Genomic DNA, 57671 nt, shown 5'->3' on the forward strand with positions numbered 1-57671 from the left:
ATGCCGACTAAGGCCGCGATTGTTGAGAAAGCCAAGAGAGCGAGTCGAGTCTCGATCGACGAGACGATCGCGCAGGACTCGACGATGCTCAGCAGCCAATTGCAGGTGCTGTTCGAGCGGTTGTTTTCGCCCGACGCCCGCAAATCGCTACGGCGGTTCAGCAGCACCGAGACTGCCAAGCTGCTCGGCGTTACGGACAGCTATGTTCGCCACCTTGCCGCCCAGGTGGAAAGCATCAATCCGGAAAAGACGGCGGCCGGTCGACGGGTCTTCTCGCTTGAGGAAATCCATGCGATGCGCCACCATCTCGGGCGCACCAAACCGTCCTATCTGCCGATGCGCCGGCCGGGTGACCATCTCCAGGTGATCGCCGTCACCAATTTCAAAGGTGGCTCCGGCAAGACGACGACATCCATCCACCTGGCGCAGTTCCTGGCTCTTCGCGGCTACCGCGTGCTCGCCGTCGACCTCGATCCGCAGGCGTCGATGTCGGCGATGCTCGGATATCAACCCGAATTTGACGTCGGCGAAAACGAGACGCTTTATGGTGCCATCAAATATGACGAAACGCGCCGCGACGTAGCCGACATCGTTCGCCAGACCTATTTTCCGGGGCTCGATCTCATTCCCGGCAATCTCGAACTGCACGAGTTCGAACACGATACGCCAAAGGCGCTCGCCGACACCAACCGCGACGACAAGGACATGTTCTTCATGCGGGTCGGCAATGCGCTGCATTCGCTGGAGCAGAGCTACGATGTCGTCATCATCGATTGCCCCCCCACCCTCGGCTTTCTGACGCTCTCTGCTCTTTGTGCCGCTACCTCCGTCCTTATCACCGTCCATCCGCAGATGCTCGACGTTGCGTCGATGAACCAGTTCCTGACGATGACCTCCGACCTTCTGGCCGTGGTCAAGCAGGCAGGCGGCAATCTTGATTACGACTGGATGCGCTATCTGGTCACCCGCTATGAGTCCAATGATGGACCGCAGGCGCAGATCGTTGCCTTCCTGCGCAGCCTGTTTGGCGAGCGTGTGCTGACCTCGATGATGGTCAAGTCGACAGCGGTCTCGGATGCTGGCCTGTCGAAACAGACGATCTACGAGGCCGGACGCGACACGATGCATCGCCAGACCTATGACCGCGGGGTGGAATCCGTCGACAGCGTCAATGCCGAGGTCGAGCAACTCATTCGTAGTGCATGGAGCAGGACATGAGCCCAAAAGGACGCGACATCCTGAAGAGCATGGTCGGCGCTGTCGAACCGACACGGCCGGACGCGCCAAGCGTGCAACAGCCGCATCGGCCTTCGGGAGCGGTCAAGGCGATGAACCTGTCACTTGGACGGCTGGGAGAGGAAGCAGCCGCCGCTAAGGCACTGCGGGAATCGCTGGCTTCCGGCGACAAGGTGCTGGAGATCGATCCGGCTGCGGTCGAAATGTCCTTCATCCGCGACCGCATCCCGGTCGACAAGGATGCCGAGTTCGAGCGATTGAAGCAGTCTATCCAGGAAAGCGGACAGCAGGTTCCGATTCTGGTGCGGCCGGACCCGGCAAGGGCCGGGCACTACCAGGCCGCCTATGGCCACCGGCGCCTGCGGGCGGCAGCAGAGATCGGGGTTCCTGTTAAGGCCGTTGTACGTAAGCTCACCGATGCAGAGCTGATCCTCGCACAGGGTCAGGAGAATGGCCCGCGTGTCGACTTGAGTTTTATAGAGCGGGCACTGTTTGCACGCCGCATGGACGAGCATGGCTTCAGCCGTGACATGATTTCCAAGGCGCTGGCGACAGACAAGCCGGAAACGTCAAGGCTCCTGCAGGTGGCTCAGACGATCGATCCCGAGATCATTCTCGCCATCGGGCCGGCCCCCAAGGTCGGACGCCCGCGCTGGTTGGCGTTTGCCGAGAAATTCAGGGAGACGGGCGGGCAGAAAAAGGCGCAGGCTGCCATCAGAGCTGCTGATTTCGTGACGTTGGAGACCAACAGCCGCTTCGATGTCATCTGGAAGGCGGTAGAGGAGAAGAGTGCACCTCAGCGGGCCGAGCAAACGCTCCGGACCCAAGGCGGCGCGCCGCTTGCTTTGGTGGCCCGGTCCGGCAAAACCTTTCGCATCACCGTCAAATCGGCGGCGTTTTCGGAATTCCTGGCTCAGCGGTTGATAGGCCTCGCCGCCGAGTTCGAAGAGGAAAACGAGGGAAAATGAGGCAGTTAGACCGGTTGTCAGCTGACAATCCGGATAGGAGATAACGCGCAAAAGAAAAAAGCCCCCGAACGTCACCGTCACGGAAGCTTTCCTCGTAGTCTTGAACACCTCCGAGAATCGCACTTCCGAGAATCGCTGTCAAGAGTTTTTGGCGCCGTTTTGGTGAGCGGATTTCTTTTGCCTCGTTGAGGTGGAAGATATGGAAACCGGAAGTGTGACGACGCCCTTTGGGCGGCGGTCGATGACGCTCGGCATGCTCGCAAGCCAGGTCATGGCCGGAGAAATCAAACCGGATCAGTCGGTCGATAAGTGGAAATTGTTTCGCGCGCTGTGCGAAGCAAAGCCGCTGCTCGGCATCGGCGATCGGGCGCTTGCCGTGCTCAACGCGCTTTTGAGCTTCTATCCGAAGAATGAGCTGGCCCAGGGAAACGGCTTGATCGTCTTCCCGTCGAATATCCAGCTTTCGCTCAGAACGCATGGCATGGCCGAACAGACTGTGCGGCGTCATCTCGCGGCGCTCGTCGAGGCGGGTCTTCTGGTACGCAAGGATAGCCCCAACGGCAAGCGTTACGTCCGCAGGGACAGGGCAGGGGAGGTCGATGAGGCGTTCGGCTTCTCGCTGGCGCCGCTGCTTGCCCGTGCCGAGGAGATCGCACAGCTCGCGGCCGAGGTTATGGCTGAGCGGCTGCATGTCCAGCGTCTGCGTGAACGCATCACCCTTTGCCGCCGTGACATTGCAAAACTGATCGAAGCGGCCGTTGAAGAAGAGATCCCTGGGGATTGGCAAGGCCTATACCGCGAATTCCGGGACCTGATCGAAAGCCTGCCGCGATCGCCGACGACAGCGCAGCTTGAACTGTTGCTCGACGAATTGACGGGTCTGCGCACAGATATTCTTAACCGGCTGGAAAGTCGGGTTAAATCAGCAAAACAGCGCGGCAATGCCGATTATATCGAGCGTCACATACAGAATTCAAATCCCGAATCTAAACCTGAATTTGAACCAGGCTTCGAAACGAAGCAGGGCGCGATAGCTGAGCCAGACAACGACCGAGGGGCCGTGACGGCAGAGAAGGGAAGGGGTAAGGCAACCCATCCCTTCCATCAGATGGAGGAAGAGCAAAGTCGACGGCCGGGGGGCCGCAACGATGGTGGCGGACTGAAATCCTTCCCACTTGGCCTGGTTCTGCAGGCCTGCCCGGAAATCCTTGCCTATGGGCCGGATGGCGCAATCCGCAACTGGCGCGATCTGATGGCCGCAGCCGTCATCGTTCGATCGATGCTGGGCGTCAGTCCATCGGCCTACGAAGAGGCCGCCAATGTGATGGGTCCGGAAAACGCCGCGACCGTAATGGCATGCATCCTGGAGCGAGGCGGCCACATTAATTCGGCCGGTGGCTATCTTCGTGGCCTGACGCGGCGAAGCGAAAAGGGCGAATTCGCGATCGGCCCAATGCTGATGGCGCTTCTGCGGGCAAATGCGCCGGCCGGGCGGAAAGTTGGATAGGCCTTCGGCTCCGTGCGGGCGGCGCCGATAGATAGCTAAGCTCGGGCAAAACTCTGCAGGCTGCTACGAGATTATCCATCACGACGATGTCGCCGGGTTTGAGCACTGGTACGAGTTGCTGCTCGACATAGGCGCGAAAGCACTCACCCTTGATCGAGTCCATCGAAGACACAGGGTGCGGTGAGCCGATCGCAGCGCAACGCGCCGAGGAAAGTCAGGGTGCGCCAATGTCCGTGCGGGGCGAAGCTGCGCAGGCGTTTGCCCTTCGGCCCCCACCCTCGAAGCGCCGCCATGTTGGTCTTGATCCAGGTTTCATCGATAAAGACCAGCCGTCTTGGATCGAGGCCAGACTGCCAGGATCGCCAGCGCTGTCGCCGTTGCGCGACGTCAGCGCGCGCCCGGTCAAGGGCGAACAGTGTTTTTTTGAACCGCAATCCCTCACGCCGCAGGAACTGCCACACCGTATCGTGGGATACCTTCACCCGTGACATCGATCGGGGCAGCGGAAAATCTTCTCGTGCCAAGAAGAGGCCGAAGAGGGTGCCATCCACCAAGCCGGCTGCGCCGGACAGCGGCAGGGGAGGGGCTCATTCGCAGGCGGTAGGGCCTCAACTCCTGACTGCAGTCTCTCTTCCGCCATGATCACGCCGCCCGGACATCGGTTTGAGCGAAATCGTTGCCCTTGAACAGCAGCGGCTCGCCGGACGCTTTCGCCAGAGCATAGGCAAAGCAGTCGCCAAAGTTGAGACCGGCCTTGTGACGACCTTTTCCGAAATCGAGAAACGCCTGCCTTGCCAATTCGCCATGCTCGAGCGTGACAGGCTCGATGATGATGCCGGCGCGCCGGAAGAAGGCCTCGGCCTGGCGCATGCCGTCGGGGCCGAGCTGACCCTCGACCACCATCGACAACTCGACGTAATTGGCGACGCTGATCCGCGTGAGCTCCGCGTCATGGATGATCTTAACGAAACTCGCCGCCTCGGGCTCACGGTAGAGGATTGCGACCAGGGCCGAGGTATCGATGATCATTTCGGCAGGCCGTTCTCGTCGTAAAGGAACTCGGCATGGTCGACATAGGGGCGTTTGACGTGCGCTGCGGCGCGATCGGCGATCGCCAGGAGCTCCTCGACGCTGGCACGCCCCTTTCGCCGTTCGATCTTCGCGAACCGCTCGCGCAGCGCCTCGGTGACAACGCGGGTCATGCTTTCTCCCGTGGCGTGGGAGATCGCCTGCGCCAAGCGATGGGCTTCCGGATCCTTGATGCTGAGGCTCATTCCGATAATTTCCGTCTAGAAAAATAGCGTTCTTTCTAGATTTCTATGCGCAATCTTCTTCATTTTCAAGCCTGTCGAATAATGTCCGATAAATTACCGGACATTTAGATGGAGCCACCTAGAGCATTCGAGCAGCGCGACCGCTTCGTCGCGTAGCGTTGTTATAGTAGCTGGATGCCTGCTGCACAGAGCGGTGGCGCGATTGCTCCATGGCTTCGGGAAGCGGGATGCCGCGGTTCGCAGCCTCCGTCAGATAGCCCGACCGAAGTCCATGCGCCGAAAACTCCCCAGGCTCCAGCCCAGCCTCTGCCACCCGCCGCTTGACGATATCGTTGACCGCTTTTGGGTCGAGCGCCCGTCGGGATACATTGCCCCAGCGATCGATCGCTCGAAACACGCTGCCGCCGTCGACTTTTGCAGCCGTCAACCAGGCATTCAGCGCGTCCACCGGCCGGCCGGTCAGATAGACGACCTCGTCCTGGCTGGCACCGGAATTCTTGGTGCGGCCAAGATGGATGGTGAGCGAGGGGAGGGGGATGTCGTCCTCACCGGTGACCGGCGCCTCGACCGTCAGTTGCTCCCGGCGCAGACCCGCGACTTCGCTGCGACGACGACCGCCGGAGGCGAAGGCGACCATTAGGATCGCCCGATCGCGAACGTCGCGCAAACTGTCACTCCTGCAGGTCGCGAGCAGCCTGGCCAGCACCTCGCCGGTGACCGCCTTGGCGCTTTTGCGGCGGCGTGGCCGCGGCACGGCGCGCACCGCCAGCCGGATCGCCGACTTCAGGGCAGGGGAGGTGAAGGCGCCGTCGAGGCCGCGCCATTTGGTCAGCGTCGACCAGTTGGCGAGGCGCCGCCGCACCGTGTCGGGTGCGTGTGGCCCCAGAGACCTCAGGAAGCCGCGAAAGCGCAAGACGTCTTCGACATCGGCCGGCATGCCATGCTCGGGGTCGTTTTCGCGCCGTTGCGGATCCCACAGATGGTGGGCGACAAATTTAAGCAGCAGCGCCTCCGCCGCTGGCCAGGGCAGGGCGCTACCCGTCGCCGCAAGCGACCAGGCTTCGAGATAGGCGAGGTCGGAGGTCAGTGCCCGCAGCGTGTTGTCGCCCATACCGGCATTGACGAGATGCCGCAGCGTCTCGACATCCTGGTCGGTCAAGAGCTCGGCGAGCTTGTCACGGCGGTCGATCGGCAGCACGGCTGCGATGGTGTCCAGGGCCTCGGCGCGGCTGGTGACGGATGCAGAATGCGTGACACTCATCGCGGCGCGCCGTCTGCGTCGTAGAAGTCATCGTGCGCGGACGTCAGATCCACGTCTTTCGGCCTGCCTGTCGCAGCAATAGCCCAGACATCATCGAGCGAAGAAGGTCTTCCGGCCTCGGCGATCCTGCTGGCTGAAGCGGCCGCTACCCCGTCGCCAAGGCTCTTCGTGGGCTGGTCAGATCCGAGAACAGGGCTCGAAGAAAACGCGGTGAGCCTTGCAACAGGTCGTCCGTCCCGGCACACATAGACCTCGTCCTGACGGGCCAATTCGATGAGCTCCTCCAAGCGTTTCGCGGCTTCCTGGACATCAGCGAATATCATCATCACCAACCTCCTTACCATACCCGTTCGTGCAGCACCGCATCGAAGGCGGTGTCGAGCGACACGAAGGCACAATGTTCCAACCGCGTCTGGGCGGCGAGAATGCGGTCCCAGGGATCGCGGTGATCCCAGTCGAAGCTTGCCGCCAGTTCGGCGTGCAGGTCGGTGATGGCAAGTGTCTGTAGGCCACTGTCAGCGACGGCAGCGCGCAGTTCCTGCGGCCTAAGATCGAGCTTTTTCAAACGCATCTTGTTGTCGAGCTCGTAGAAGGACACGGCGCTGACGAGGACGCTGTTGGCCTTGTCCTCGATCAGCGACCGGGCCATCCCGGACAGCCGCTCGCTACCGATTGTCCACCAGTAGACAGCGTGGCTGTCGAGCAGAATCTTCATGGCTGGGGCTCGCGCTCGGATGGACCACCCTGCCAGACGCCGACATCATCGTTCCAATCGCCGGCGTCGATTGCCACTTGTTCGGCATCGACCTCGTCGAACAGGTCGTCGGGCAGGCCGCGCTGGCGCAGCAAGCCGAAGGGGCGCTTGCCGCCATCGGCTGGGCCGATGCGGGCATAGATCTCACTGCCCCGCATGATAATGATTTCTTCGCCCTGGTTGGCGCGCTCGAGCACCTCGGCGAAATTTTTCCGCGCTTCGCTGATCTTGTAGCTGGTCTGGGACATCGTGCGCTCCGATTTTGCCTCTCAAGCTGCACGATAGCACCGTAAACCCGTGCGTACAATCCATCTGTACGTATCACTTCCGATAAGAGGTACTTATCGATGGTTAGCACGCCACGAAAAGTCCGCGGCCATGACGGAAGCAAGCGCTGAAATCGCTTCTGGTTAACGGCGTGTTTACCATGATTTCAATGCGTTATGATCGAGCCGAGCCAGACAGCTCTGGATCCCAACGGGGTAAGTGGGGCAGATTCGATGGCGCTGCCGGTTTGGCAGGCAGAAGCGTCGAGCGCTGATGACCGTTGGTGGCTCCAGCGTTTAAGCCCGGGCAAGGATGGTGGCCGGGAGAGACGGGATGGGGTGATCTTCACTGCCGATCCCAAGCCGGTCACCGAGATAATGGTAGAAGGAAAGGCCGAGCTTTTGGCAGGTCTTCATCAGGCCGAGCATGACATCGCGCGCAACACGGCCATCCTGGCTCATTGTGCCACCGGAGATCTTCCGCTTCGTGACAAACGTCCTTAAGGCATTTTCGGAGGCATTGGTGTGGAGCGGGATGCCGGGATACTCGAGCACCTTTAGCAGCTCGTTCTTCCTGCGATGCAGTCGCTCGAGAAGCGTGTCGAGTGCTTCATAACCCGTACGTAGTGTGAAGATCCTATCGAACCGTCGTCGGAATGCGGGAGCGGACTGGGGGGAAGGGCACTGCTGGTAGGCTTTCAGCGCTTTATAGAAACGCCAGACGAGATCTCGGACCATCGTGACCAGCCGCTCCTCCTTTGCAGTGGTCGGCATCAGCTTTTGCAGAAGGCGCTCAGTATGGACCCAACACAGTGCATGATTGCCGACACGGAACTGTCCGGCATCGTCGGACACGATCACCGTATTTGCCATCAGGCCGTGATGGCGGATGGAGCCCCAAAGCCCTGCTTCGGCAAGGGTGCCGATCTCCTGGCGGTTGAGAATATCGACACCTTTGTCAGCCAGATGCGCCATGAACGGTACCTGGTTGCAGAAGTGTTGCGGCTCAAACGTCCGAAGCCCATGGACTACGGGCGGATTGCCGCGACGTTCTTTCAGATAATCGAATGCGGCGTCACCCAGCACATAATCCTGATAGCCGCCGCGCAGCAGGGACAGAAAGTTCAGGCGTGACTTCGATTTCGTGGTGCGAAAGACGGTAAAATCCGCACCGCCGATCTGTCTGGTGTAATAGTTATTATGGGAATGCCGCGCGCCGGTGTCGTCAACCGTCACATAAGGCGACGCCACGAGACCGGCATGCAGCAGTGCGGCATCCTCGGCGACGAAGCCCTCCAGCTGCCTGGTGAGAAGCCGCACGATCTGACGCTTGGAGATGGCGATCCCGACATCGTTCAGCAATGTCGTCAACCGCTGCGTCGTCACCTGTCCTTGTGCGTGCAGCATCAGGCAAAGCCGCCGGAGGTTGGCGCCATAGCCACCTATGATCCCGGCCGGCAAGGGAGCGAGAACCGTCTTTCCATCCGGTGTCACCCAGCATTCACGGCGGTAGTGCACGAGTTCCGCCTTGAGCACCAGGTCTCGGACGTAGACGCTTCTATATCCCTTGAAGCGCGAGCCGGACGGAGCATCGATGCGTAGGATCTCCTGCCGGCTGACCCGATCCACATCCAGCTTCGGACCCCGCGGCTTTTTCCTGCCGGCCACATGGTTTGCTGGAGAGGCCTCCGTTGCCCTCTCCATGCCGGAGGCGCGAAACGGCGGGCGCGGCGGCAGATTTTTCAGCCGGGCGATCTCGTCGCGCAACAGCTGGTTCTCGAGTTTCAGGCGGGTATTCTCCAGCCGAAGGGCGGCGTTTTCCTCCCGCAGCTGGATGTTGTCGGCCTCAAGCTTCGCAAGCCGGGCTTCTGCCTGCTGCGACCGTTCCAGAAGACCCGTCACCAATCCGCGCAACGCATTCAGTGAAAGCGTGTCGGCATGCTCGGGGGAGGGGAGCCGTTTCTTCATGGCAGAATCGAATCATGATTTGCCTCGGCTTGAGAATCCCCAGACTAGCAATCACTTCTCAAAGCGCGCGGTTATGCACACTTCTATGACCGCTCACCAAAACGCCGCCATGGATTTTGCCCCACGTACCGCCCCGAGGTAAGCGGGGCTGATTTGGTGGCCATGCCGACACAATCTGCAGATCTGACCCAGAAGCAGGGTGCCCGAAGGGCCGAGAGCGTTCAGGCGCGTGCTGCAACCATCGAGGCGAGGGGTGCAACAGCATGATCTTCGTCATTGATCCCCAGCCGATCACCGAGGTAGTGCCAGAACGACAGGCCGAGCTCTTGGCAGGTCTTCATCAGGCCGAGCATGCTGTCACGCGCCTGCCGACCGTTGCGACTGACCGTGCAGCCGGAAATCTTGTAGCGGCGGGTTGCGGTGCGGAGCCATTTCGGCTGCGCAGCACCGCATCACGTCGCGGGTTGAGTGTCTGAGCGAATTCGGCCGGTGTCAGCCAGCCAAGGCCTGAATGCGGGCGTTGATCGTTGTAATCGCTAGGCCAGTTTGAAAGCGCAGACCGGGCGTGAGCAAGCGACGAGAACAGAGTTTCATTCAAGAACTCGTCTCGCAGCCGCCCGTTGAAGCTTTCGATAAAAGCGTTCTGGATCGGCTTGCCGAGTGCAATGTAATGCCAGTCAACCTTGGTCCGGTTCGCCCATTGCAGGATCGCGTTGCTGGTGAACTCGCTGCCGTTGTCGCTGACGATCATCCTCGGCTTGCCGCGCTCCTCGATAATCCGGTCAAGCTCCCGTGCGACGCGAAGACCGGAAAGCGATGTATCGGCGACGAGCGCCAGGCACTCCCTCGTGCAATCATCGACCACGGTCAGAATCCGCAACCTGCGCCCATCGGTGAACTGATCCGACACGAAGTCTAGCGACCAGCGATCATTGGCCACCATCGGCACCAGCATCGGCGCTCGCGTGCCTATCGCTCGCTTGCGACCGCCGCGCTTGCGCACCGTCAGTTTCCCCTCCCGATAGAGCCGGAAGAGCCTCTTGTGGTTCACGAGGTGACCCTCCCGCCGGAGCAGCACATGAATGCGTCGATATCCGAAGCGGCGACGTTCATGCGCCAACGCCTTCATTCGCTCGCGAAGCTCATGATCATCGTCGCGCCTGGTCTCGTAACGGACCGTCATTCGGCAAAAACCAATGGCTTTACACGCCCGCCGTTCGCTCATCTCATGATGGCTCATCAGATGCGCGACAACTTTCCGCTTGGCCGCGGGCGTCACCACTTCTTTCCCAAAAGGTCTTTCAAGGCCGCATTGTCGAGCATCGCATCCGCCAGAAGCCGCTTAAGCTTCGTGTTCTCGTCCTCAAGCGTCTTTAGCCGCTTGGCCTCGGACACCTCCATGCCGCCCTACTTGGCCTTCCATTTATAGATGCTGGCATCGCTGACGCCATGCTTGCGGCAAAGCTCCGAGACCGGCGTGCCTGCCTCGTGCTCCTTCAATATGCCGATGATCTGTTCGTCTGTGAAACGATTGCGCTTCATCCTCTGGTCCTCTCAAGGGCCAGAGCTTACTTCAAAATGGATTATTTCAACGGGGCAACGTCGCGTTCAACGTCACAACCTACTAGCAGCACTAACCGTATTATGAGCGCGAATGGCTATACTGTAGAGCTGCACGATGAGGGTAAAGATCGGATATCAGCCGTTTGGAATGAAATACGCTTTGCAGGACATATGAACGGCGAACTTGGCGACCTGAACAAGAACGGAGACTGCTGGGTCAACCAGCGCGTTCGGATGTGCGTTCTTGAATGATCGGCCGTTAGCATGACCGCCAGTACTTCGTCACCCTTGTCGATGGAGCGCCTGGCGACCGAGACCCGCCACTTGCAGCGCACCGAAGGGCTCTTCGCGCGCTACTAGCGCCTTTTTCTGACAAGGGCGATCTACGGGTCTCACCGCCACGTATATCGCGTTCCGCAGTTTCATTGTGCGCTGGAAAATAATTCCAATCTGCGCTTGATGCGCTGCATTTACCGCAACATACCTACTTTTAGTCTCTAGACTATCTCTACAAAATCATTTTGTAGAAAAATATTCTTTTCGTTAAAAATTCCCGACCCCGGTTGACGTATTCAACTCAAGCTGGCAATTTCGGGCACTTGCAGGGGAGGAGTTAGATTTTTCGATTCAGCTTCAGGAATGAGCGGCGCACTTTGAGGCCAGAAAAAGGTTATACCCTTTAATCTTCTCAACGAATTTATCGTACTCATCTCCCCAAGAAACGTCGCTAACGAACAGAAATGAAACCTTTCCTTGAGATAATAGACTATCACCCTGTTCGGTTGGCAAGCCCGGTATAATTCTTGTCATGGCATTTCCGAAACCGAAATAAGTCTCCTTTCCGCACGGATACCTTGTATCATTTCTCACGTGAAAATCCGTTAGAGCTAGCACCAGCTTATTAATTGCAGCGGACTCTTCATATAAACCGAAAATACGGGAGTACTCCACCGGAAATGCTGCGAAAATGGCCGCGATTACAACCGCCAAGAACAACAGGAATATGATCGTTTTTTTGCGCATTGTCGAAAGACCCGGGAGACTGTTTGCGTGTGATTGCAGAGCGGCAACATGCAGTTCACCGCGATGCGGTGTCAACACCGACAATGATCGCAAGCCAACCACAACCGTTTTTCATTGCACCAAGTCTCGGGTCGAAGAGGAGATCTAAATGACCAACACGTCGGGGCCATATCAAAACGACATAAGGATTACAGGCCGTAGGGACGACGTAGCGATGACCAATTTCGCCCTTGGCACGCTTAGTGCAATTCCCGAATTTAGAGAGATGCTTCGTGCCGTAACCCAGTCACAGAGGCTGGATATCGATTTTTGGGGGAGTGGGTCGCAGTATCACCCCGACTCCAATAGGATTTCAGTCGATTTGTTCCAGGCTGCACGAGGTGAGTATAAAACAGTTACGGGCAAGTGGCAGAGTTCATCGCTACAAGAAGTGCTCGTACATGAGTTAGCGCACGCCTACCTTTCCGATCACTATAACGAGCAGCGAGCAGTTTCCGTCGCAAATTCCATAATGGGGAAGTATTTCTCGATTGAAAATAGAGGGAAATATACGGACGCACGGCTCAATACATCGAAAAACTTCAATGACCTATTGATCCTGAATTATATCGGAGCGACCAATAAATTTGTCGATGTCAGCAAATTCCCGCCAGGTTACCTAAATGGCAATTTGGCCGGAGTGGTGCTTTCGATCCAAGAGGGCAAAGGTTTCCGCTCAATTTCTTTTGGCCAAGCATACGACTCTCATTGCTTTCCTGGCGATACCCAAGTCTACGCATGGGAGGAAAGGAAGAAAGGTCTTTCGATCGCCAACGCTCCCGACGAGAAGCTGTCACGATGCGATGCGAATCCGATATTTCCCGTACAGTCGGACGGATTTACCTATAGATCGATATCGGAGATCAAAGTTGGAGACCTAGTCCTAGCATTCAGTTCGGAAGCAGCGTCCGGACGTGGCGACTTGGTTCCGCGCCGGGTGAAGCGGCTCTTTCGTAGTATGACAGAGGAGTGGGTAAAACTAAGCTGGGATGACGGCGGTGAGAGCAAGGAACTCATTTGTACTCCCGGTCACCATTTTCTCGACGAATTCGGTCGATTTTCACCAATCGAGGATATGATCAGGTCGGGGCGCGCGACGGTTGTGCTGGCCCCTGGGAATCTGGCGGATGTCTCAGTTGAGCGAATTGTCTATTCAGCTGAAACCGCGCACATGTTCGAGGAGGCGCAAGCTCTGAGCGTTTCGGCAAACGGTACTGCAATGCAGCCGATTGGCTTGAGCGGTTGGCAGACCTTCAACTTCGAAGTCGAAGACCTTCACACTTATGTTGCGGGTGGCGTTAGAGTTCATAACATATCTGACCCGTTTGCCCACGACAGAAGGGGCGTCGACGATCTCGGAATTTTAGCCAAGGCATACGATGTGCCCGGCTATGGAAATCAATATTTTGACGGAGTTGCGCTGGATTACTATTACAACTCCCTCGGCGGCGTGAACGGTTTTGCGGGCACGGCGCTCGGCTGGGGCCTGACCGCAGCGGCTGCGGCTAACTTCAGCGGGGCTAGTGGGTTTCTAGCTCAAGCCATCTTCGGCGTGGCTTACGCGGAGAAGGCGGGAAAGTATGATAACGCAGCTACCCAACGGTACCTTGGATATAGTGCGGTAAAATATGCGAAAACTATGGAGGCGGCTCACGGAAAAATTTCCGAGGGAGGCTTCTACGAATCTCTCGGTCCCGCCCGGTATGGCGAAAAGATCGGCTCTCCGGAACATGTCGCTGACCGCGCATTTGCGCAAGGCTATAGCTTTCTCGAAGTATATTCGGCTCGGGCGGGAGTTTCTATTTATTCCGATCCGGCCTATCGGGCTCTAGATAAGCACCGGGCGCAGCACACGGCTAGCTTAGCTGGTTCTTCAGACTCTTCCTCCAGTGAATCCAGGTCCTCGACCAGTAAAAGTTCAAAATCTAGTAGCGGCAGAAGTAGCAGTGATTACGGACCAAGCCCCAGCGGCAACTGGAGCTCCTCCACGAGGCCGGTTCTTCTTGATTTGAGCGGCAACGGCTTGAGCATCGAGAGCTTGTCGACCTCCTCGAAGTTCGTGGATCTCGACGGTGACGGCTACCAACATCGCACCGCCTGGGCCGGAGCAGGCACCGGCGTCCTGATCATTGACGCCGACGCGGACGGCAAGATCAGCCGGTCGAACGAATTCGCCTTCACCGAATGGGATTCCTCGGCGACGAGCGATCTCGAGGCGCTGAAGCATGTGTTCGACACCAACGGCAATGGTAAGCTGGACGCCGGCGATGTCCAATGGTCGAAGTTCCGGGTAGAGGTCGACGGCCAGTTGGTGACGCTGGACAGTCTCGGCATTAGCTCGATCGACCTGACGCCGAAGGGCAGCGGCCAGACCTATGAAGACGGCTCCGCCATCACAGGCACGACGACCTTCACCCGCGCCGACGGCACCACGGGAACGGTTGGCGACGCCAAACTGGCGAACGATGATGCCACCTATATCGTCAAGACGACAAGCGTCACAAAGGCCGATAGTTCGGTCGAGAAGACGATCCTTGCCTACAATACAGACGGCAGTCTTGCCTTCCGCAATGTCGTCACCACAAGCGCCGATGGCAAAAGCGTCCAGACGCAGTTCGATGACGACGGCAACGGAACCTTCGACCGCTCGCAGACCAATGTGCTGACGGTCGATGCATCAGGCGTGCAGACAAAGACCGTCTCCAATTTCAATGCAGACGGATCGCTTGTCGATCTCACCACGACGGTCACCAGCGCCGATCATCGGACGGTGACGACAACGCTCGACCAAGACGGCGACGGCATCACCAACCAGCGGCAGACCTACATCCAGAACGCCGATGGTTCGACCGCGACGACGACGGAACAGCTTAGCGTCAACAGCACACTCCTGACGAAGACGATGGTCGCATCGTCCGCCGACGGCCTGACGAAGACGATCAGCGTCGATCTCGACGGCAACGGCGTCTACGATGATATCGTCACGGAGACCACCGTAGTAGCGGCGGATGGCGGCCGCAGCACAACGACGATCGATCGCAGCTTGAACAATAAAACCCTCTCCACAGTGTACAAATCGATCAGCGCCGACAAACGCACTACGACAATAACGACCGACGCGGACGGCACCGGGCCTGCCGAAACCAAAACCGTCACCACGTCCACCGTGGCAGCGTCAGGCGACGTGACGCTGGACACGATTGTCTACAACACCAACGCGTCTTTCATTCAGCGCTCGAAATCGACGACAATCACCACCGCCAACGGATTGTCGGAGACCACAACAAGCGACGTGAACGCAGACAACGTCATTGATTTTACCGATACAGATGTGACGGTGATCGATGCTAGCTACCGGACGCAGACGGTCCAGCATCGCAGCGGCAATGATACGCTGCTGTCGCAGACGATCACGAAGACCAGCATCGACGGCAAGTCGATCACGATTTCCGAAGATGCCAATGGGGATGGCAAGAACGATCAAGTGACGGAGATCTTGGTCGGGACCGATGGAAAGACGACCACCACAGTCAGCAAACTGAACGCCGACGGCTCGCTGGTCAGCAAAACCGTCACCGTCACATCCATAGACGGCCTGTCGAAGACGACAAGTACGGATGCGAACGGCGGTGGCGTTTATGACCTCGTGGTGTCGGATGTCATCACCGCCGAGGCCAATGGAAGCCGCACGGAAACTGTGACGTCAAAGAATGCCAACGGCGCGACCCTCGCCACGACAGTCACCAACACAACGGCGGACAGCCTGACCCAGACCGTCAAGACCGATTCTGACGGTAATGGTGTCTTCGAGGAGACGACGACCGATGTCATCGTTCTCGACGGTACCGGCAAGCGCACTGAAACCGTGACGAGCAGGAGTGCCGACGGAACGTTGAATGCGCAGACCATCACCGAGGTCAGTGCCGATCGCCGGACGACTACCGCCTGGACGGATGCCGACGGTGACGGCAAGACCGATACGCGCCAGGTCAAGGTCATTGCAGTAGACGGCTCGACCACGACGACGGAAACGGCATATACACCGAATGACCCTGTCACCGGCACGACCAAAGGCACGGTCACCGTCAGCGGCAATGGTCTGACGACAACCACGTCGGTCGATCTGAACCGCGATAGCGTCGCTGATGTGATCACGACCGACCAGACGGTGCTGAATGCCGATGGCAGCAAAACGCAAACGGTTTCTCTGAAGAGCAGCAACGCCACGCTGCTCGACAAGAAGACCGTTGTTACCAGCGGCAACGAGATGTCGATCACCACGAGTGAGGATCTTAACGGCGACGGCGCCGTCGATACCAAGACGACCGATGTCACGACCTTCGATACTTATGGCCTGCAATTCCAGACTGTATCGGATTACCGCGGCACGACGCTCGTCGGAACGACGAAGGTAACCACTAACCTCAACGGCCTTTCCGGCTCAACCGACTACGATCTGGACGGCGACGGTACGGTCAACCAGACTTTGTCCTGGAAGAAAACGCCGATCGACCCGAGCGGAGCCGTCACCACCACTCAAACGGTTAAGGCAACGGACGCTAACGCCACGCTGCTCTCGCAGAAAATCACCACGGTCAGCGCCGATCAGAAGACGACGACGATCACTTCCAAGATCGACAGCAACACTGTTGTGGACGTTCTGGAAACAATAACGATCGACGATAACGGGACGCAGAAGGACGAGGTGAAGCAGTATAATGCTTCCGGCGCGCTCGATAGCCAAGCTGTCGTCACCACCTCGGATGACGGGTTGTCGAAGACCTCGACTTCGGACCTTGACGGCAACAGTGTCTTCGAACTTGTCACCACCGATGTGACGGTGCTGAACGCGGACGGCAGCCGCACGCAGACGATCTCGAAGAGGGGGATCAGCGACGTGCTGATCTCCCGCACGACGGCCAATGTCAGCGCCAGCGGCCTGAGTAAGAGCACAAGCTGGGGCGACGCCAGCGGCAATGCAGTCCGCTCCATGACTGACGTCACCGTCCTTAATGCCGATGGCGGTACGACGGAGACGCTGTCCTACTTCAAGGCGGATGGAACGACGCTGGAAAGCCAGACCGTCACGACGGTTGCGGCACATGGTCTCTCGGCCACTGTCACCACCGACGTCGACGGTAATGGCACTATCGACAAGAAGTCGGTCACGACGAAGCAGTCTGACGGCTCGACAATCCAAACCCTCAGCGACTTCACCGCGAACGTGCTCAAGGACTCCAAGAAGGTCACGACGTCTGCCGACGGTCTGACGCAAACTATCGAATATGACGGCGACGGCAATGGAACGGTCGATAAGAAGACGACCAGTACTACGGTTCTGAACGCCAACGGCAGCAAGACGACCACTGTGAAGGATTTCGTCGGCAGCGTCACCAAGAGCATCACGGTGGCGGACGTGTCCGGCGATGGTCTGACCACGACCACCAAGTGGGATACCACAGGCACCGGCGGTGGCACGACCTTCAACAAGAGCCGGACTGATGTCACCGTGCTGAACGCCGATGGCTCAGAGACGCAGACGGTCAGCGACTTTACCGGCACGACGCTGACCAGCCGCACGCTCGTCACCACCAGCGCAAACGGCCTGTCGATCACCACCCAGATCGATCCCGCTGGTGCCGGCTCCTACAGCCAGACCTCGACCGATGTCACAGTCATAAATGCCGATGGCACCAAGACGCAAACGGTGGAAAGCAAGAAGGCTGATGGTTCTCTGATCTCCAGGAGCATCATCACGATCAGTGCGAACGGCCTGATCACCGCATCCGCTGAAGAGCGGCCGGGCTTCACCAACCAGACCGTCACCGACACCACGACGGTCCTGGCCGACGGCGCCATCCGCGAGACTGTCGCGACCACCGACAGCACCGGCACTCTTATCGGCAGGGCGGTCACGCTCACCAGCGCAGACAAGCTGACGGTCACCATCGACCGTGACGGCAACGGCGACGGCATCGTCGACCAGCGTCAGGAGACGGTCACTGCCAATTCCGGCATTCAGACAACGGTCACCACCAACTTCAACGCCAATGGAACAACCGTCAAGGACAAGTCGACCGTGGTCGTATCCGCTGACGGTCGCCTGACGACGACCACCTGGGACCTCGACGGCAATGGCACGAACGACCGTCAGCGAGTGACGAATTTCACCGCTAATGCCGACGGAAGCAGCACGACCATCATTTCAGACAAAGATCTTCCGGCCGGCACTTTGACTGCAAAGACGACGATACAGTCCTCTGCAGATGGCAGGCTGAAGACGACCTCAAAGGATATCAACGTCGACAATACGGTCGATGAGCTCCAAACCGTCACTATCGATTCCACAGGTGCCGTGGTCACTAACACTGCGACAGCACGAAACACCGCCACCCTGACGTCCGGTGTCGTCTATTGGAAGCAGGCTATCGCCGCCAAGATCGAGACCACGGCATCGGCTGACGGTCGCACCACGATCGCCAAATACGACTATGATGGCAATGGTGTCTCCGAGACTGTCATGCAGTCGACCCTCCAGGTCGACGGCTCCGTCATCACGACGGTCACCGAAACCGGCACGACCCCGGCCAAGGGCACCATCGCAACCAGTGCCGACGGGCTAGTCACGACCCTATCGAAAGATACCGACAACAATGGCAGCATCGATCATATCGAGACGGCGGTCACCCATGCCGACGGATCGATTACGCTGAGCAAGAAAGACGCTAACGCCGTCAAGCAAACCGTTGTCGAGGAGGTGCGGTCAACCGGTACGCTTGCATATCGAAAAACGACAGATCTCGGCGGCTTGAATTGGTCCTACAGTGAGGAAACCTATGATGGCTGGGGACGGCGCACCTCGGCAAACGTTGTCTACGATGACGGCACACGCCTTGCGTACCGATACGATGCGACGAACACCAATTCCTGGTGGCAGCTGCAATACTCCTACACTGGGACCACACTCAATTGGCTGCGGGAATTTTGGGACAATGGTACGTTGACCCACCGGCAATACGACTACAACCCTAGCAACAACTATTGGCAGATCGCCAATGACGAGTATGCGGACGGAACTCTGATCCAGCAAACCAAATATTTCGACAACGGCAATTACGATGTCACGAGAAACGGTGTGACCTATCACTATAACGCGAGCGGACAAAAGATTGGTCCCGTACTTCTGGATCTTGACGGGGATGGTCATGTGGATCTTCGTCCGATTGATCTGACAAACATGGTGGCCTCGCCGACATTCGACTGGGATGGAGACGGTGTTCGCGATATGACGGCCTGGGCTGGTTCTTGCGATGGTTTCCTTGCCATTGATCTTGCAGCCGACGGAACTGCGGGGCCGGACGGGGTTATCAATCAGGCAAAGGAGCTGGCTTTCTCGCTTTGGGCCGAACAGGACGGGGAGGCAGGGAGTATTTCGGACCTTGATGGCGTCCGCCTTGTCTTCGATACGAACCACGACAACGTGCTGAATGCCGATGACGAGCGCTGGAACGAGTTCCGTATTTGGCGCGACGCCAACCAGAATGGTGTCACCGACCAGGGCGAACTCCTGACGATGACGGACGCCGGTATCAAGCTCATCAACCTGATGCCCACTTCAGATGGATCTCAGGCATTCGCTGACGGTTCGACGATCACAGGCACCAGCTCCTACCAGACAGTTGACGGCAATGAGCACCTGGTCGGAGACGCAATGCTTTCCTTCCGGCCGAGTCGGACGTCCAATGCCGCATAACAAGTCCCCCTGCCTAATGCCGGCGCCTCATGGCGCCTGCAGACCCTCTCTTTCTTGATCTCACGCCATGACGGACATCCAGACAGCATCCGAGCTTGGCGCGGCGAAAGCGGAGATTAGAGACGACCTCACACCAGCACCTGAAGCGACAATCGCCGACAGCGGACTGGCGGCGATCTGCGCTGTTGCCGGCTATTTCAGGATCGCGTCGCGTCCGGAGACGCTGAGCCGCGAGCTTGCGCTGACGAGGCCAGCGGCTGCGGACGATCTGCTACGCGCAGCAAAGATAGTCGGCCTGAAGGCGCGCACCATCCGTGCGAAGAAGGTCGCTCGTTTGGCGACCCTTCCGGCGCCAGCTCTTGCATCGTTGAAAGACGGCACTTTTGCGGTCTTTGCCGGCGTGGCCGGCGAAGGGCGATATCGGCTGATCAATCCCATCGATTTCTCCGCCCGCAATGTCGAGGCGGACGAGTTGCTGGAGCTGACCTCGGGCGACTTCATCCTCGTCCAACGTCGCTTCGCCGGCCCTGGCGCTTCGCAGCAGAATTTCGGGTTCCGCTGGTTCCTGCCGGCGATCTGGCGCTATCGGCGGGCATTCGGCCATGTGCTGATTGCCTCGCTCGTCATCCAGATCTTCGCGCTGGTGACGCCGCTGTTCTTCCAGGTGGTCGTCGACAAGGTGCTGGCGCATCGCAGTTATTCGACGCTGATCGTGCTCGTTGTCGGCCTTGCCGCCGTCGGGCTGTTCGATGTCGTGCTGCAGTATCTCAGGACCTATGCGCTGTCGCACACGACCAACCGCATCGATGTCGAGCTCGGCCGGCGGCTGTTCCGGCATCTCCTCAACCTGCCGCTCAGCTATTTCGAGACCCGCGCCACCGGCCAGACCGTCGCCAGAGTGCGCGAGCTCGAAACCATCCGCAATTTCCTGACGGGTCAGGGCCTGTTCTCCGGCCTCGACCTGATCTTCACCATCATTTTCATCTTCGTGCTGTTTTCCTATTCGTCGAAGCTCGCTTGGATCGTCGTCGCTTCGATCCCCTTTTACATGGCGATCGGATTTCTGATCCGCCCCTTCCTCAAGGAGCGGATCGACGAGAAGTTCGAGCGCGGCGCCTTCAGCCAGCAGCTGCTCGTCGAGACCGTGGTCGGCATCCAGACGCTGAAGGCATCGGCGGTCGAGCCGGTGGTCTCCTCGCAATGGGAGGAGCGGCTGGCCGCTTACGTGCGCTCGTCGTTCCTGGCGACCATGCTGGCGGCGAAGGGTCAAAACGCCATCCAGTACGTCAACAAGATCACCTCGGCCGCTCTGCTGCTCTTCGGCGCGCGGGCGGTCATCGATGGCGAATTGAGCGTCGGGGCCCTGGTCGCCTTCAACATGATCGCCGGACAGGTCTCTCAACCGATCCTGCGCCTGTCGCAGCTCTGGCAGGATTTCCAGCAGGTGCAGGTTTCCGTCGCCAGGCTTTCGGATATTCTGAATGCCCCGCAGGAGCCGCGGCCGAGCGTTGCCGTCAGCCTGCCGCCGCCGAAGGGGGCGATCGCCTTCAAGGCGGTGAACTTCCGCTATTCACCCGATGGCCAGGACGTGCTCAAGGACATCAATTTTTCGATCAGGCCGGGCGAAGTCATCGGTATCGTCGGCCCTTCCGGCTCCGGCAAGTCGACGCTGACCAAGCTGGTGCAGCGCTTCTATATCCCGAACAGCGGCCAGGTTTTCGTCGACGGCCAGGATATCGCCCAGGTCGATCCGGCCTGGCTGCGGTCGAATATCGGCGTGGTGCTTCAGGAAAACATGCTGTTCAACCGGACGATCCACGACAATATCTGCATGGTCAATCCGGCCATGTCGCGGGCGGCCGCGATTCAGATGGCGCGACTGTCGGGCGCCGACGAGTTCATCGCCAAGCTGCCGCGCGGCTACGACACACTGATCGAGGAGCGCGGCGCCAATCTTTCCGGCGGCCAGCGGCAGCGCCTGGCCATCGCACGCGCCCTTGCCACCAATCCGCCGATCCTCATCCTCGATGAAGCAACGAGCGCGCTCGACTATGAGAGCGAGCGCATCATCCTCGGCAATATGCGCGAGATCGTCCGCGGCCGCACCGTCATCATCATCGCCCATCGCTTAGCGACCGTGCGGCATTGCAACCGCATCATCGGCATGAAGGACGGCCGCATCGTCGAAGAGGGAACGCACGAGACGCTGCTTGCCCGTCCGAACGGGCTCTATGCCCATCTGTGGCAATTGCAGACGGGACCAATCCAGTCATGAACCAGGCCGTCCAACCTCCGCGGCTTCCACCAAAGCCCCCGAAGCGATTGCAGGTGGACAACGAGTTCCTGCCGGCAGCACTCGAAATCCTGGAAACGCCGGCTTCGCCAATCCGCACGGCGCTGATCTGGTTCATCTGCGTGCTCACCGCCGGCGCACTGATCTGGAGCTATGTCGGCAGATTCGACATCGTGGCGACAGCCCAGGGCAAGATCCAGCCGACCGGACGCGTCAAGGTGATCCAATCGATCGAGGTCGGCAAGACGATCGCGGTCCCGGTCGCAAACGGCGCCAAGGTGGAAGCCGGAGACATTCTCGTCGAGCTTGACCCGACCGAAGCCCGGGTCGAAGTCAACACGCTGACCACCAGCCTCGCGGCACTGCGGGCAGAAGTCGCAAGACGTGGCGCGGCATTAACGCAAGTCAACGCTTGGCAACGTGGTGATCTTTGGAGCGGAATACGCCGGATCGAGATCGTCCCCGAATTCACCGACTCCATCCCGACGGAGATCCGCACGCGCGAGGAACTGCTCTACACGTCCGATCTCGAGCAACTCGCATCGACACTCGACAGCCTCGCTGCCCAACGCAATCAGCAATTCGCCGCGCTGAAGAGATATACCGAGATGGTCGCCGCCCAGCAGGCGCTGGTGGCAACGCTTGCAGATCGTGTGACGATGCGCTCCAACCTCGTCGATCTCAGCGCCGGATCGAGATCCGGCGTCATCGATGCGGTTGAAGTCAGGCAGAAGGAAGAGGCAACACTCGCCGAGCAGATCGGTCAGCGGGCGGAAGCGGAAACCGCGATCGTTACGGCGGCAAGCGAAGGCCTGAAAGCCATCAAGACCTTCGTCGCCGACAATGCTCAGAAGCAGGCGGCAGCATCACGAGAGATAGACGAGAAGGAACAGCAGCTGGTCAAAGCGGCCAAACGGCTGGAGTCGATGACGATCAAAAGCCCGATCAATGGCGTCGTCCAGACATCGGCCATCACCACGGTCGGTCAGGTGGTGACCGCTGGCGCCGAACTGATGCGGATCGTCCCGGATGATGCCTCACTCGAGATTGAAGCCTATCTGCCGAACAAGGACATCGGCTTTGTCTCACCGGGACAACCCGCTGTCATCAAGATCGAAGCCTTTCCCTTCACCCGCTATGGCATTCTCAACGGCACGGTCACCCGTGTCGCGACCGATGCTATTCCGGAACCTGATGCACAGCAGCTCGAAGGCCAGCCGGCAAAGGAGCTGCAGAGCATGATCCCGATCGGCAATGCGCAACGCGTCCAAAACCTGGTCTTCCCGGTCACCATCAAGCCGGATGTCGCAAGCATGAACATCGATGGAACCCGCGTTGCGCTTTCGCCGGGCATGTCGGTCACCGTCGAGGTCAAGACCGGTAGCCGGCGGATCCTTGAATATCTGTACTCGCCGCTGGCTGAGGTTGCATCGGAAGCAATGCAGGAAAGGTAGTCGCAGCGCGGCGACGTCACGTTCACCAAGGGTTCTTAGGCTACGAGCATTACTTTGGCAAACGAGGCAAGGTCGGTGGTGACCTGCCACTGAGAATTTCCTCCAGAATGGATTAGAGTCCGGCCTATTAAGGGACGGACGAATGAAGAAGCAGAGATTTACGGAAGAGCAGATTATCGGTGTGCTGAAGGAGCAGGAGGCTGGCGCGAAGGCGGCCGACCTCTGCCGCAAGCACGGGATTTCAGAAGCGACGTTTTATAACTGGAAAGCCAAATATGGCGGCATGGAAGTCTCCGAGGCGAAGCGGTCGAAGGCGCTTGAGGACGAGAATACCAGGCTGAAGAAGCTGTTGGCCGAACAGATGCTTGATGCAGCCGCGCTCCGCGAGCTTCTTGCAAAAAAATGGTAGGGCCTGCCGCCAAGCGTGAAGCCGTCACGCATCTGAAGGCCGTCATGGGTCTTTCGGAACGGCGGGCCTGCCAGATCGTATCCGCCGACCGCAAGACGATCCGTTATCGGTCCAATCGACCGCCGGAGGTCGATCTGCGAGCGAAGCTGCGTGACCTCGCTAATGAGCGACGGCGTTTCGGCTACCGGCGGCTATTCATCCTGCTTCGGCGAGACGGAGAGCCGTCCGGGGTCAATCGCATATACCGTCTTTATCGCGAGGAAGGGCTTTCCGTTCGCAAGCGAAAGGCCCGTCGGCGTGCTGTCGGCACGCGTGCGCCGATCCTGGTCGAAGCGAAGGCCAATGCCCGCTGGTCGCTGGATTTCGTCCACGACCAGTTTGCCTGCGGTAGACGCTTCCGGGTGCTAAACGTTGTCGATGATGTGACGCGCGAATGTCTGGCGGCAATCCCCGACACGTCGATCTCCGGTCGCCGTGTTGCTCGGGAACTGACGACGCTGATCGAACGACGCGGCAAGCCTGACATGATTGTCTCCGACAACGGCACCGAATTCACCTCGAATGCCATTCTTGCCTGGTCGAAGGATCACAAGGTCGAGTGGCACTACATCGCGCCGGGAAAGCCAATGCAGAACGGCTATGTCGAGAGTTTCAACGGTCGCATGCGCGACGAGTTGCTCAACGAGAGCCTCTTCTTCGGCCTCGATCATGCCCGCAGCGCCATCGCTGAATGGGCTGAGGATTATAACCATTTCCGGCCGCACTCATCGCTCGGATATCAGACCCCGGCAGACTATGCCGGGACCATCGCCGCAACCGGCTCCAACGCTGCGCAAGATGAAAGCTTCGCGTTTCCGCCGGTTGCTCACACCGCGCCATTTGGCGTATTCAAAGCCGCCGAGGCTCTAACCGCCGCTGGATGAACGTTCAGTGGCAGGTCACTGGCAGGCGAAAGAACATCGTCTGGCTGCAGCCGACGCTAATCGCCGAGATTGAGTACCGGGCGTGGACAGAGACGGTAAGCTGCGGCATGCCTCTTATAAGGGGTTGCGCGAGGTGCAGGACAACGCCGACGTATATGAGATGAAATGAGGAATATCTTCAAAGCTTACGAGCAGTGCCAGTCCGATCTGAGCCAGATGGCGGGGGATACGGCTGGAGGCGGCAGCGCGCCATTGAGCAGTACATCTCCGTTGAAACCGTGAAGCGGGTTGACGCTCAGCCTCGCTCAGCACCGCCGACGTCAGAGGGGTCGGCTTTGTCGCTTACGTTCTTTAGCGCTGCGCAGGACGATTGCAGCCCGATTGAATGACGGCGAAATGCCGGGCGGTTGGCGCGCACTAGTTTGAGCTTACGTCCGCCCAGATGTAACCGCTACAATTGCCCGCCAAGCGAACAACGTTTTCGACGTGTATCTCCTTGCCATCTCTAAAATGACCGACGACCGGTGTCTCCTGGTAAGTGCAGCCGTCTTCTTTCAATTTCACCACAACAAACGGCCCTGTTCTAGCGTTTGCCGGCATTGAAAGGGTAATAGAGGTGCCACTCAAATCCTCTGGCGATTTTCCAATGAGGTCTGATGACCGGGGCGTTCCCCAAGTGCCGCTGCCTCGATATGTGCCAAGAAATATCCAGCCCTTGGTTGCAGTCGCGTCAGCTGGTTCTGCTGCTGGTGGAGTCAGCTCATTCAGTGTTTCCGGAATTTGAATCAGTTCGTCTTGCGCCGGGGCAGCGTCCTCTGTTTCTGGGGCTGGAATCAGGAGTGGCATCGGTTCGTCTTGCCCCGGGTTGATTTGGGCAGCGTCGCAGGGTGACGATGAGGCAAAGTCAATACCTGCCTCGTATAGAAGTGACTGCCCCATGCGAAGTGGCAACACGAAACTGATTCCTGTAGCGCTCTCATTGACGGCGATTGCTATTCCGATGGTCCTGCCATCGGCCCCAAAAATAGGGCCGCCGCTGTTTCCGTGGTTGAGCAACAGGTTGGTTTGATACCAAGGCTTTGTTACCCCGTCTAATACAGTGTTCATCGCAGATATCGACTGCTCCGCAATCGTCGATAGGTCCCCTCCCTCCGGGAAACCAAGGCCAGCGACTCGGTCTCCAACGGTGGGCTCGGTAGCCGGATCTGCAAGCGGTACGGTTGGCCAAGGATCATGGTTCTTGTGTATTTTTAACAGCGCCACATCGAGGTTCTCAATACGGTCTACAACGAAGGCTTCTTGGACCGCGATTCTGCTGTCCTCAAACTTCACGCTGACTGTGCTGCTATCAATCTCAGTGTCGAATACAGGCCTCAAATTGTGATTAGCCGTGAGAATGTAGCCCGATCCCTCAATAAGGAATCCCGTTCCGAACGTCTTTCCTTTCGCGCCCGATTTTTCCGTGTAGTCAAAGATTGTACGGACAACCGCCTGATTGAAATTCTCGAACAGACATTTCTCCAGACCTTCTGCTGCGGCATGATTAGGGGCAGTGAGCCCAACCATCAACGCGACCGACATTCCAATCTGGCTCTTAAACATTGCCTTCTCTCCCCGCTGCCTCCCGGTTACGTCATGCTGAAAAGATAGTGAGGATTTGCCTAGTTCTGTCTTTCAATTTTTGCCCGTATCCTTTGCCCCCTATCCGTTCACCCATGAGACTGATCGAGCCAGCTCCTTTTCCGTTGATTGCTATTGTATCTCTAGAGAGGCCGAGGTAGTTCCCTGCCTTCGCATGTTCATCGACCGCGGCGCACAAAATATAGCGATCTTTGTCCTCGAACAGTGCATCCCAGTCGGCATTGGTGGAAACGGTCAAGACATCGTCGATAGCCATACCTTTCCAGCGGTCGCGATATTGAGCGGGAATGCCAGAACCCTGGTAGGCCAAAATCCGGGGAACAAGCGGGCGATAATTCGCGCGCCAAGTTGTTTGGATCAAACCCCGCCCCCGGAACTTATAGAAATCCGTTTCCAGGAGAAATTCGTTGTCCGGCCCGGGCTTGTGGGGATAGCTACCAACAGGGAACGCATCTCCCCGCCAGACAGGATCTGTTGCACCGGTCAGCGCCTTCGCGCCCGAGAGGCCCGAAAATGCCTGGCAAAAGGTCTTGTCGTTTAAAAGATCATGCGCCGAGAGGTTTTTCTTGCCCGGATCCTTGTTGTACGATGCCTTACGCCAGGTTCTCTTTGTCGCCTTGTCGGTCAAGACCACGGTATCAAAGAGGTAGCTAATGCCGGGATGTGCCGCGTTTCCGAACCCCTCATTGATGTTCCTGAGATTGCCGCCACACTCATTGATGAATACCGCCATGTACGTCACAACTTCGAGGAATGTTAGTGGGCGTATTGCCAGGAACTGATCCCAGAAGGCGGTGAAATTGGCCTCGGCTCTTGAGCCATTAATCCGCTTGTTCTTCCAAGGGCCCGTTCCCGCGACATTGCTGTTGAACCAAGTTATGAATGTCTGATTTGTTCGCTTGTTCACGATGTCCGCGATCTCTGAAGCGGACGTCAGTTTAGTGGCGGCGTATTTTTCAGATTGGCCCGGTAGAATGTCGGGCGCGTCAGCGACGAGCGAAGTTACACTGCCGCTCTGCACGTCCCAGGCGCCGGCAAAATCCGCGAAGCCAAGTTCGTTTGGAGCCCTCGCGAGTTCGGAATCTTCCGAAGTTGTTGCAAAGATTTGCCCGGAAGCAAAAAGTGGCGTGGCCGCAAGGCCGCTGAGCACAAGACGTCGCGAAAGCATTGTATCTCCCAACTCTGCTGCATATCCTCCCGAAGGGCATTCTCCGCTTATTCTTTCTTGGTCGGACTGCAAGCTGAAGTGGCATTCTAGAGCAGCTTAACCGAAGATGGTCAATTAACCTGAACTTACTAGTCGAACTCGGCGGCCGCTTGCATTGACGAGAACTCGCCTGCGGCCTGTCCGGGCCGGTTGGCTTGGCCACCGCAGTAGCGGCTGACGTAACAACACTTCGTGGCCGGAGGAAAGAAATCATTAGGCTGCAACCGACGCTGATATAGGAACTCGAATATCGGGCCTGGACCGGAGACGGCAAGATGCGGCATGCATGGCCGCGCGACCGGGAGACGGAGCCGCGTCTACGGAATGGATTGAAATGTCGGGTGGCATCCCTTCACAGCGGAGTTATGCTTCATGGGGAATAGGGGGAAGGCGGTTTTCGGCCAACCACTAACGCGTCGTAGCATTGGTGAGGGGACGACTGCCGGAATCGAATCGGATGCGGAACGATATAACGACTCCTTTATGTGAGTTGCGGAAGCCGGCTGAATGAATTAATCTTCAGGATAAGGGTGGGGGTGGCTGAAAGGGTTCATGTGATGGGCCTGATTCCTCCGGATAGGCCCCCCTGCTCCCTACAGCTTGAAGTTCCAGATATGGAAACCGATGTCTGGATAGACGGTATCAACGCAAAAATCAGGGCAGGCAAAAGCCTCCCGCATATAATCATAAATATCAGCTTTTGCGGTGCCGTCCCTTTTACTAGGGCCGCCATTCGCAGCGAAGCCAACTGCCCCGATCATTAAATCGGCGATCTGAGAGCAGCGGGTTTTACGCACTTCGGCGAAATCAAACTGTAAGAACCGTCGGCGGATTATAGGTAGTGATACCGGCACCGAGTTGTTCAGGCACCTAAGCATTTCAGTGACGTCGTACTTGGTGTCCATATTCCCGTGAAAACAGCGGAAGAGACCTGATTTTTTATAGTGCCGATACCATTTGAAATGATGCTGGTACAAAAATTTAAAGAAGCCTTTGTCTGCGTCATTTTCATTATGCCGCTTATGGTCGACTTTCGTTTTATCAAAGATAATGCAGCCAAAATCGACCTTTCGCGCCGCAATGTGATCAGCAATTACGTCGATAACAGCCTTATAGGCGTTCATCTTTGCCTTATTGATGTGCTTCCACTGGATTGCTTCGGGGAATTTGAATCGAGCGTATGATCGCGTTATAGACTCAGAGAAGCTTTGGGTGTCCGCTGATCGGAGGAGTATGCCGCCGATTACCATATAGCGATTATTTGCATCGCTGTGGCTTTCATCGGAAAACGCGGCGTAGTCGTGCCGACGATCTACAAGTATCAAAGGAGTTGATGGCATCGCGATGGCGCAGAAGCTAAGCGTGAGACGCGATTGAAGAATTTTTGCGAGGCATATTCCATTTGCCAAATTCGTCTTCGCAAACGGCGTAACCACGACGCACTACACCAAAATTCACCCACGGGAAATTCTCCTGCCCTACGAATCGCGCCCTCCCAAACGCACTCTGATAGTAATTTAGAGCTTCATTAAATGCGAATCCATTTTTGCAACCGGCGAATCGCGGTTTCTGGGCCTGCGTGCGCGGGTACACTTCCGGGCGGGTCTCAGCAAAAGCAACTCGGCCTTAACATCAAGGTATAGCCAGTCGCGACAGGCAGCAGGTTACGTGGTGGGCTGTCACATCAGTCTTGACGTCGACTATCGGTGACAGATTAGCCTTGGCCCTAAAGCTTGAGGTGACACATGACAAAAATCGGCTACGCCGCCTCGATTGTGTCGCGCTGCGCTTGCGAGCTCAGGGATATGGAGCGCGCTGGATCATGCGATGTGAGATCGTTGATGAGTTCTATCAGCTCTGGCGCAACGCCGACCAAGAGCGCCGTCGCTGCACGCCCCCCCCTCGTGCAACAGATGGATGGCAGCTTCGATTTCCCGACATAGTCAATTAGTAAAGAATTTTATATACTGGCTTCCTCGCGCCAATTCACTGAAGTGTATCTGATGTGAGGATACTCTTCTAATTCGTTCCTCGCCAGAGCGCACGAAGTATGAAGCCAGAATATTCCAGAAGATTGTGGGCGTGGGAGAAGGCATGCGGTAAAACGCAGCCGGAAGACGAACTTGGGTCCAGAAGCGGCAAAGAGTTTCTTGTAGTTGGGTGGACAGTACTTAGTTTTCCGGCGTGAAGGAATTTTGATCTTAAGCCGTATTTATCCTTCAGGAACGCTTCCACATACTCACCAAGATGCGTGCGGCCGAGCTGGGCCACTCGCTTGGAGATTTTGTATACGGGTTGTCCGCAGGTTTGGCAGGATGATGACCCGCCTCCGCCCAAGTCCAAACTTGCTGCTTCCAGCGAAGAGATAAGGAGCGTCGTGATGAGGTCACCGTGAATGGCATCCTCCGAGCGATGAAACTTAGCAGCCTGATGAAAATGAAGGGCCGATTGCAACACTCTGCTGTCGGCAGTTATTCGCCCTTCGATGATTTCACTTAGGGAAGAGACCGTACGTGCTTCCAGCCGCAGGTATTTCTCATGCGTCGGAAAATCCTCCAGCCATTTGCTTTTTCGCCAGAATTGGTTCATTTTGCTGTCCAAACGTTCTTCAACATTTGATAAACTGCAAAACTCGAAAGAACAATTTGTCCACACCGACAGGAAATCAAGTATTTTTGGAAGGCGTTGATTTGCTATTACATCGGCATCAACTGAGTCGTGTGCCAATATAGAGAATTTAAGCATATTAAATCCACTATGGCATGGAATTATTTCTAAATTTGGCGCGGTGTAGTGAGCGATAGTTAGCTTTGGATTTGCTCTAATCCCCACCGACATCGAAATCTGCGAAAGAGCGGCCTCGGAATTTTTGGCGCGCGAAACGCATGATGCGAGTCGCTCCTCGATATTACCAACGTGGCTCCTTGTTTTATCCGGAATTTCGAAGTGCATACCCTTTAACGAGTCACGCTTGCCATATTTGACCCAAACGTCAATCGACCCGGGTATGTCGTCTCCGAGGGACATAAATCCGAAATGTATTGTGTTCTGACGTCCGTTGCGTCGCGGTGTGTATATCCAACCGACTTTTCCGAACTCGCGACGAATTTCCGCCCACAAAGCCCGTAAAAAGTTGTTCGATTCCTCAAGTGATTTTGTCGATAACGGGAATTCCACGGTAATGGCTTCTATTTGTTAATTCTTCGTCAGGATGGGAGTTCGAAGACTCATTGATTGTGAATTCATTTAGGCACATCAGTGGTTAAAACTCAGGCTGCGAAGACGGGATTGCTTGCCTCAAATTGACGGTTCGTGCCGCGCGGGCCGAGTAGTTTCGCGAAACGGAGAAACTGTCGAGAGCGCTAAAGGCGTGGCCCCCGCCGAACGACTTGAATGGGAACTCACGATCAGGTGCGCTTTGTCGCTTCGATGAGGGCCCACGGCGCGAGTGCCGAGGAAGTTGTCGACGGCTCCTCCTGAGGCTCGCGGAATGGCTAGCTGCTTATCCCGCTCGAAGCACGACCACCTAAGCTGTCGGAACACGAAGCGAAATTGAGATCGCAGAAGCAGTCTTGACATTGACTATTTGTGACGGGGTAGCCTCAGGCCTAAAGGTCGAGGTGACATATGACAAAAATTGGTTATGCCCGGGTCAGCACGAATGACCGTAACCGCCCGATTGCTACCGCGGCGATTTTGCTTTGATGCGAGCGACGAGCAGCTCGTCGTCAACAAAGCTGTCGAGGAAGTCGTTCCATTCTTGGGGTGAGCGGCGGGCGTCTTTGAGCATCTGCTCCAATTCGTCCATGCCGTCGTCCGTCAGTGCGGTCACGGATTCGTCGTCTCCGGTGTACACGGAGATGATGCTGCCGTAGCTCAGATTATCATCGTTGGAGACGATTGCCTGAAGAAGTTCCGGGTCCTCTTCGAGAATTTCGGCAACAAATTTGATCGTACGGACGTAGGTGACTGTCGCCATCAGGCTGCCTTTGCGTCGATTGCGGTGATCGTCGACCAGTTCCACGGAAGGAGTTCGTCGAGTCGATTGATCTTGTGATCGTGGATGCGATCGAGCACGTCAGTCAGATAGGCTTGCGGGTCAAGACCATTCATCTTTGCCGTCTCGATGATCGTCATGGCGCGTGCCAAGGTCTCCGCTCCCGTATCGGCTCCCGCGAAGAGCCAGTTCCGTCTTCCCACGCCTATCGGCCGCAGTGCCCGCTCGGCGGCATTGTTGTCGATCGCAACGCGACCGTCTTCGAGGAACAGACAGAGCGAAGACCATCGGCTCAATCCGTAGCGGAAAGCTGTCGCCAGATCGCTTTTGCCCGGAATGCGCGTGAGTTGAGCTTCAGCCCAGTGGCGGAATGCATCGACCTTAGGCTTGCTCTGGGTCTGACGCGCGGCAAGCCGGATCTCAGGAGGCTGCCCATTGATGCCACGCTCGATGTCGTAAAGCGCTCCGATGCGATCGAGAGCCTCTCGCGCGATCTCGGACTTGTTTGATGTCCAGATATCGTGGAAGTCTCGTCGCCAATGAGCCCAGCAGGCGGCTTCCTTGAAGCGAGATGTTCCATTCTCTCCAGGCGAGTATAGCTTGCCATATCCTTTGTAGCCGTCAGCCTGAAGGATGCCGCTTGATTGCTTGAGGTGGCGGTGGACGTGCTCTTCTTTCCAGTCAGGAGCAAAATAGTAGACTGCACCGGGCGGGGAAGTCCCCACCCATGGACGTTGATCCCGGACATACGTCCAGATCCTGCCCTTCTTCACACCCTTGCCCAACCCCTTGTCTCGCAGCGAGCGATCCAGCACTCGGATCGGGGTGTCGTCGGCATGAAGGAGGTCACTTGCCATAATCGCCGTTTCGATCCGCTCGCTGAGAGGCTGAAGCACCTGCATGGCGCGACCACACCAATCAACCATCGTGCTGTCGGGAATGTCGGCGCCCATGCGGGCGAAGATCTCGTTCAGACGGTACAGTGGCAAATGGTCGTCGAACTTCGAGACCAGAATGTACGCCAAGAGGCCAGCGCCGGCCATGCTGCCCGGTATCGGGCGGCTGGGTGCTGCCACCTGCACCATTTTCTCGCAGCAGCGGCAGGACTTCTTCAGTCGAGAAACTTCGATGACTTTCATCTGCGCGGCGATCATGTCGAGGATTTCGCTGACGTCCTCACCGACAAGACGCAATTCACCTCCGCATTCCGGGCAGCAGGAGCCAGGATCGAGCTCTCGGCGCTCGCGAACCGCCTTGTCCGAGACGCGTGGGCGCCGGCGCATGATCTTTTCAGATGTATCCGCCAAGGGAACAACAGACGCCGCCTCATCAGGTTCATCGATTGGCGCCGTACTGCCTTCAGCGGCGGCGATCAACAGATCCTCAAGCGCTAGTTCCAACTGCTCGATTTCACGCTCAATCTTTTCGGAGGACTTGCCGAAGACCTGTTTCTTCAGCTTGGCAATGCGCAGCCGCAGCGTTTGGATTAACTGATCATGCGCTTGCAATGTGGCCGACATCTTCGCGTTTTCCGCCTGCAAAGCGGCAATCATTGCCTTGAGAAAGGCTGGATCGTCCGGAAGATTTGTCGTCGCGCTAGACATGATCCTGACTACCACGAGCCAGGATAAATTTCCATAAAAACCAGTGGTTTCAGTGGGATAAAATCACCCGACACGGGCCGGTGGCGCACCCCAATCAGGTCGACGCCAATCGATCCCTTCCCACAACATCGCCAGTTGGGCCGACGTCAGCCGGGCAGTCCCGTCGGATGCCGAAGGCCAAGGAAACCGCCCCTTCTGCAAGATCTTGTAATACAGGCAGAAGCCCTGGCCATCAAAATACAGCAGCTTCAAACGATCGCCACGCTTGCCGCGAAAGGCGAAGACCGCGCCGCCAGTCGGCTTCTGACGCAAAACATCCTGCGCAAGCGCGGCAAGGCCTTCTACTCCCTTGCGCATGTCCGTGATCCCGCACGCAAGATACACCCGAACGCCGGTCCCAGGCCCAATCATGCTGCTTCCACTGCCCGGATAATCTGCGTCAGGACATCGGGAGCCATAGAACTCTCGAAACGAAGCGTGCGGCCGCAGATCAATCGTAGCTCAATCATCCCGGAGCAGCTCTCCCTCAATTCAGGGGCATCGTTCTGCACGGCATTCAGATCGACGGGAATGAACAATGCATTCGAAGACACCGGGAGCAGCCCCTTCTTCTTGAGCTCGCTACGCCAGGCGTATATCTGCTGCCGCGTTACATCATGACGATGAGCAATCTCTGTGATCGTGGCTCCAGAAACCCCAACCGACATGACAATCGCAAGCTTGTCGTCTTCGCGCCACCGCCGTCGACGTTCCTGCCCAAGAATTTCAACGCGCATCGCAATCCTCGCCTAAGACACGTCGCTAACGACGTCGTTAAACACGTGTCTTAGGCCATCAGGGCGCTAGGCGGCAGGCGGTGCCAATCGGGCGGTTACGAATGACCAGGATTTCGAAATACAGCAGCAACGCCTTCACACCGAGGGCTGCGTAATCGTTCGGTCGGAAAAAGTGTCTGGCGCGAGCCGCGACGGCCGTACAGAGCTCGCAACCATCATCGAATTCCTCCGCGAAGGTGACGAGTTGGTCGTCACGCGATTAGATCGCCTTGGACGTGATACACGCGACGTTCTAAACATCGTGCACGAGTGCGAGCAGCGCGGCGCTTTCGTTACTATCCTTGATCCCCACGTGTCCACCCGCGGCGAAATGGGGCATGTGATATTGACAGTGCTTGGGATGGTCGCCCAGATGGAAAGGCGGTTCATAAAAGAACGCCAGCGTGAGGGAATAGCCCAAGCAAGAGCTCGAGGGGTCTATACAGGCGGGAAGCCGAGACTTGACTACGCACTTGTTTGGAAACTGCGCAATGAAGGTCTGGGTCCCTCCGAAATTGCAAAGATGGTTAAGTGCTCTCGCATGCAGATATATCGGGTTCTCGCAAAAGGCGCACAGCCCCCAGTTCAACTTGCAGCTGGAAATTCTTAACTGGCTCCTTTTCCCTCTGTGAGAAACTGTATCTTGCCATTTGAGAAGAAATCGGTCCTATCGCGAACAAGCAGACATACAAGATCGACATCAGGGGCTACCGACAAGGCGAGCGAACTATTGTAAGCCGCGCCTCGATTAGGAGCCGCATTTTCAACAACGTGCGGCGCGGCAATACGAACAGACCAGGCGCTTTGTGCATAATGCGTTGACGACGATGCCCTCGCAAAGACAACGGCGCCGTCATGGATACTTTCGTTTTCTGCAAAGGCCGATGTTAGATGCCGTAAAAAATCATCATTGAAATGGTGACCCGTGGCAGGCTCGGGTATCCGCTTCATGGGAATACAGTCGCTCGGGTACTTCTTTCCCGTGCAAAAAACCAATATCAGTGGATACCACGGGAGCCGGGATCGGCTGAATTCAGCCACGATCCTTATAAGGTCGAACTCCGATTGCGCATGAACGGTAGCCATGTTCTCACGATTTTCTGTGTCGTCCATCATTGTTCTTATTGCTGTGATCTGGGGAGTATCTCTGTGGGTTCTCGGTGTGGAATTGACATGGGAGCACGCCAAGCCGTTTTCGATAACCGTTAGCGTTGTGACATTGATGTTAACGGCCTTCGAGAGGTTTTTGTGGCGTATTCCTCCCGTTAGCTGGTTCTGCCCCGTTCCAAATTTATCTGGCACCTGGACTGTAGTGCTGCAGTCTAGCTACTACGATCCAGTGACTCAGTCGAAGGTGGACCCTGTAACAGGATCCGCCATAATCCGGCAGACTTTTTCTTCGCTGTCTATCAGAATTTCAACTGGCTCCCAGAGCTCATTTCTAATCGCGCAGAATATAATAAAGCACGGAGATGGTGCCGTTGAAATCATAGGCGTCTATCAAAGCGACCCTGACATTCACCTGCGCGGGAAAAGCAGTGAAATTCACTATGGAGCGTTCCGCTACAGTGTGGCGGGAACTCCACCTAACGAAATAAGGGGCGCATACTGGACAGACCGTAATACCAACGGCTCAATCCATATGGCGCGCGAGACTTAGCTGCCATCGCATTGGGATTTCGTACGTTTCCCAAGGTGCCCACTAGGACTAATCGACATTCACCGCAGCCAGATCATTGCGGCGAGGAGATAGACGAATCCTTCGAAATGGATTGTTCTGCGGTCGTATCGAGTGGCGAAACGTCGGAAGTGCTTCATACGGTTGAAGCATCGTTCGATGCGGTTACGATCTTTGTAGGCGGCTTCGTCGTGGGGGATGATGATCTTGCGCGAGCGGTTTGACGGGATGACTGCTTCGGCTCCCATGCTGGTGATTGTTTCCCGCAAGCCATTGCTGTCATAAGCTTTATCAGCCAGCACGGCATCGCCGCTCTGTCCCTTCAGAAGAGCCGGCGCTTGCGTGATGTCGCCCACCTGACCGGCGGTTACGATGAAACGCAGCGGTCGGCCAAGGGCATCAACCAGCATATGGATCTTGGTGGTCAGTCCGCCTCGGGAACGCCCCAACGCCTGATCCTTGGCCCCCCTTTTCCGGAGGCGGCTTGCTGATGGGCGCGAACGATCGTGCTGTCGATCATCAGATACTGGTTGTTGCGGTCTGCTGTCAGCGCCTCGAACACCCGCTCCCATACGCCGGCATGGCACCAGCGGCTGAAACGCTTATGCACCGTCTTCCATTTGCCATAGCGCTCCGGCAGGTCGCGCCAATGTGCGCCGGAGCGCAAAACCCACAGGCAACCATTGATGAACAGACGGTTGTCCGAGCCGCTACGCCCCGGGTCGCCAATCTTACCAGGCAATAAGGATGCAATCTTGAGCCACTGAGCGTCGCTCAGTTCATACCGCCTAATCGACATCATCGACCTCCGTGACTAACACGGTGCTCTATGAATCAGCGATCAAGCGATTTGGGAATCCTGAATGTCGATTGGACCTAGAGGCCCGATGCATCCAGATTTTTGAGAACGCCTCGACTGACATCAAGCGCAGGTTCTGCTAACGTCGCGAGGTATCCATTTTGCTCCTTTGCAACCTCGCGCAGCAGATCGTCAACTTCGATTGATAAGGCGATAAGACCCCTGATCTTGTCGTCAGTGTTGAAAATCGCGCGCGATCCGTCTGGCACTTTTAGCGTTTTGGCATAGTCGATATTTCTCGCCAAATGGTCAAGATGGCGCTGCGTTTCGGCCAGAATGGCTAGTTCGAAAAGACGTCCGCCTGTGAGGGCCTGACGATCAGCGTGATACATCGCAGATGTTATATCGAAACTTGGAAGCGTGACGTCAGTGCCATCAGCCTTCGCATCGGCCTTAACGTTTTTGCACAGTCGAATGGCTTTCTTCAATGCACCATAGACAGCGCTATCAACAAGATCGACGTTCCTAATATGCAAAAATGGCCAGTTATCTAATGTCGTAGGCACTTTTTTGTCTAAAATAGTTACGGCTCTGGATGCTTCATCGCCCGAGGCTTGAAAATCGACGGTATCGAACCAGTGCGAAGGCACAACGTCGACTGGGCGGGCCAAGGATCCGCCGGAAATCGCAATGGCCTTTCCTCCTGTTTTGTCAAGTTCCGCTTTGGGAAATGCTTCAGCCAGGATCACCTCACATTGCGCTCTCAATTCGGCCAACACGGTGAGCGCTGATTTTGACGAAGGGTTGACGTAGCCTCCCGCCCGAGCTCGCGCTCCGTAGGTTGCATAGGTGAAGAAGTCGGTCGTAAGAGTCAATAAATCAACGTCGCTTACTCCACGTATGTGGACATCAAGTGGAACTGAACCTTGCAGACGAAACTGAACGTTCGTTCCCTTGCGGATTAAGCCTTGCTCCAGCTGGTTAGCAACTCTGCCAGCAGTCTCAACACTTATACGAGTGTAGTCTGGATCGACTGCTTGCATAGCCCCAAGCGCGTATCTCGTGTTAGGTTTGCTAGCCGCTCTCTTTTCCCATCTCTCAGCTATCGTGCCTTTCCGAACGAGTTCATCAAACGCCTGAGTCTCATTAATCTTATCAATGCGGTCCAGCCCCTTGCGGCGGGAACTGAGCTGCGTGAGCCTCTTATTGATATCTCGCGCCATCACTGAGCTTTCTTAAGCTGTAAGCGGCCGAAAGTGTCGCGGCCATATCCATTAAAATACTCACCGGATGCGCTCAGCCGGTCTGGCGCAAATGCCAACTCGGCACATCCACGGTGCGGTCGGAGGTCGGCCTCGCCGATGCGCGGCTGGTTTTTATAGTGGTATAGTAGAATATAGCCCTGCACCGGATCGGATATCAGCGCGGCATTAATGCTGTCCGAGCCCGAACTGGTTGTTCTTAGGTGAACCCTGAGTTTGTCCCAGCTTTGCAAAATGGTAATCTGACCTGTCCATCTTTGCTTAGTAGATCCGTCAGGATTGAGTGTCTCCCCCTCGCATTCCCAGCACCCGCTAAGATCAGGCACTTTTAAAAATTTGCCTAATGGCGACCATCGCCATGCAAAGCGATTAAAAAACCAATAGAGAGCCGAGAAGACCGCGCCAGCACCGAGCAACGACAGGAGGCTGGGAGGAATAGTTGCGTTCACACCTAAGGTCTTGGCTAAATCCACCAGCGACAAAACCACGAAAACGCATGCAGCGGAGATCGCGGCTGCAACAGACTGATATATCGCCCAACCTGCGAACGGTTCATGCCGCCTATGAGTGCGTATTCGTGTTCCATCGAGCTCCACCTTCAGGTTGAATAACTATCACGACATTTCGCGTGAAGAGAAGCGTGAATGTTCATCGTTTGTTCATTTTCCCCAAAAAAAATAAACTGACGCCTCGGTGGATGCGGCGGAATTGGCATCGAAATCTAAATCATGGACTTGGGCGTTCCCAAATTGGCCGGACAAGCGGTGACGTTGCGGTGACACTTAGGATTGCGTGCAACATCATTCGACGGCGGCGTAGGACAATGTTCACCGTCCGGACCCGATTGCCGACAATATCGAGATGCGACGCAATCTCGATAAAACGCCTTCAACCTCCGCCTTCTCAGCGGCTCGTAGATGTTCTGCGTCAATTCAAGAGAAGCATCGTGGGGTTGCATCAGCGGCGCAAGACCCCTGTCCATCCCTAGAAGTTGGGAACGCGCGAGCTCACATGACCTTGCCCCGTTGAAATAATCCATTTTGAAGTAAGCTCTGGCCCATTTGAGAGGACCAGAGGATGAAGCGCAATCGTTTCACAGACGAACAGATCATCGGCATATTGAAGGAGCACGAGGCAGGCACGCCGGTCTCGGAGCTTTGCCGCAAGCATGGCGTCAGCGATGCCAGCATCTATAAATGGAAGGCCAAGTTCGGCGGCATGGAGGTGTCCGAGGCCAAGCGGCTGAAGACGCTTGAGGACGAGAACACGAAGCTGAAGCGGCTTCTGGCGGATGCGATGCTCGACAATGCTGCCTTGAAAGACCTTCTGGGAAAGAAGTGGTGACGCCCGCGGCCAAGCGGAAAGCTGTCGCGCATCTGATGAGCCATCATGAGATGAGCGAACGGCGGGCGTGTAAAGCCATTGGTTTTTGCCGAATGACGGTCCGTTACGAGACCAGGCGCGACGATGATCATGAGCTTCGCGAGCGAATGAAGGCGTTGGCGCATGAACGTCGCCGCTTCGGATATCGACGCATTCATGTGCTGCTCCGGCGCGAGGGACACCTTGTGAACCACAAGAGGCTCTTCCGGCTCTATCGGGAGGAGAAACTGACGGTGCGCAAGCGCGGCGGTCGCAAGCGAGCGATAGGCACGCGAGCGCCGATGCTGGTGCCGATGGTGGCCAATGATCGTTGGTCGCTAGACTTCGTGTCGGATCAGTTCACCGATGGGCGCAGGTTGCGGATTCTGACCGTCGTCGATGATTGCACGAGGGAGTGCCTGGCGCTCGTCTCCGATACATCGCTTTCCGGTCTTCGCGTCGCACGGGAGCTTGACCGGATTATCGAGGAGCGCGGCAAGCCGAGGATGATCGTCAGCGACAACGGCAGCGAGTTCACCAGCAACGCGATCCTGCAATGGGCGGACCGGACCAAAGTTGACTGGCATTACATTGCGCCTGGCAAGCCTATCCAGAACGCTTTTATCGAAAGCTTCAACGGGCGGCTGCGAGACGAGTTCTTGAATGAAACTCTGTTCTCGTCGCTTGCTCACGCCCGGTCCGCGCTTTCAAACTGGCGTAGCGATTACAACGATCAACGCCCGCATTCAGGCCTTGGCTGGCTGACACCGGCCGAATTCGCTCAGACACTCAACCCGCGACGTGATGCGGTGCTGCGCAGCCGAAATGGCTCCGCACCGCAACCCGCCGCTACCGAACCAACAACAGCAACCAAAAACCGCTGGAGCGAACTCAAAACTGGATAAAACTTGGGGGCAAGGTCACACATTCAAAATGGTCTTCTCTCATAACGCGCCGGCGGGGCACGGATTTCTCTTACGGAGATGCCCTAATGGTCTGGATGCTTGAATTCAGCGGAGGGCACCGCCCATTCAACCAGAAGGGGATATGAAGGCTATGATAGTAGACCGCTGAGCGAGAATCATCATAGCTTGTAGATTGTCTGTCGCGGTTTAGGGAACCTCAAAGTTGATTATAAATGGAGTTGTTTATCGTCAAGGCGTTCATGTTGGAGAAATCTCGGCGGAGGACGATGACATTTTTCTCACTGAGTGTTTCGTTGCTCAGGACTTTTACGCCCAACTTCTAGACATGGATTCGTCCAAATCAATCGTTTTGGGCCGCACCGGGTCGGGAAAGACTGCCGTTTTGAAGCAAATCGAACGGACACGGGCCGACACTATTCGTATCGATCCCAAGGAAGTTGCTTTCGATTACATTTCAAATTCAAATATTCTGAAATTTATTATTGATATTGGCTGCGATGTAAATCTTCTATTTCAGCTGCTATGGAAGCATGTATTTCTTAGCCACAGTATTAAGAAGTATTTCAAGGATAGAAATAGCTTTGAAACTGCAATTGATAATATTTTTGATAGAAACAATCCCGCTCGCCTGTATTTTGAAAGATATCAAAAGACATTTTGGATTGAGCAGGACGTTATAATAAAAGAGATATCGACGGGGTTTGAAGATAAAGTTTCCGCAGGGCTTGAAAGTGCACTCGGAATTGAGAAAGTAGCTCAAATTAAGTCATCTCTGTCGGCGTCGCAGTCAATAACTGGTTCCGAAAAGCGAGAAATACAAAGTCGGGTTAAACATGCGGTGTCCGAATTACAGATGCGTGATATGAACAGAGCTATTGATGCTCTCAATGAACTAATGAGTAATAAGCAACGACATTTCTACATCCTCATGGATGACCTCGATTTAGATTGGGTTGACCCCGGCCTACAATATAAACTGATTCAATCGCTAATCGAGACGATCAAAAACTTCCGAAAGCTTCGAAACGTAAAGATCCTCCTAGCCCTCCGATCCGACGTCTACGAAAAGTCCGTAGCATCTATTGAGTATGAAGGCGTTCAGCCTGAAAAATACGAAGGACTCATCACAACTCTTAAGTGGGATAGAGAGTCACTCCGGACCCTGCTAGAAAAACGAATATCGTTTATGTTTAAAAAACAGTATAGTGGAAGAGATAACGTAAAGTTTTATGACGTGTTTCCCGACAAAATCAGGTCATCCTCAGGATTTGAATACCTCTGTGACCGGACTTTGCTTAGACCAAGAGATCTAATTTATTTTGTGAACCAAATTCTCGACAAAGCATCTGGATCAACAAGTATTTCTCAGAAAACAGTGTCTGACGTCGAGGCGGATTATTCTAGAAAGCGGCTTGATGCACTGAAAACAGAATGGCGCTCGGTTCATCCAAAGATTGACGCGTACATTTCGCTACTGAGTCGCCAGACTGGGAAAAATGAAGTCCGTGAGCTTGTAACTCGCGACCGACTACTGGAGATTTGCCTCGAACTCGCAGAACTTGAGGGAACGGATAAGTTCAAAGATGAGTGCTTTGAAAAGGCTAGCCAGTATCTGAAAAGAGAGAACCATCGGAAGCTTTTTGAACTAACGGCATGCATCATAAGCGTATTGTACAAAATCGGGGCGATAGAATTAAAGCTTACGAAGCAGGAGACTTTCTATGCAAGCTTCAGAAATGACGCTGTCATTGATCCGGTGCAAATTACCGATGATGCATCTTATCGCGTAACCCCCATGCTTTGGAGAGCTCTCGGCATAACTCCCAATTTGTAAGTCGCCTTCAATGCAACCGCGAAAACTTCATGCCCGCCCGCTTCCATTCTCCCCCGTCCGCTCCTCGTCGAGAATGTCAGCCCACCATTGCATCATCCGCACGCGCTCGTCCCAATAAGTCGCACGGTTGTAAACCCTTCGAACCTTGGACCCGTCCAAGTGCGCGAGCTGTGCCTCGATGGTATCCGGCTTGAACTCACCCGACTCATTCAGAATGCTACTGGCGGAGGACCGAAAACCGTGTGCTGTGTGCTCATCTCCTCCAACGCCCATTCGTCGCAAAGCTGAATTCATCGAGTTTTCAGAAAGAAGCTTTTTGCCGGACATCATCGATGGAAAGACATATCGGTCGTCATCGAAAATTTCCCTCATTTCTTGAATGATTTCTAGCGCTTGACGCGACAGCGGCACATGATGTTCCCGACGCATCTTTGCCTTTGTGGCTGGTATCGTCCAAGTTGCGTTGCACACATCAACCTCAGGCCATTCCATTGACCTCGTCTCACCGGGACGAGCGAAGCAAAGCGCCTGGATTTTAAGCGCCGCGACGAGGGACGGCCAACCTTCATAGCCGTAGATCGCCCGCATCACGCCACCCAGTTCTTCCCGAGTGGTGAGCGCAGGATGGCTGATTGGCACGTGACGTTGCAGCGCACCGCGCAGCGCCGACGTGGGATCTGTTTCAGCTCGTGCGGTAGCAATCGCGTAACGAAAAACTCTGCCAATTGTTGACCGCGTGGCCAGAGCGCTTTCAACCCTTCCACTCCTCTCGATGCTCGTGAGCACCGCCAAGACGTCCTTTGGTGTAATCTGAGTGATTGGGTACTGCAGTAACTTCGCTGCAAGTACCTTTAACATCCACGTGTTCTTAGTGATGGTAGGCTCGGCCCGCTTGTCACGTCGCAGCTTATCGATGAATTCATCGGCTATCAGGCCGAAGGTGTTTCCGGCTGCTGCCTTCGCCTCAAGCTGCCGTCGCTTTTTTGCCAGCGAAGGATCTAGCCCTTCCGCCAGCTTCCGCTTTGCCTCATCACGTTGGCTTCTTGCCTCAGCCAATGTCAAAGAAGGATAATTTCCAAGGGTGAGCGTTTTACGTTTTCCGAAAAAGTTATAGTCCAGCCTCCATGACTTCCCGCCTGCCGCTGATACGTACAGGTACAAGCCATTGGCGTCCGCGAGCTTGCGCGGTTTGCAGTCTGCTTTAGCATTTCGAACTTGGATATCTGTCAACGCCATTACGGTATCGAATTCCCCTCGCCTCGCTTTGTACCGTAATTTTTACCGCGAAAAGGCTTGGCTGTCACTGCACCACATTGCACGTCGTTACGCGTGCGCGCGGCCAAAGCTCATATTTTTCAGGCAGTTTCGCCGTCTTAATGAACTTTACTGGACGTGGTCGGAAGGGCAGCTGGAGCGGGTGAAGGGATTCGAACCTTTGACCTTTGGAATCGGAATCTAAAATCTCCCCAACTCAGATGGATCGCTTGGACGCCTAGTTCGTTCCCTTTAGGACCGCACAGTCAGATCTACCTGGTGAGCCGGACGCCTTTGCCCCCGTTGGGCGCGTTTCCTTCTTCAAAAAAAATAATACCACGCTCTTCATACACGCGCTTGATGGCGTCTATTGTAACGGGTTGCGGTCCGCGCGGGCCTGCATCATCCTGTTCGACGCGGCTCACTGTGTTCGCTGTCACCCTTGCCAATTCGGCAACTTCCCGAACGCCAAGCTTCAACATCGCGCGGGCGGCTCGAGCTTGAGATGGATTCACGAAGACCTCGTATTTATTTCGATACAGGGTATTGACGTATCGACGGTGATGTTATAGATACACCGTATTCATAGTGTCATCAACGTGCAAGGCGCGCTGGGAGCAATTGCGCCCGGCATACCGTTGCGCGCGCTATCAAATGCGGGGAGCTCTCCACATGGAACTACGCCAGCTCTCCTACTTCGTCGCGGTGGCCGAGGAACTCCACTTCGGCCGGGCAGCCGCCAAGGTGCGCATCGCCCAGCCGGCACTTTCCAATCATGTGCAGGCGCTGGAGCGCGAACTCGGCTGCGCGCTGTTCATCCGCTCGACCCGGCGGGTGGAACTGACGAGGGCAGGGGAGATCTTCCACGAGCGCTGCGTCGGGATCCTGAGTGAGGTCGATCTGTCCGCCGAGATCACCAGGGCGGTGGCCGGCAAGACGATCCGGCAGATCAGGATCGGCACCGTCTATCCGGCCACCACCGGCGTGCTGCCGGCGTTTCTGGCCAAGATCGCCCGCAAGTACCCGGATATCCGCATCCATATATCAAGCGGCAATACCGGCGACATCATCCGCGGCCTGGAAAACGGCCAGATCAATCTCGGCTTCATCAGACCGGTGGAAAACATCGGCTCGTTGCGCTTCTCCTCGATCGCCCATGAGCGGTATCTCTTGGCTGTCGCCAGGGCCAACCGGCTGGCCGGGCAGGCGGAGATCGCCATCGACGATCTGCGCGGGGAGAAGATCATCGCCTTCAACCGCAAGAACCTCTCCTACACCGAGCGGTACTTCAACGAGAAGTTCGAGGAATACGATCTGACCCGCAACATCGCCTATAGCTGCGACGACACCTATTCACTGGTGTCGCTGGTCTCGGCCGGCCTTGGCATCGGCTTTGCGCCGGAATGGACCGAGGGCCTGCCGAACCGGGCCTTCGAGCTGAAGGCGGTGAGGGGTATCGACTTCAGGATCGGGCTTGGCGTTGCCTGGAGCAAGGACGACCCAACCGCCTCGCGCGACGACATCGTCGATATCGCCCGCTCGCTGGCACGGCCGGGCAGGTAAGCCATCTTCGCCGCAGCTGATCTGTGACGTGAGCGATGTGATGCCGCCTCGCGGATCAGCCACGTATGCCTGCGTCTAACCCCCCCACCTAGACTTCGACCATCGCGTCCTGCCCCGGCTTTTGGTCCTGCCAGGCTCGCGCCGCCGGCAACGGCTTTGCCGTCCTCCACTTCGTTGCGGCCCTGCGGGGTGCAGGCAGCGCTTGCAGCCCGGCTTTCGGACCGCCGTAGCAGGTCGCGATGGCCGCGACCTCGAAACGGAGGTTCCAACATGAGCAGGCAGCAGTCCAATCAACGATCCGATATCTACAGCCGCATCACCAACACGATCATCGCCGATCTCAAACGGGGCGTGCGGCCATGGACCAAACCCTGGACGACGGGACATGCGGCAAGTCGGGTCAGCCGGCCACTGCGCCACAACGGCCAACCCTACACCGGGATCAACGTCTTGCTGCTGTGGTCGCAAGCCATCGCCCGCGGCTTTCCCTCGTCACGCTGGATGACCTTTCGTCAGGCAATCGAACTCGGTGGCGCCGTTCGCAAGGGCGAAACCGGCACGACCGTGGTCTTTGCCAGTTCGTTCATCCGCACCGAGACGACCGAGACGGGCAGCGAGATCGAACAGGATATTCCATTCCTCAAAGCCTACACGGTGTTCAACATCGATCAGATCGCCGGTCTTAACGGCCGCTTTGACGACGTCGCACCTCTCCAGGATCCGATGAGCCGCATCGGCAATGCCGGCCGCTTCCTTGCCAATACCGGCGCACTGATCCGCCACGGTGGGTCGGCTGCCTATTATGCCGCTCAGCGTGATTACATCCAGATGCCATGCCTGGATGCCTTCAGGGACGATGCTTCCTATGTCGCCGTCCTCAGCCACGAGATCACGCACTGGACCGCCGCACCGCGACGGCTGGATCGCGATCTCAGCCGCTACGCGAAAGACCGGAGCGAACGCGCCCGCGAGGAGCTGATTGCCGAACTCGGCAGCGCGTTTCTCTGCGCCGATCTCGGCATCGTCCCCGAACTCGAACCACGCCCCGACCACGCCAGCTATCTCGATGGCTGGCTGAAGGTTCTCCACCACGACAAGCGCGCCATCTTCTCGGCGGCGGCCCATGCGCAGCGCGCCGTCGACTATCTGCATTCCTTGCAGCCGGAGCTCGACGAGGAGGAGGCGGCGTGAGCCGTCTCTTCCTTCACTTGAGCATGAGAGACGCGGATGCCGATCACCGCAGGACCCGATAACCTCGCGAGCGCTTCTTGCGCAAAAGGCTGAGCAGAAGATCGACGGCTTTTGCCTCGCTATCGAACACATGGATCTTCTGCTGCCCGCGACTGCCGATGCGTCCCCAGCTGCGCACCAGCGAGGTCTCACCGAAGAGGTTCGGCTCGATCGACAGCGCATAAAAGCGGGCCATGTTCTTCGATGGATCGATGCGTTCGATGTAGAGACGATAGGGTTGCGTACTCATGTCGGCAGAATCGCAAAGAACGGTTCACTGCGTCCAACGACATTTGTGAATCGATCCAGCTGGATCGATTCACGTTGGTGATATCGCCTCGTCAGATCTGTGACGTAGTGAACAATCCGGCAAATTCCGGATCGGCATAATAGCGCAACTTTGTCGCGACGATCGGTCGCTGGCCGGCGATGAACAGCAGCTCGGTCTCGGCATGCATATTGCGGACTTCGTCGGGCGTCAGCAGCGGGCGGCCGACATGCTGCTCGGCAAAGGAGAGGCCGCTCTTTTCCGAATCGAGTGCGCGGGCCGCCGTGTTGAACACCACGGTCTCCTGGCCAAGCAGATCGGAGACCAGACGGGCGCTGTCGTGATCATTGACCCCGAACACTTGCAGCACGCCGGCGTTGGACAGAAACGTGCCGGCGCGCTGGCCATAGGTGGCGCGCAGCTGATGAATGTCCTGGACGATTGGCCAGAGTTGCACACCGTAGCCTGCCATCAATCCCATGGCGCGTTCGATCGGCGCCAGATGACCAAGGGCGGCAAACTCGTCGAGAAGGTAGAGAACAGGCGGCGCGGATGGATGCGGCGAGGGTGCGGTTCGCGCCATCTCGGTCAGGCTCTGGGCCACCAGCAAACGCAGCCAACGCGAGTAGGCCGCAAGCCTGTCTGGCGGCAAGACCAGGAACACGGTCGCCTTGTCTGCCTTGAGGTCACCGAACCGAAAATCCGATCGTGACAACACCCCGGTCATGCGCGGACTGTCGAGGAAATGCGTATGTCGCTGGGCTGCCGAAAGCACGCCGCTTGCTTCCCGATCCGACTTGCCGAGATGACGGTTGGCGGCACGGGCAATCAGTCCGTTGATCGCATCATTCCCCTGCATCTCATGAAGCAGATTCTGGAATGCCGCCGGCGCCAACGTCAACAAATGCCTCAGCATCGTCAGCGTGCGCCTGTCGTCTGGCTGGCTGGCGAGCACATGCAGCAGCAATCCAGCGATCAGCGCCTTGGCTTCCTCGTTCCAATGGGCGTCACCCGAAAGTCCGGGTTCGTCGAACACCAGCGCATCGGCCAATGTCGAGACGTCTTCGGCGACATCGATGCCGTCTGGATTAAAACCGTCCATCGGATTGAAGGCAGCCGTTGGTCTGCCGGTGATGCCGAACGGATCGAGGATATGAACCGGCCCGAACTTCTCTCGTGCATCACCGGCGATGATCGCATTCTCGCCCTTCGGATCGATGCAGATGATCGAGCGGTCGGCGGTCAGAAGGTTCGGGATGATGGTGCCGACACCCTTGCCGCTGCGCGTCGGCGCCATGGTCAGAAGATGAGCAGGCCCGCTGTAGCGAAGAAGCCGGCCAGAATTGTTCGCACGGCCGATCAGCAATCCGCCTTCTGCCTTTGTCAACGGTGCGATCTCTCGTGTACCTGCGAACCGAGCCGACCCATGCGTGTCGGCGTCGCTCGCTGTGCCAAAATGCGTGATCAGCGGCTCGGACAAAAACCGGATAAGCAGCACGACGGCAAAAAGCATGAATACCCAGTCGCCGATATGCCAGATGACGTCACCTCTGCTGCTGCCAAGGATCACGCGTCTGAGGTAGTCGATCCCGAAGTAGACGGTAACGATGACGATGACATAGCCGACCGCACCCTTCAGGAACGACCTGGCATATCGAAGCGGAAAGGTGATCAGGGCGACGATCGCCCAGAGCGGATCACGGGCCGCCATGCGCATCATGTTCCGGAGAGCGATTTTGATCTGGTTGGCATGGATCATGATGCCGCGCTCCCGTTGCCGATATTGCTGATAGACGGGTCGTGCGGCCGTGGTTCGAGCAGATCGTCGAACAGATCCCGATCGCCATCGCGGGTCAGGAACTTTGGCAGTTCCCGTCTCAGCCACTCGGCGATCCCGCCTGCAAAATACACATCGCGGTCATTCTCCAGCCGATGCAGCACCAGTGCGCCGATCAACACCTTGCGGCGCGTGTCGATGGCGCGCTCCTGCTTGCCGAGACGGATCTGCAATGTCTTTCGCTGGGCCTCCAGCTCGGCGAGCCGCTCGCCGATGGTTTTGCGCGCCATGATGATTTCTCCCTTGGTCCCATTGAGCCATTGGCCGCGGCAATGAATGGATGATCAGAGCCGCCGGCGTGCCTGGATCGAAGTTGTCTCGAAGAGCAGCACTTCGAAACCCGCAAATCTGCGCGTGGAAGCGACCGGCTGAACGGCTTACGAGGTCATCGGGAGATTGCCGCGTGCTCCCACCAGTGCCCGAAGGCGCGAAGCGACGAAGGCACAAGGGCGCACTTACGAGTTGCCGGGCAACTCAAAGCGCGGGCCGGCAGCCCGCTAACAAAGGGGACAAGCGATGGCGATCTATCATCTCAGCATGAAGCCGATCGCCCGCAGCGCTGGCCGCAGCGCTGTCGCGTCCGCCGCCTATCGTGCGGCCGAGCGGCTGACGAACGAGCGTGATGGGCTGACCCATGATTTTAGCAACAGGAAAGGTGTCGAGCATGCCGAGATCGTCTTGCCGACTGGGTCTTCCTCCTATTGGGCGATGAAGCGATCGGCCTTGTGGAATGCCGCCGAGCGTGCCGAGAAACGCAGCGACGCCCGTATTGCACGGGAATTCGAAATCGCGCTCCCACACGAATTGACGCCGGATCAACGCCTGGCGCTGACGCGGGCCTTTGCGCTGCATCTGGCCAACCGCTATGGCGCTGCCGTCGACTTCGCGATCCATCGGCCAGGTGAGGCAAGCGATATCAGAAACAGCCACGCGCATCTGATGATGACGACGCGTGAGGTGAGGGAAACCGGTCTTGGCGACAAGACGCTGCTCGAGCGGGAGAACAGATGGCTTCTCGCCAATCACCTGCCGCCATCGCAGCTGCAGCTGAAGGATCTCAGACAGGCGTGGGAGCATCTTGCCAACACGCACCTTGAGAGGGCCGGCCTCGATATCCGTATCGATCATCGTTCGCATCTGGAAGCCGGGATCACGATCGAGCCGAGCGAACATGTCGGTGTGCATGCCACTGAGATCAATCGCCAGGGTGGCGAAGTCTCACGCGTGCGCATCTCACCGCAATCGGCCGATCGCAATGCCGAGATCATTCGCCGGCGACCCGAAGAGATATTGAAGCTGATCACCAACGAGAAGAGCGTCTTCAGCCGCTATGACATTGCCAGGGCTCTGCATCGCACTATCAATGACGATGCGCAGACCTTCCAGAACGCCTTTGCATCGGTGATGGCGTCGAAGGCACTTGTCGAGCTCAGACCCGACAGTTCAAGCCTTCGCGGCCGTGACGGCGAGGCACGCTATTCGACGGTCGAGATGGTGGCGATGGAGGGCGCGATGGCAACAGCCACTGTTGCGATGAAGGCGCGCCAAAACCACGGTGTGGCGAAGCGCAATGTCGATGCTGCGATCGCCGATCAGGACAGATCGATCCAGGCGGGAAATCCTTCACCGGGGCAGGGGCTGTCGGCGGAACAGCGCCAGGCGATCGAGCATGTCACCGGCGCCTCTCAGATCGCCGTGGTGATCGGTTTTGCCGGTGCCGGCAAGAGCACGATGCTGGCGGCTGCCCGGCAGGCCTGGGAAGCGCAGGGCTATCGCGTTCATGGCGCGGCATTGGCCGGCAAGGCGGCGGAAGGCCTGGAGCAATCGTCCGGCATATCGAGCCGCACCTTGGCGTCGTGGGAATACAGCTGGCAAGCTGATCGTGGTCGGCTCAATGCTCGCGATGTCTTCGTCATCGACGAGGGCGGCATGGTCGGAAGTCGTCAGATCGCCCGCTTCGTCGACGAGGTCAAACGGGCCGGCGCCAAGCTCGTCCTGGTCGGCGATCATGAACAGCTTCAGGCGATCGGAGCGGGCGCGCCGTTTCGGGCGATTGCCGAAGCCGTCGGTCACGCGCAACTGTCGGAAGTGCGCCGGCAAAGAACCGATTGGCAAAAGCAGGCCTCGATCGACTTCGCCTCGCATCGGACTGCCGACGGGCTTGCTGCCTATGCTGCACGGGAAAACCTTCATCTGAAGACGGATCGCGCTGAAACCCTGAAGGCGATCATTGCCGATTACGTCGCTGACCGATCGGCCAATCCCAACGACACGCGCATTGCGATGGCCCATCGACGCGACGACGTCCGTGCCATCAATGCCGGCATTCGCTCTCGGTTGCAGGAGCGCGGTGAGCTCTCAAGAAGCACCAACCCGCCTGGCGATAAAGGTGAGGAACTGAGCTACCAGACCAACAACGGGAAGCGATCCTTTGCGCGTGGCGACCGCATCGTCTTCCTGGAGAACGATCGTGATCTCGGCGTCAAGAATGGCATGCTGGGCGAGGTGATCGCCGTCCAACCGGACGCAATACAGGTTCGGCTTGACGGCAAGGCGCAGACGCAAGATGGGCAACGCCAGTTGACCGTACCGGTCAATCGTTACCAATCCTTTGATCACGGCTACGCAACGACGATCCACAAGACGCAAGGCGCTACCGTCGACCGGAGTTTTGTCCTGGCGTCGACGACGATGGACCGGCATCTGACCTATGTGGCGATGACCCGTCATCGTGAGGAGGTGCAGCTTTATGCGGGGCTCGATGCGTTCAAGACGGAGCGATCCCTGACAGAGACACTGAGCCGGTCAGGCGTGAAGGAGACGACGCTTGACTATACCCATGACTTTGCCAATCGGCGCGGCATGGAGGATCGCCAGGGGCAGGGCGAGAGTGAGGTCGCATCTCACGAAATCAGCAAAGGGATACAGCCCATCCTGGACACGGCGGTTCCCAAGCCAATGCAAGAACCACGGCCGCTCGCAGTGCGCAGCATCGCCGATGGCGGCTCTTCGCACCAGGATCCCAATGTCGATGAACGTCGCGATGAACGTGACGATGAACGCCGCGTGCTCGTTGCGGCCGTGAAGGCATATGCGATGAGCGTCGAAGAGATCGGACGGTCAAGGGCAATGCCGGCATTCGAACGAGATTGGGCCGCGGCAAAGCAGCTTGCGCCGCAAGTGTTCAAAGACGCGCCAGCGGCCATGGACGTGTTGCGCGGCCGCATCCTGGATGAGAATGCAGATCCGGTCGCGCTCGCCAGTCAACTCAGCACTTCGCCCGAGACGATCGGTGCGCTCGCCGGCAAGACCGGCCTGTTCGGAGACAACGCCGAACGCAAACACGCGCTTTTGCGGATCGATGCGCTGGCTTCGCATGTTCGCCAATCCGCCAACACCTGGCAGCGTCGCCTTGCGGCTGAATGCGGCTCGGAGCGCTGGAAGCGGGATAAGCAGGACGTGGTCGAGGTTCTGGGGCCGAGCCGCCGGAGCGAAGCGCTGCTGCGCCAGCTCGACGATCTCCCCTATAGCGACAAGGCCAAGTTCGTCGAACGACTGGCGGCGACACCGGAGGGCCGTCAGGCGCTTGCCGAGGCAAAGGACATCGCTACTGCGATCGAAACGCGCTTCGGTCGGGCCGATCCCTCAGATCTCGCGGATCAGCTGAAGCGCGTTGGGCCTGATCAGGATGGTGACGTCGAGCGGATCCGCCAGGTTGCCCGCCTTGCCGATCGTAGTCATCGTGCCGAGCTCACCCAGCAGATGGAGTTGAAGCGGTCGCTTTGGGATTGGGGATGTAGAGTTCCATCTCCGACCGGTGGTCTTTTTGATTTGGGCCGGATCGTTCTGCGTGTCGATGATGCGGCGGATCGGCTCGGTCTAATTGATCTGCTTGCGTTTCACGCGCACATCTGGGCCAGCCTCCGGCCTTCGCCGACGGTGACGGTGACGGTGACGAAATAGAAGCCGATTTCCACGCCTCCGCGTCAAGCTCTGGCCCCAGCACCAGACCTTGCAGAATAAGCCTTTGCGTGAATGCTCGCCGCCTTCGCCCCACAGCTCGCTGTAGGGGGTGTCGAAATGGGGGATTTCCGAGCAAGCGGCTTTGTGATAAAACCTCTGCTATATATTCGATGAATAGAGGAATCGTCACGGGCGATGACATTCACTACCGCCCAGAGACTTCGAGCGCTCGACCTCCTGAAAGCGCGGGGGATGGTCCGGCTGAAGGATTTCGTTGCCGAAGGCATTGGACCGGAGACGCTCGCCCGTCTCGTTCGGGAGGAGGCAGTCGTCCGTCCGGCACGAGGCCTGTATCAACTCCCGGACACTCAGGCTGAGGCGGCCCATGCACTCGCTGAAGCGGCTGTTCTGGTTCCAAAGGGCGTGGTCTGCTTGACCTCGGCCCTCCAATACCACGAACTGACGCTGCAGATGCCCTCGGCTGTGTGGATGGCGATCGACCGCACTGCCTGGCGCCCCAAGATCGATTATCCGCCTATCAAGTTCGTACGCTTCAAGGGGTCCGCTCTCACCGAGGGCGTCGAACGGCATCGCATCGAGGGCGTCGAGGTGCCGATCACAAATCCGGCGCGTTCGATCGTCGATTGCTTCCGCTATCGGGCGAAAGTCGGCCTCGACGTTGCGATGGAGGGGCTGCGCGAGGGGCTCCGTCGGCGCAAGACCACCAGCGACGACCTCTGGACATATGCGAAAGAGGCGAGGATCTGGTCGATCATGCGACCCTATGTCGAAGCGACGGTGGCCGATGGCGCGTGAACTCAAGAAAAACGTAGGGGCATCGGCAGGCGTTCCTTGGTCGCGAACGGATGGCGGCCGCACCACCCGCCTTGGGCACGGTGGTCGCTGATCTCGGACGCTTCCTATTGCCGCTGACGCAGCCTGTGGAAGGGGAATGGCGCTGGAAGCCTCATGAGGGCTGGATTCAGCTCAAGCAAAGCAGCTTGGACATCCAAAGCGCTGAAGTACGATATGCCGGACGTCAGCGGATGAGCCTTCGCTCGAGAAAGCTTCGCATCTCGCGCCGTCCGTCTACGACGCAGTAGCCGACGACATCGGTGCCCATAATGCGACAGATCATGCGCTACGGCTTATGGTGTAGTTCCCGATATTCGGAAATTCCGATCCCCGCCAACTCCTTCGGAATATTTCCGCCGGCGCATGCGCTCTCGATTTCCGTCAGGAAGTGCCCTGGCGTCTCGGTGCCGTCGCGCTGGCGATGAAGCGATAGCGATCCTCGATGTCGCGTTCGGCGTCCTCGGCGAAATGAACACGAGATGGCATCAGGGTTGGCTGTCAGCCAGACGATTTCGGATGCGCGCGAAGGATTCCGCAGCGGGGCGCAGTTTGCCCTCCTCGACCTGCCGGTTGGTCAGCGCCAGCACCTTCAGAAGCGCCAGCGTCTCCTGTGTTTCTTCGTATTGGCCGATATCCTGAAGGATGGCTTTCGCCTCTCCGTGAAGCGTAATGACGACCGGCTGCGGATTATCCTTCAGCTTGCGGACGACCTCCGGCGCATGCGCCTTGAGATAGCTGATCGGCTTGACCTGTTCTGACAGCTTCATGCGGTTACTCCGTTTCGACCAGAATAGAGACCATCAAGTGGCGATTGAAGGAAGCCTTACGCTGCCAGTGAGACACAGTCCCAGCAGGCGATTTTTCATCTTAGGTGCGGCCGCTTTTTTTTACGCATCGCGTTCGAAAGAGAATGTCATTTCTTATAATGAAGTTTGTCTACTGATTTTATAGACTAAACTTTGCAACCAAGGATCGGATCGTGGCGTCATGACCTATCTCCTCAGTCTTCTCGACAAAAGCCCGATCGAACAGGGTCTCACCGCGGCGGACGCGCTTCGGGCGACGGTCAAGATTGCCGCTCGGGCCGAGGAACTCGGTTATCACCGTTTCTGGGTCGCCGAGCATCATGCCATGTCCAATCTGGCGAGCTCGGCGCCGGAGGCGCTGATCGCCTATCTCCTTGCCAGGACATCGAGGATCCGCATCGGCTCCGGCGGCGTCATGCTGCAGCACTACAGCGCGTATAAGGTTGCCGAGACCTTCAATCTTCTGGCATCGCTTGCGCCCGGTCGCGTCGATCTCGGTGTCGGCAAGGCGCCGGGCGGCTTTCCGCTCTCGACGCGCGCCCTGCAGCTTGCCGTCGAGCCGGCCAGGAAGCCCGATTTTGCGAGCCAGCTCTCCGATCTCAACACATATCTCGCTGCCGACCCGAATTACGAGGGGGCGCAGGCAACGCCTTTCCCGCCGACTGCTCCCGAACGTTTCCTCCTCGGCGCCAGCGTCGAAAGCGCCGAGCTCGCTGCCGAGAAGGGTTGGGAACTCGTTTTCGCCGGTCACCTGAACGGCGATCCTGACAATTTGCGCAGAACCTTCGAGGCCTATGAGCGGGCATCCGGCGGCTCGCGACCGATCCTGGCGCTCGCCGCCTTCGCCGCCGAAAGCGAGGACTATGCCCGCGAGCGCGTCGGCAAGCTGCGCATCGTCAAGATATTTCTGCCGAACGGCCAGACCGTCAATGTCGGCAGCGAGGAGCAGGCGGCCGAATTTGCCCGCCAGGCCGGCGTCACCGATTACCGCATCGAGGAAAAGGTGCCGAGCGTGCTGCATGGCACGGCGGAGCAGATCCGCAAGGAGCTGGACGAACTTCACCGCCGCTACGGGGTCAAGGAGTTCGTGCTCGACACGCCGGCGCTTTCGGCCGCCGAGCGGCTGGCCTCCATCGAGCTGCTCGCCAAAGAGCGGCTTTCCCTCGCCGCCTGACCGTTTCCAAAAAGGATTGATCCCATGGCTCAAAGACACGTCACGTTCGGCATCATGCTGCAGGGTCCCGGCGGTCACATGAATGCGTGGAAGCATCCAAGCGGACCGGCCGATGCCAGCGTCAATTTCGATTTCTTCGTCAAGACGGCGCGCAAGGCTGAGGCGGCTGGCATCGCTTTCGCCTTCGTTGCCGACGGGCTCTACATCAACGAGCAGTCCATTCCGCATTTCCTCAACCGCTTCGAGCCGATCGCCATTCTCTCGGCGCTCGCCGCCTCGACCTCGAAAATCGGCCTCGTCGGCACGGTCTCGACCTCCTACAGCGATCCCTTCACCATCGCCCGCCAGTTCGCCTCGATCGATCTCATCAGCGGCGGCCGGGCAGGGTGGAATGCGGTGACCTCGCCGCTCGAGGGTTCCGGGCGCAATTACAGCCGCGAACATCCCGAACACGAACTGCGCTACGAGATCGCCGAGGACTATATCGATGCGATCAAGGGCCTGTGGGATTCCTGGGACGACGACGCCTTCGTCCGCAACCGCGAGACCGGCGTCTTTGTCGACAAGACGAAGATGCATCGCCTCAACCACAAGGGCCGCTTCTTCCGCGTCGAGGGGCCGCTCAATATCGGCCGCTCCAAGCAGGGCCAACCCGTCGTTTTCCAGGCAGGCGCCTCGAACTCGGGCATCAGGCTTGCCGGCAAGCATGCCGACGCGGTCTTCACCAATGGCGGGCCGTTCGAGGAGGCGCAGGCCTTCTACCGGCAGCTCAAGGACAGCGTAATTACCCATGGCCGCAGTGCCGCGGAAGTCGGAATCTATCCTGGTATCGGACCGATCGTCGGAGCGACGCAGGTAGAGGCGGACGCCAAGTATCAGGCGATCCGCAACCTCGTCACCACCGAGGAGGCGCTGCTCTATCTCGGTCGCTTCTTCGATCATCATGATTTCAGCGTCTATCCGCTCGACGCGCCGTTCCCCGAGCTCGGCGATATCGGCAGGAACAATTTCCGCGCCACCACCGACCGCATCAAGAAGACGGCGCGGGAGAAGGACCTGACGCTCCGCCAGGTCGCGCTTGATTCCGCAACGCCGCGCACCGCCTTCATCGGCACGGCGGAACACATCGCCGACGAGATCATCCGTTGGGTGGATCATGGCGCCGCCGACGGCTTCATCCTCGGTTTCCCTGTCATCGCCGAGGGCTTCGACGACTTCTCCAGATACGTTCTGCCGATCCTCACGGAACGCGGCTATTTCGATCCGGTCCTGAAGGGCGAGACGCTGCGCGACCATCTCGGCCTGCCTTTCCGCGAAAGCCGCTATGCGGCTGGCGCGGACCAGGTCGAGCGCGGAAAGGCTGTCGGCGCCTGAGGCGCTGACGAACCGCAATGAACATCATCGCTCAGAACTCGCACAGCAACGATCCGGTCGAGAAAGGTATCGCCGCCTATCTCGACGAGATCATCGCGCTTCGCCACGACCTGCACCAATATCCGGAGCTCGCGTTTCAGGAGCTCAGAACCAGCAAGCTTGTGGCATCCCACCTTTCCTCCTGGGGCTATGAGGTGGCGACGGGCATTGCCGGAACCGGCATCGTCGCCACCCTCAAGCGCGGCGATGGCAAAAAGCGGATCGGCATCCGCGCCGACATGGACGCGCTGCCGATCGAGGAGGCGACCGGTCTTGCCTATGCCAGCAGCAATCCTGGTGTCATGCATGCCTGCGGCCATGACGGACATACGTCGATCCTGCTCGCCGCCGCCCGTTATCTCGCCAAAAGCGGCAATTTCAGCGGCACGCTGCAGCTGATCTTCCAGCCCGCCGAGGAAATCGGCGCTGGCGCCCGCAAGATGATCTCGGAAGGCCTGTTCGAACGTTTTCCTGTCGACGCGGTCTTCGGGCTCCACAACTGGCCGGGTGTTCCCGCGGGTCAATTCGGCTTCGTTAGCGGCCCCGCCATGGCTTCGGTCGATCAGGCGGTAATCAAGATCATTGGCAAGGGCGGCCATGGCGCCGAGCCGCACCGCGCCGTCGATCCGGTGCTTGCCTCGGCCTCCTTCATCACCGCCTTGCAGAGCGTCGTTTCCCGCAATGTCGACCCGCAGGACATGGCGGTCGCCACCGTCGGCTCGATCCATGCCGGCTCCGCCTCGAACGTCATCCCTGAGAGCGTCGAGATGAAGCTCACCATGCGGGCCTTCAGCGAGACGGTCCGCCAGCTGTTGCGAGAGCGCATTCCCGCCCTTGCCCGCGCCCAGGCCGAAAGCTTCGGCGCCGAGGCGGATGTGAACTACCGCCTCGGCTTTCCGGCGCTGGTCAATCACACAGCCGAGACGGCCCTTGCCCGCGACGTCGCCTATGACGCACTCGGCCCGGCGGCGGTCGAGAAGGATTTCCGGCCGAGAACCGCGAGCGAGGATTTTGCCTTCATGCTGCAGGCAAATCCCGGCAGCTACCTCTTCGTCGGGAATGGCGACAGCGCTCCTCTCCACAATGCCCACTACAATTTCAACGACGCGATCATTGCGCCCGCCGCCCGCTACTGGGTCCGGCTCGCCGAAACCTTCCTCACTGATGACAACGGGTGATGAACGATATGAGCGATACGTTTCTCTATACCAGCCCTCTCGACCCGCGCGCCAAGCCGCTGATCGATGAATTGATCCACGAGTATGACAGCCGCTACGGCAACTATTTCAATGCCGAAGGGGCCGCAGCCGAGCTGAACCGCTATCCTCCCGAAGCCTTTGCGCCGCCTGACGGCAATTTTCTCCTGTTGATCCGTGGTGGCGAAACCATCGGCGGCGGCGCTTTCAAGAACTATGACGAACGCACGGCCGAGTTCAAACGCATCTGGACGCGCTCCGATCTGCGCCGTCACGGCCTTGCCCGCCAGGTGCTG

Annotated in this window: 43 protein-coding genes and 6 pseudogenes (1 of these 49 running past the window's edge); 20 read left to right on the forward strand and 29 right to left on the reverse strand. The window is 57.6% G+C overall.

Features of this window, described 5'->3' with window-relative positions; all coding sequences use genetic code 11:
• The 3 genes from repA to repC all read left to right on the forward strand — a co-directional run bounded on the left by repA (position 1) and on the right by repC (position 3711).
• Positions 1-1218, forward strand: coding sequence for a plasmid partitioning protein RepA (gene repA, locus AC245Y_RS34975; RefSeq protein ID WP_003555232.1), 1218 nt, complete (start codon positions 1-3; stop codon positions 1216-1218).
• The gene (repB, locus tag AC245Y_RS34980) at positions 1215-2204 is read left to right on the forward strand and encodes a plasmid partitioning protein RepB (RefSeq protein ID WP_017997560.1); all 990 of its coding nucleotides are present in this window, start codon (positions 1215-1217) and stop codon (positions 2202-2204) included. Before repA ends, repB begins: the two co-directional genes overlap by 4 nt.
• 199 nt (positions 2205-2403) lie before the next feature.
• Entirely contained in the window at positions 2404-3711 is a 1308-nt protein-coding gene (repC, locus tag AC245Y_RS34985; protein WP_017997559.1) for a plasmid replication protein RepC, read from the forward strand.
• A 67-nt stretch (positions 3712-3778) separates the two neighbouring features.
• Here repC and AC245Y_RS34990 read toward each other — a convergent pair.
• The 11 genes and pseudogenes from AC245Y_RS34990 to AC245Y_RS35040 all read right to left on the reverse strand — a co-directional run.
• Positions 3779-4193, reverse strand: a pseudogene (locus AC245Y_RS34990) (transposase); the annotation flags it as partial.
• A 160-nt stretch (positions 4194-4353) separates the two neighbouring features.
• Positions 4354-4740 (reverse strand): type II toxin-antitoxin system VapC family toxin, encoded by a 387-nt coding sequence (locus AC245Y_RS34995; RefSeq protein WP_003555238.1) that lies wholly within the window; start codon positions 4738-4740, stop codon positions 4354-4356.
• Positions 4737-4985: a type II toxin-antitoxin system VapB family antitoxin gene (locus tag AC245Y_RS35000; protein ID WP_003555240.1), complete on the reverse strand. Its 249-nt coding sequence runs from the start codon at positions 4983-4985 to the stop codon at positions 4737-4739. Before AC245Y_RS35000 ends, AC245Y_RS34995 begins: the two co-directional genes overlap by 4 nt.
• A gap of 118 nt (positions 4986-5103) precedes the next feature.
• Positions 5104-6246 carry a site-specific integrase gene (locus AC245Y_RS35005; protein WP_012760598.1) on the reverse strand — a complete coding sequence of 381 codons (1143 nt, stop codon included), beginning with the start codon at positions 6244-6246 and terminating at the stop codon, positions 5104-5106.
• Positions 6243-6572, reverse strand: coding sequence for a type II toxin-antitoxin system Phd/YefM family antitoxin (locus AC245Y_RS35010; protein ID WP_017997558.1), 330 nt, complete (start codon positions 6570-6572; stop codon positions 6243-6245). The genes AC245Y_RS35005 and AC245Y_RS35010 overlap by 4 nt, the downstream gene beginning before the upstream one ends.
• 11 nt (positions 6573-6583) lie before the next feature.
• Positions 6584-6961 carry a type II toxin-antitoxin system VapC family toxin gene (locus AC245Y_RS35015; protein WP_003555245.1) on the reverse strand — a complete coding sequence of 126 codons (378 nt, stop codon included), beginning with the start codon at positions 6959-6961 and terminating at the stop codon, positions 6584-6586.
• Entirely contained in the window at positions 6958-7248 is a 291-nt protein-coding gene (locus AC245Y_RS35020; RefSeq protein WP_003555247.1) for a type II toxin-antitoxin system Phd/YefM family antitoxin, read from the reverse strand. The genes AC245Y_RS35015 and AC245Y_RS35020 overlap by 4 nt, the downstream gene beginning before the upstream one ends.
• Positions 7249-7563: 315 nt before the next feature.
• The gene (locus tag AC245Y_RS35025) at positions 7564-9234 is read right to left on the reverse strand and encodes an IS66 family transposase (RefSeq protein ID WP_487762886.1); all 1671 of its coding nucleotides are present in this window, start codon (positions 9232-9234) and stop codon (positions 7564-7566) included.
• A gap of 221 nt (positions 9235-9455) precedes the next feature.
• Positions 9456-9641, reverse strand: a pseudogene (locus AC245Y_RS35030) (IS66 family transposase); the annotation flags it as partial.
• A pseudogene (locus AC245Y_RS35035) lies at positions 9575-10776 on the reverse strand (IS3 family transposase). The pseudogenes AC245Y_RS35035 and AC245Y_RS35030, both read right to left, overlap by 67 nt.
• A gap of 654 nt (positions 10777-11430) precedes the next feature.
• Complete coding sequence (locus AC245Y_RS35040; RefSeq protein ID WP_157628402.1) at positions 11431-11898, reverse strand: hypothetical protein; 468 nt, start codon at positions 11896-11898, stop codon at positions 11431-11433.
• Positions 11899-11968: 70 nt separating this feature from the next.
• On the opposite strand from AC245Y_RS35040, the gene AC245Y_RS35045 reads away from it, so the two are divergent.
• The 5 genes and pseudogenes from AC245Y_RS35045 to AC245Y_RS35065 all read left to right on the forward strand — a co-directional run.
• On the forward strand, positions 11969-19612 hold the full coding sequence (locus AC245Y_RS35045; RefSeq protein ID WP_245274090.1) for a hypothetical protein: 7644 nt from the start codon (positions 11969-11971) through the stop codon (positions 19610-19612).
• A 67-nt stretch (positions 19613-19679) separates the two neighbouring features.
• On the forward strand, positions 19680-21887 hold the full coding sequence (locus AC245Y_RS35050; RefSeq protein WP_017997739.1) for a type I secretion system permease/ATPase: 2208 nt from the start codon (positions 19680-19682) through the stop codon (positions 21885-21887).
• Complete coding sequence (locus tag AC245Y_RS35055; RefSeq protein WP_017997738.1) at positions 21884-23359, forward strand: HlyD family type I secretion periplasmic adaptor subunit; 1476 nt, start codon at positions 21884-21886, stop codon at positions 23357-23359. Before AC245Y_RS35050 ends, AC245Y_RS35055 begins: the two co-directional genes overlap by 4 nt.
• 142 nt (positions 23360-23501) lie before the next feature.
• Positions 23502-24691, forward strand: a protein-coding gene (locus AC245Y_RS35060; protein ID WP_085989730.1) for an IS3 family transposase whose coding sequence is annotated in 2 segments (ribosomal slippage) — positions 23502-23754 and positions 23754-24691 — 1191 coding nt in all. Because the reading frame shifts where the segments join, the coding sequence is not laid out codon by codon here.
• 29 nt (positions 24692-24720) lie between these two features.
• Positions 24721-24860, forward strand: a pseudogene (locus tag AC245Y_RS35065) (ATP dependent DNA ligase); the annotation flags it as partial.
• A 248-nt stretch (positions 24861-25108) separates the two neighbouring features.
• Here the strand turns inward: AC245Y_RS35065 and AC245Y_RS35070 are convergent.
• The 8 genes from AC245Y_RS35070 to tnpA form a co-directional block, all read right to left on the reverse strand.
• Positions 25109-26293, reverse strand: coding sequence for a S1 family peptidase (locus tag AC245Y_RS35070; RefSeq protein ID WP_017997736.1), 1185 nt, complete (start codon positions 26291-26293; stop codon positions 25109-25111).
• Between the two features lie 31 nt (positions 26294-26324).
• On the reverse strand, positions 26325-27500 hold the full coding sequence (locus tag AC245Y_RS35075) for a hypothetical protein (protein WP_017997735.1): 1176 nt from the start codon (positions 27498-27500) through the stop codon (positions 26325-26327).
• 632 nt (positions 27501-28132) lie between these two features.
• Positions 28133-28948: a DUF3800 domain-containing protein gene (locus AC245Y_RS35080; RefSeq protein ID WP_245274089.1), complete on the reverse strand. Its 816-nt coding sequence runs from the start codon at positions 28946-28948 to the stop codon at positions 28133-28135.
• A 610-nt stretch (positions 28949-29558) separates the two neighbouring features.
• Positions 29559-30716, reverse strand: a complete 1158-nt coding sequence (locus tag AC245Y_RS35085) for a hypothetical protein (RefSeq protein WP_157628401.1) — start codon at positions 30714-30716, stop codon at positions 29559-29561.
• A 505-nt stretch (positions 30717-31221) separates the two neighbouring features.
• Positions 31222-31518, reverse strand: a complete 297-nt coding sequence (locus AC245Y_RS35090; RefSeq protein ID WP_003554972.1) for a hypothetical protein — start codon at positions 31516-31518, stop codon at positions 31222-31224.
• Positions 31518-33140 (reverse strand): IS66 family transposase, encoded by a 1623-nt coding sequence (tnpC, locus tag AC245Y_RS35095; protein ID WP_017996994.1) that lies wholly within the window; start codon positions 33138-33140, stop codon positions 31518-31520. The genes AC245Y_RS35090 and tnpC overlap by 1 nt, the downstream gene beginning before the upstream one ends.
• A gap of 63 nt (positions 33141-33203) precedes the next feature.
• Positions 33204-33551: an IS66 family insertion sequence element accessory protein TnpB gene (tnpB, locus tag AC245Y_RS35100; RefSeq protein WP_003554417.1), complete on the reverse strand. Its 348-nt coding sequence runs from the start codon at positions 33549-33551 to the stop codon at positions 33204-33206.
• Positions 33548-33916 (reverse strand): IS66-like element accessory protein TnpA, encoded by a 369-nt coding sequence (gene tnpA, locus AC245Y_RS35105; protein WP_003557134.1) that lies wholly within the window; start codon positions 33914-33916, stop codon positions 33548-33550. Before tnpA ends, tnpB begins: the two co-directional genes overlap by 4 nt.
• 118 nt (positions 33917-34034) lie before the next feature.
• On the opposite strand from tnpA, the gene AC245Y_RS35110 reads away from it, so the two are divergent.
• A complete protein-coding gene (locus AC245Y_RS35110) occupies positions 34035-34565 on the forward strand; it encodes a recombinase family protein (RefSeq protein WP_050563568.1) in 531 nt (176 codons plus the stop codon).
• Here AC245Y_RS35110 and AC245Y_RS35115 read toward each other — a convergent pair.
• Positions 34562-35071 (reverse strand): hypothetical protein, encoded by a 510-nt coding sequence (locus AC245Y_RS35115; RefSeq protein ID WP_487762887.1) that lies wholly within the window; start codon positions 35069-35071, stop codon positions 34562-34564. The genes AC245Y_RS35110 and AC245Y_RS35115 overlap by 4 nt on opposite strands.
• A gap of 106 nt (positions 35072-35177) precedes the next feature.
• Here AC245Y_RS35115 and AC245Y_RS35120 point away from each other — a divergent pair, with 106 nt between their 5' ends.
• Positions 35178-35615 carry a Cap15 family cyclic dinucleotide receptor domain-containing protein gene (locus AC245Y_RS35120; protein ID WP_487762890.1) on the forward strand — a complete coding sequence of 146 codons (438 nt, stop codon included), beginning with the start codon at positions 35178-35180 and terminating at the stop codon, positions 35613-35615.
• 59 nt (positions 35616-35674) lie between these two features.
• Here the strand turns inward: AC245Y_RS35120 and AC245Y_RS35125 are convergent.
• The 3 genes from AC245Y_RS35125 to AC245Y_RS35135 all read right to left on the reverse strand — a co-directional run bounded on the left by AC245Y_RS35125 (position 35675) and on the right by AC245Y_RS35135 (position 38182).
• Positions 35675-36432, reverse strand: a protein-coding gene (locus tag AC245Y_RS35125) for an IS5 family transposase (RefSeq protein ID WP_487762891.1) whose coding sequence is annotated in 2 segments (ribosomal slippage) — positions 35675-36090 and positions 36090-36432 — 759 coding nt in all. Because the reading frame shifts where the segments join, the coding sequence is not laid out codon by codon here.
• 77 nt (positions 36433-36509) lie between these two features.
• Entirely contained in the window at positions 36510-37655 is a 1146-nt protein-coding gene (locus AC245Y_RS35130; RefSeq protein WP_017997731.1) for a nucleotidyltransferase-like protein, read from the reverse strand.
• A complete protein-coding gene (locus AC245Y_RS35135) occupies positions 37655-38182 on the reverse strand; it encodes a Cap15 family cyclic dinucleotide receptor domain-containing protein (protein WP_210162552.1) in 528 nt (175 codons plus the stop codon). The genes AC245Y_RS35130 and AC245Y_RS35135 overlap by 1 nt, the downstream gene beginning before the upstream one ends.
• Positions 38183-38771: 589 nt before the next feature.
• Here AC245Y_RS35135 and AC245Y_RS35140 point away from each other — a divergent pair.
• Positions 38772-39961 (forward strand): IS3-like element ISRle4 family transposase gene (locus AC245Y_RS35140; RefSeq protein ID WP_085989693.1). Its coding sequence is split into 2 segments (ribosomal slippage): positions 38772-39021 and positions 39021-39961, totalling 1191 coding nucleotides; the frame shifts between segments, so codons are not numbered across the junction.
• A 223-nt stretch (positions 39962-40184) separates the two neighbouring features.
• Complete coding sequence (locus AC245Y_RS35145; protein ID WP_017997730.1) at positions 40185-41816, forward strand: P-loop ATPase, Sll1717 family; 1632 nt, start codon at positions 40185-40187, stop codon at positions 41814-41816.
• Between the two features lie 27 nt (positions 41817-41843).
• Here AC245Y_RS35145 and AC245Y_RS35150 read toward each other — a convergent pair whose 3' ends face one another.
• A complete protein-coding gene (locus tag AC245Y_RS35150) occupies positions 41844-43052 on the reverse strand; it encodes a tyrosine-type recombinase/integrase (protein WP_017997729.1) in 1209 nt (402 codons plus the stop codon).
• Positions 43053-43742: 690 nt separating this feature from the next.
• Between AC245Y_RS35150 and AC245Y_RS35155 the strand changes: the two genes are divergently transcribed.
• On the forward strand, positions 43743-44633 hold the full coding sequence (locus AC245Y_RS35155; protein WP_017997728.1) for a LysR family transcriptional regulator: 891 nt from the start codon (positions 43743-43745) through the stop codon (positions 44631-44633).
• A 270-nt stretch (positions 44634-44903) separates the two neighbouring features.
• Complete coding sequence (locus tag AC245Y_RS35160; protein WP_017997727.1) at positions 44904-45824, forward strand: ArdC family protein; 921 nt, start codon at positions 44904-44906, stop codon at positions 45822-45824.
• Positions 45825-45867: 43 nt separating this feature from the next.
• Here the strand turns inward: AC245Y_RS35160 and AC245Y_RS35165 are convergent, their stop codons facing one another.
• The 3 genes from AC245Y_RS35165 to AC245Y_RS35175 form a co-directional block, all read right to left on the reverse strand.
• Positions 45868-46113 carry a WGR domain-containing protein gene (locus tag AC245Y_RS35165; protein WP_017997726.1) on the reverse strand — a complete coding sequence of 82 codons (246 nt, stop codon included), beginning with the start codon at positions 46111-46113 and terminating at the stop codon, positions 45868-45870.
• A 91-nt stretch (positions 46114-46204) separates the two neighbouring features.
• Positions 46205-47890 carry a type IV secretory system conjugative DNA transfer family protein gene (locus AC245Y_RS35170; RefSeq protein WP_017997725.1) on the reverse strand — a complete coding sequence of 562 codons (1686 nt, stop codon included), beginning with the start codon at positions 47888-47890 and terminating at the stop codon, positions 46205-46207.
• Positions 47887-48198, reverse strand: a complete 312-nt coding sequence (locus AC245Y_RS35175; protein ID WP_017997724.1) for a hypothetical protein — start codon at positions 48196-48198, stop codon at positions 47887-47889. The genes AC245Y_RS35170 and AC245Y_RS35175 overlap by 4 nt, the downstream gene beginning before the upstream one ends.
• A 286-nt stretch (positions 48199-48484) precedes the next feature.
• On the opposite strand from AC245Y_RS35175, the pseudogene traA reads away from it, so the two are divergent.
• Positions 48485-51751: pseudogene (gene traA / locus AC245Y_RS35180) on the forward strand (Ti-type conjugative transfer relaxase TraA); the annotation flags it as partial.
• A gap of 375 nt (positions 51752-52126) precedes the next feature.
• Complete coding sequence (locus AC245Y_RS35185) at positions 52127-52747, forward strand: type IV toxin-antitoxin system AbiEi family antitoxin domain-containing protein (RefSeq protein ID WP_017997721.1); 621 nt, start codon at positions 52127-52129, stop codon at positions 52745-52747.
• A gap of 223 nt (positions 52748-52970) precedes the next feature.
• Here AC245Y_RS35185 and AC245Y_RS35190 read toward each other — a convergent pair.
• Positions 52971-53272 (reverse strand): annotated as a pseudogene (locus AC245Y_RS35190) (type II toxin-antitoxin system RelE/ParE family toxin).
• Entirely contained in the window at positions 53272-53553 is a 282-nt protein-coding gene (locus AC245Y_RS35195; protein ID WP_017997720.1) for a type II toxin-antitoxin system Phd/YefM family antitoxin, read from the reverse strand. The pseudogene AC245Y_RS35190 and the gene AC245Y_RS35195 overlap by 1 nt, the downstream one beginning before the upstream one ends.
• Before the next feature lie 220 nt (positions 53554-53773).
• Here AC245Y_RS35195 and AC245Y_RS35200 point away from each other — a divergent pair, with 220 nt between their 5' ends.
• The 4 genes in view from AC245Y_RS35200 to AC245Y_RS35215 are tightly spaced (at most 24 nt apart) and all read left to right on the forward strand, a layout consistent with a single transcriptional unit that may run on beyond the window.
• Positions 53774-54766: an LLM class flavin-dependent oxidoreductase gene (locus AC245Y_RS35200; RefSeq protein ID WP_017997719.1), complete on the forward strand. Its 993-nt coding sequence runs from the start codon at positions 53774-53776 to the stop codon at positions 54764-54766.
• Positions 54767-54790: 24 nt separating this feature from the next.
• Entirely contained in the window at positions 54791-56140 is a 1350-nt protein-coding gene (locus tag AC245Y_RS35205; protein ID WP_017997718.1) for an LLM class flavin-dependent oxidoreductase, read from the forward strand.
• A gap of 17 nt (positions 56141-56157) precedes the next feature.
• Positions 56158-57357 (forward strand): M20 aminoacylase family protein, encoded by a 1200-nt coding sequence (locus AC245Y_RS35210; protein ID WP_017997717.1) that lies wholly within the window; start codon positions 56158-56160, stop codon positions 57355-57357.
• Positions 57354-57671, forward strand: partial view of a GNAT family N-acetyltransferase gene (locus AC245Y_RS35215; RefSeq protein ID WP_017997716.1) — the 5' portion only. The gene runs 240 nt beyond the window's last position; only the first 318 of its 558 coding nucleotides appear in the window; it begins with the start codon at positions 57354-57356; its stop codon lies beyond the right edge, outside the window. Before AC245Y_RS35210 ends, AC245Y_RS35215 begins: the two co-directional genes overlap by 4 nt.

The sequence above is a fragment of the Rhizobium sp. SRDI943 genome (genome assembly GCF_057653695.1).

Excerpts from the sequence above, each read along its gene's own strand:
- AC245Y_RS35075 (WP_017997735.1), bottom strand. The coding sequence starts at position 27,500 with ATGCTTTCGCGACGTCTTGTGCTCAGCGGCCTTGCGGCCACGCCACTT.
- AC245Y_RS35195 (WP_017997720.1), bottom strand. The coding sequence starts at position 53,553 with ATGAAGCTGTCAGAACAGGTCAAGCCGATCAGCTATCTCAAGGCGCAT.
- AC245Y_RS35050 (WP_017997739.1), top strand. The coding sequence starts at position 19,680 with ATGACGGACATCCAGACAGCATCCGAGCTTGGCGCGGCGAAAGCGGAG.
- AC245Y_RS35175 (WP_017997724.1), bottom strand. The coding sequence starts at position 48,198 with ATGGCGCGCAAAACCATCGGCGAGCGGCTCGCCGAGCTGGAGGCCCAG.
- tnpB (WP_003554417.1), bottom strand. The coding sequence starts at position 33,551 with ATGATTGGGCCTGGGACCGGCGTTCGGGTGTATCTTGCGTGCGGGATC.
- AC245Y_RS35185 (WP_017997721.1), top strand. The coding sequence starts at position 52,127 with ATGACATTCACTACCGCCCAGAGACTTCGAGCGCTCGACCTCCTGAAA.
- AC245Y_RS35210 (WP_017997717.1), top strand. The coding sequence starts at position 56,158 with ATGAACATCATCGCTCAGAACTCGCACAGCAACGATCCGGTCGAGAAA.
- AC245Y_RS35120 (WP_487762890.1), top strand. The coding sequence starts at position 35,178 with ATGTTAACGGCCTTCGAGAGGTTTTTGTGGCGTATTCCTCCCGTTAGC.
- tnpC (WP_017996994.1), bottom strand. The coding sequence starts at position 33,140 with ATGTCTAGCGCGACGACAAATCTTCCGGACGATCCAGCCTTTCTCAAG.
- AC245Y_RS35045 (WP_245274090.1), top strand. The coding sequence starts at position 11,969 with ATGACCAACACGTCGGGGCCATATCAAAACGACATAAGGATTACAGGC.
- AC245Y_RS34995 (WP_003555238.1), bottom strand. The coding sequence starts at position 4,740 with ATGATCATCGATACCTCGGCCCTGGTCGCAATCCTCTACCGTGAGCCC.
- repC (WP_017997559.1), top strand. The coding sequence starts at position 2,404 with ATGGAAACCGGAAGTGTGACGACGCCCTTTGGGCGGCGGTCGATGACG.
- repB (WP_017997560.1), top strand. The coding sequence starts at position 1,215 with ATGAGCCCAAAAGGACGCGACATCCTGAAGAGCATGGTCGGCGCTGTC.
- AC245Y_RS35070 (WP_017997736.1), bottom strand. The coding sequence starts at position 26,293 with ATGTTTAAGAGCCAGATTGGAATGTCGGTCGCGTTGATGGTTGGGCTC.
- AC245Y_RS35015 (WP_003555245.1), bottom strand. The coding sequence starts at position 6,961 with ATGAAGATTCTGCTCGACAGCCACGCTGTCTACTGGTGGACAATCGGT.
- AC245Y_RS35130 (WP_017997731.1), bottom strand. The coding sequence starts at position 37,655 with ATGGCGCGAGATATCAATAAGAGGCTCACGCAGCTCAGTTCCCGCCGC.
- AC245Y_RS35205 (WP_017997718.1), top strand. The coding sequence starts at position 54,791 with ATGGCTCAAAGACACGTCACGTTCGGCATCATGCTGCAGGGTCCCGGC.
- AC245Y_RS35165 (WP_017997726.1), bottom strand. The coding sequence starts at position 46,113 with ATGAGTACGCAACCCTATCGTCTCTACATCGAACGCATCGATCCATCG.
- AC245Y_RS35200 (WP_017997719.1), top strand. The coding sequence starts at position 53,774 with ATGACCTATCTCCTCAGTCTTCTCGACAAAAGCCCGATCGAACAGGGT.
- AC245Y_RS35010 (WP_017997558.1), bottom strand. The coding sequence starts at position 6,572 with ATGATGATATTCGCTGATGTCCAGGAAGCCGCGAAACGCTTGGAGGAG.
- AC245Y_RS35150 (WP_017997729.1), bottom strand. The coding sequence starts at position 43,052 with ATGGCGTTGACAGATATCCAAGTTCGAAATGCTAAAGCAGACTGCAAA.
- AC245Y_RS35025 (WP_487762886.1), bottom strand. The coding sequence starts at position 9,234 with ATGAAGAAACGGCTCCCCTCCCCCGAGCATGCCGACACGCTTTCACTG.
- AC245Y_RS35055 (WP_017997738.1), top strand. The coding sequence starts at position 21,884 with ATGAACCAGGCCGTCCAACCTCCGCGGCTTCCACCAAAGCCCCCGAAG.
- AC245Y_RS35155 (WP_017997728.1), top strand. The coding sequence starts at position 43,743 with ATGGAACTACGCCAGCTCTCCTACTTCGTCGCGGTGGCCGAGGAACTC.
- AC245Y_RS35115 (WP_487762887.1), bottom strand. The coding sequence starts at position 35,071 with ATGATGGACGACACAGAAAATCGTGAGAACATGGCTACCGTTCATGCG.
- AC245Y_RS35000 (WP_003555240.1), bottom strand. The coding sequence starts at position 4,985 with ATGAGCCTCAGCATCAAGGATCCGGAAGCCCATCGCTTGGCGCAGGCG.
- AC245Y_RS35020 (WP_003555247.1), bottom strand. The coding sequence starts at position 7,248 with ATGTCCCAGACCAGCTACAAGATCAGCGAAGCGCGGAAAAATTTCGCC.
- repA (WP_003555232.1), top strand. The coding sequence starts at position 1 with ATGCCGACTAAGGCCGCGATTGTTGAGAAAGCCAAGAGAGCGAGTCGA.
- AC245Y_RS35170 (WP_017997725.1), bottom strand. The coding sequence starts at position 47,890 with ATGATCCATGCCAACCAGATCAAAATCGCTCTCCGGAACATGATGCGC.
- AC245Y_RS35160 (WP_017997727.1), top strand. The coding sequence starts at position 44,904 with ATGAGCAGGCAGCAGTCCAATCAACGATCCGATATCTACAGCCGCATC.
- AC245Y_RS35005 (WP_012760598.1), bottom strand. The coding sequence starts at position 6,246 with ATGAGTGTCACGCATTCTGCATCCGTCACCAGCCGCGCCGAGGCCCTG.
- AC245Y_RS35090 (WP_003554972.1), bottom strand. The coding sequence starts at position 31,518 with ATGGCGACAGTCACCTACGTCCGTACGATCAAATTTGTTGCCGAAATT.
- tnpA (WP_003557134.1), bottom strand. The coding sequence starts at position 33,916 with ATGCGCGTTGAAATTCTTGGGCAGGAACGTCGACGGCGGTGGCGCGAA.